Origin of the sequence: Kitasatospora sp. CB02891 (assembly GCF_002803145.1) — a bacterium.
Classification (GTDB): domain Bacteria; phylum Actinomycetota; class Actinomycetes; order Streptomycetales; family Streptomycetaceae; genus Kitasatospora; species Kitasatospora griseola.
In genome coordinates this window covers 346,398-401,648 of sequence record NZ_NNBO01000002.1, presented here as the reverse complement: position 1 = coordinate 401,648, position 55,251 = coordinate 346,398, and the positions used below count along the sequence as shown (strand labels likewise).

The following is a 55,251-nucleotide window of genomic DNA, read 5'->3' as shown; positions in this document are numbered from 1 at the left end:
GCAGCACGGCCGTCCCCGACGGGCACATCGCCCGCGCCGTCACCCACAGCGGGGCGCCGCACGTCCTGGTCGCCGATGCGGACCGCCGCCCCCGGCTGTGGAACCCGGACTCGATCCGCACCAGGCCGAACCCCGCCACGACGGCCGCCGCCGCCCCGCCGGCACCGGAACCGTCCGAGGGCGGCGCCCGGCCCCGTCCGCTGACCGCCTTCGCCGTCGGGGGCGTCGACTACCGGATCCTGAACGACCTCGACGGCCTGTGGATCGCGCAGGCGATCGGCAGCGACACGCCCGTCCTGATCAGGACCCGTCCGGCGGCCGACGACCGGAACGCCGTCCTGGCCGAGGAGCCCCTGCGGCCCGTTCCGCCCCACCCGCACCTGCTGCCGCTGCTCGCCATGGGCGTCGACGCGGACCAGGCCTACACGGTGTCGGCCTGGGGAACCGGCCGGGCGCTGTCCCGGACGATCTCCTCGGGGGCGGTCGCGACCGTGCCGATCGGTCGCCGACTGCGCTGGCTCGCCCAGATCGCCACCGCGCTGGCCGCCCTGCACGGGGCCGGGGAGGTGCACGGAAGCCTGTCCCCGCAGGAAGTCCTGATCGACGACCGGGGGAACGCCAGGATCACCGCCCCCAGCCCCATGGACCGGACCGGCGAACCCCTGTGGCACGCGGCGCCGTACGCCGCGCCCGAGCGACAGGACGGCCGGGACGGCCGGCCGGACGGAGACCTCTACTCCCTCGGCCGGGTCGCACTCGCGCTGGTCTCCGGCGCACTCCTGACGCCGGCGGCCGCAGCGCCGGCCGACCCCGACCCGCGTGCCACCGTCCTCGCCGACCTCCGGGCCACGGTCTCCGAACCGGTCCGGGAGCTGATCGCCGACCTCACCGACCCGGACCCGGACCGCCGGCCGGGCAGCGCGGAGGACGTCGCCGAGAGCTTCCAGCAACTGTCCCGCCTGCCCGTCCTGCCGGTGCGCTCGGCCCTCCCCGACGTCCACCTCAGCCGCACCCGGGCCGACGCTGCCTGGGCGTCGTGGATCCAGGGCCAACTGTCCGAGCACTACGCGGTGGAGACGGTCCTGCTGGACTCCGAGGCCGGCCCGCGACTCCCCGTGGGTCCCGTCCGCAACGCCGAACGCACCGTCCTGCTGCTCTCCCGCGCGGCCGTCGCCCGGACCGCCGCCCACCCGGGGTGGTGGGAGCAGGTCGCGGCAGCGGTCGCCCGGGGAAACCTCCTGGTGGTCCGCGTCGACGACGTCGGGACACCCGCCGCACTGGACACCACCCCCGTCCTGGACCTGCTCGGCGCGGCCGAACGGGACACCCGGACGCTCCTCCTCGACGCCGTGGCGACGCTGACCGGCGGGGCTTCCCCGCCGTAGCCCAGGTGGCGCCGAGACCGTCTGCGGCCGGGTACCCGGGTCGGCGGACCCCGGTCCGGCGACGGGTGCGGTCCCCGGGGAGGAGCGAACCGAACCGCACCGAGCCGACCCGGGTCTCGCCGTCCGGCAGGTGGACGGTGTCATGGGCGGACACCGCGCCGGTCGGGGCGATCAGGACGATCCGTTCGAGGACCCCGTCGATGTCCACGGTGAGCCGCCGGGCCCCGCCCATGTCCTGACGGATCTTCAGCACCCGCTGCCCGGAGGCGTCGTAGCGGTTGACGACCTGGAGGGTGGGCAGCCGGTCGGTCCCCGACGTCCGGCGGCGCTGCGGTCCGCGCCGGGGACCGACCGGTGTGGGCGCCGTCCACGTCCTCCCACCGCTGTTCGCGGCCGCTCGGCCGGAAGTCGAACTGGTCGGCGAAGGGCTCCTCAGCCAGTCGACGGACAGCCCGCGGACCCCTGCGGCTCCGGACGGCGGGGTCTCCCCGGTGGTTCCCCGGATTCCGGCAGGGGCCGGCACGGCCGCGCTCGGCGGCCTTCCTCTCCTGCCGGGCCCCGCCACGTGCTCCCGTCCGGCCGCGCCGACCTCACCTCCGCCGGACCGTCGACGGCCGCTGCGATCCGCAGCGCAGCCCGCCTCGACCGGCCGGGGACCCTCCCCGCGGGCACGGGGAGCGGCAGACCCCGGATTCCGCTCGGCTCCCACCCGCCCCGGTCCGCGCTCAGCGGTGCTCGGGGTTCTCGAAGTCGAAGCGGCAACCCGCGTCCCACTCCGAGCGCTGGTTGCCGTACGCCGGAATGCCCCCGGCGTCCTTGAGCATCCGCGCCAGGTGCAGCTGATTCCACGTCATGAACGTCGTGTTCCGATTGGTGAAGTCGTTCTCCGGCCCACCCGACCCGGGATCCAGGTACGACGGCCCCGGCCCGGCCTCCCCCACCCAGCCCGCGTCGGCCTGCGGCGGGATCACGAAGCCGAGGTGCTGGAGGCTGTACAGCACGTTCATCGCGCAGTGCTTCGCGCCGTCCTCGTTGCCGGTGATCAGGCAGCCGCCGACCCGGCCGTAATACGCGTACTGGCCGCGGTCGTTGAGGATCGCGGAGCAGGCGTACAGCCGCTCGACGACCTGCTTCATGACCGAGGAGTTGTCGCCCAGCCAGACCGGGCCGGCCAGGGTGAGGATGTCGGCGTTCATGATCTGGGAGTAGAGGACGGGCCAGTCGTCGGTGTCCCAGCCGTGTTCGGTCATGTCGGGCCAGACGCCGGTGGCGATGTCGTGGTCGACGGCGCGGATCTCCTCGACCTGGACGCCCTCGCGGCGCAGGAGGGCGGCGCTGAGGTCGATCAGGCCCTGGGTGTGGCTGCGTTCGGGTGAGCGCTTGAGGGTGCAGTTGACGAAGACCGCCCGCAGGTCGGTGTAGGTGGCCATCGGGGTCCGTTTCGTGGGCAGGCACGGCGGGGGGAGGCCATCGCACCACGGGTGCGCGCCGGTGGGTGGCGCGGCACGCCGTGGCGCTGGGGTGACGGGTGGTCAGGCGGCGCTCAGGGAGAAGTAGTTCTCCTCCTCCTGGGCGAAGTGCAGTTGCAGGACGGAGTGCAGGCCGTAGAGGCAGGCGCGCAGGTCGTCGTGTTGTTCGGGGGCGAGGGCGCCGGTGGGTTCGGCGTGGGCGAGGTGGGTGGTGATGCGGTGGGCGAGGCGGTGGATCTCGGTGTGGGCGCGGCTCATGGTGGCGGTGGTCTCGGGGCCGCCGAGGGCGTCGGCGAGGGCGGGGTAGAGCTCGTGCTCCTCGGCTTCCTCGTGCGGGAGCAGGCGGGTGGTGAGCAGGTGGTCGACGTGGCGGACGGCGGCGAGGGCATCGGTGGAGTCGGGTGCGGTGAGGCGGTCGGCGGCCTCGCGGACGGCTTCGAGGACGTCCCGCAGGTCGTCGTGCTCGGCGGAGAAGCGGCGGACGAGTTCCTCGGTGTCGGCGTCGATCTCGGGCCCGACGCCGCGGCCGGGCCGCAGGGCGCGCAGCGCGTTGAGGATGACGGCGACGTCGATGAGCTGCTGGAGCAGAGCGCCGGCGGCGGGCGGGAGGAGTCCGAAGGCGGCGAGGACCATGGCGGCGGCGGAGAGCAGCATGCCGCCGAGTGCGGACTGGACGGCGATCCGGCGGGAGCGGGTGGCGATCTGGGCGGCGTCGGCTAGGCGGTCGACGCGGTCGGTGGTGAGGACGATGTCGGCGGCCTCGGAGGAGGCGCTGGCGCCGCGGGCGCCCATCGCGACGCCGACGTCGGCGGCGGCGAGGGCCGGGGCGTCGTTGACGCCGTCGCCGACCATGACGGTGACGGCGCGTTCGCGTTCGGCGCGGACGGCGGCGACCTTGTCGGCGGGTGTCTGCTGGGCGCGGACGTCGTCGAGGCCGACCACGGCGGCGATTTCGCGGGCGGGTTCGGGGCGGTCGCCGGTGATCATGAGGAGTCGGGTGACGCCGGCCTCGCGCAGGCGGCGGACGGTGCGCGGGGCGTCGTGCCGGACGGGGTCGCGGAGCAGGACGGCGCCGACGAGCCGGTCGTCGACGGCGACCCAGGCGACGGCGGCGCCGTCGAGCGCGGCGCGGTTGTCGGCGGCCCGGGCCCAGGCGGGCAGGTCGGCGGTGTCGCGTTGGCCGACGGTGGCGGTGGCGCCGTCCGCGAGGGTGGCGACGGCGCCGCGGCCGGGCTGTTCGGTGACGTCGTGGACGGGGGGCAGGGTGAGGCCGCGTTCGGCCGCGGCGGCGGTGATGGCTTCGGCGAGGACGTGCGGCGAGTACTGGTCGACGGCTGCGGCGAGCGCGAGGACCTCGGCGGGGGTGCGGCCGGGGGCGGTGGCGATGTCGAAGGCGCGGGGGCGTCCGCTGGTGAGCGTGCCGGTCTTGTCGAGGCAGACGGTGCGCGCCCGGCCGAGGGTCTCCAGGGCGGCGCCGTCGCGGACCACGACGCCCTTGCGGGCGGCGCGCGAGATGCCGGAGACGATGGCGACGGGCGCGGCGAGCAGCAGCGGGCAGGGGGTGGCGACGACCAGGACGGCGACGGCGCGGATCGCGTCCCCGGTGAGCAGCCAGGCGAGGCCGGCGGCGGCGAGGGCGACGGGCAGGAACCAGGCGGCGTAGCGGTCGGCGAGGCGGATGACGGGGGCGCGTTCGGCGCCGGCCTGCTGGGTGAGGCGGACGATCTCGGCGTAGGTGCTGTGTTCCTCGGTGGCGGTGGCGCGCAGCTCGAAGGCGCTGCCGGCGTTGACGGCGCCGCTCCGGGCGGGGTCGCCGATCTCGCGGGTGACCTGGGCGGATTCGCCGGTGAGCACGGATTCGTCGAGGACGGCGCGGTGGCCGGTGATCCGGCCGTCGACGGGGACGGTCTCGCCGGGGCCGACGACGAGCCGGTCGCCGATCCGGACGTCGGCGAGCGGGACGGTCTCGGTGGTGTCGCCGGTGCGGCGACGGGCGGTGCGGGGGGCGTGCCGGAGCAGGGCGCGCAGGTCGCGGGTGGCGCGGCGTTCGGCGGCGGCGTCGAGCCAGCGGCCGCTGGTGAGCATCAGGGCGATCAGCGCGCCGGCCAGGTACTCGCCGGTGGCGAGGGTGCCGGCCAGGGCGAGGACGGCGATCAGGTCGACGCCGGCCCGGCCGCGCCGCAGCGCCTGGACGACCCACATCAGGGCGGGGGCGATGGCGGCGGCGGTGGCGACGATCCAGCACTGGTCGGCGAATCCGCGGGCTCCGGCCGCCCAGGCGATCAGGCCGGTGAGGGTGGCGAGGGTGACGACGCCGAGCAGGACGGGTTCGATGCCGCCGCCGCTGAGCAGTTGTCGGGCGCCGCCCTGTTCGCTCGGCGCGGTGTGCGCTGCCATGGGTGTCTCCTCCGCTCGGCCTGCGGCTTTCCTTCTCCAGTGCACCTCACCGCGCGCGGTCCGGCCAGGGCCGTCGGTCCCGGGCGGCCGGGGTCACCCGGTCCCGGGTGCGGGCGGGGTAGGTTCGGGGGGTTGGTGTTCGCGTCCGGTGTCCCGGGGTGTCCGGGGTCCGGCGTACAGAGGGCAGGTGGGGCAGGTGGAGTCGTTGTTCGAGCTTCCGATCCGGACGCTGGCGGGCGAGCCGTCGTCGCTGGCGGAGTACCGGGGCAAGGTGCTGCTGCTGGTGAACGTGGCGTCGAAGTGCGGGTTGACGCCGCAGTACTCGGGCCTGGAGCGGCTGCAGAAGGCGTACGGCGAGCGCGGGTTCACGGTGCTCGGGTTCCCGTGCAACCAGTTCGCGGGGCAGGAGCCGGGGTCGGCGGAGGAGATCCAGGAGTTCTGCTCGACCACGTACGGGGTGTCGTTCCCGCTGTTCGAGAAGATCGACGTGAACGGGCCCGACCGGCACCCGGTCTACGAGCGGCTGACGCAGGTGGCGGACGCCTCGGGCCAGGCCGGGGACATCACCTGGAACTTCGAGAAGTTCCTGGTCGGCGCGGACGGTGAGGTCGTCGGGCGGTTCGGTCCGCGCACCGAGCCGGAGGCGGCGGAGCTGGTGGCCGCGATCGAGGCGCAGCTGCGCGGCTGACGGCCGGAGCGGACGGGCGCGGATTGTCCGGTTCCGCGCTCGGGCGGCCGAACTGTACAGGTAACCTGCGCAGTGAGACTGGACAGTCCGGGCCCGTTCCGGCTGCCCCCGTTACGACGAAAGGCACTCCTGTGTCCGTCACCGCGCTCGACCCGGCCACCGCCCTGGTGGTCGTCGACCTCCAGCAGGCCTTCCTCGGCCTCCCCGGCAGCCCGTACCCGGTGCACGAGGTGCTGGACCGCAACGTCCGCCTCGCCGGGGCGTTCCGCGCCGCGCGACTGCCGGTGGTGCTGGTGCGGGTGTCCTTCGCGCCCGACGGCGGGGACGTGGTGCCGGGCCGCACCGAGCAGCCCCGGCCGGCCCTCTCCTACCCGGAGGGCTGGGACGCCCCGATCCCCGAGCTCCACGAGCCGTCCGACCTGGTGGTCACCAAGCACAACTGGGGCGCGTTCCACGGCACCGACCTGGACGTGCAGCTGCGCCGGCGCGGGGTGACGCAGATCGTGCTGACGGGCGTCGCGACCAGCATCGGCGTGGAGTCCACCGCCCGCGCCGCGTTCGAGCACGGCTACCACGTGACGCTGGCGGTCGACGCGATGACCGACACCGACCCGGAGGCGCACCGGGGCAGTGTGCAGCGGATCTTCCCGCGGCTCGGCGAGACCGGCACCACCGAGGAGATCCTCGACCTGCTGGCGAAGTCCCGCTGAGGTACGGCAACGAGGGGGTTCAGGCCTCGCCGGGGTGCCAGGCCGGCCACTCCCAGGGGCGGTCGTCCCACCGCACCCGGACCGGGTCGTGCGGGTCGAGGTCGGGGAAGTGCTGTCTCACCTCCGGTTCGAACTCCTCGGGGGCGAGCGGCTTCCAGCCGGCGTCCTTGAAGTGGACGAGTCGGTAGCGGCTGTCGGTGCGGAACTCCGCGACCCGCACCAGGGGCTCGCCGGCCGTGCCCGCCCCGCTGCTGGTGGTGTTGCTGCTGGTGGTCATGCCGACAGCTTCGACCGCGTCCCCGCCCGGCGCACGCCCGCACCGCCGATGCCCGCCGCAGGTGTCACCGTTCGGCCCCGGCCGCGCCGGGCACGCCACACAGGCCTCACCGTTCGGCCCCGGCCGCGCCGGGCGCGTCACGGACCTGCCACGGTCCGCCACGGCCTGCCGCGGACGGCGGCCGGTCCCGTACCGTGGAAGCCGGTCGGAGGGTTCGTCGGGAGGTCCTCGTGAGCAAGGGCAAGGCGTCGAAGGGGTCGGCGGCGGCGCGGATGCGCGGGCTGGACGGCCTGGCGGTGACGCGCTCGGCGTGGGGCCTGTACCGGGAGACCCGGCGGCCCGGCGCGCCCGGGTTGGCCGCCCGGGCGGGGGCGCTGCCGCGCCTGCTGCGGGACGTGCTGCTGCGCCGCTACCCGGGCGTGGGCCCGGGCAAGCTGCTGCTGCTGGCGTTCGTCGTCGCGGTGTACCTGGTCAGCCCGATCGACGCGATCCCGGACTTCATCCCGGTGCTCGGCTGGAGCGACGACACCGGCCTGCTGCTGTGGTTCCTGATGGGCCTGACCCGGGAGTCCGGCCGGTACCTGGAGTGGGCGCACCGCGGCCGCGCCGCCGCCGGCGAACTGCCCGCCGACGGCTGAGCCCGATCCCGCCCGCTGCTACAGCGACTTGACCAGCTTCTCGAAGCGCAGGTCGGACCGGAGCGGGATGCCGAACCGCTCGTCGCCGTACGGGAACGGCTCGTACACGCCGGTGCGGGTGTAGCCGCGGCGCTCGTACCAGGCGATCAGGTCGGCCCGCTGCTCGATGACGGTCATCTCCATCGCGCCGACGCCCCAGGCGGCCCTGGCCCACTCCTCGGCGCGGGCCAGCACCTGTCGGCCGAGGCCGCCGCCCTGGGCGGACGGGGAGACCGAGAACATGCCGAAGTAGCCGGTGGCGCCCCGCCGTTCGACGTGGCAGCAGGCCAGCAGGCGGCCGTCGGACTCGGCCAGCAGCACCACCGATTCGGCCCTGCCGAGCAGTTCGGCCACGGCCGCCTCGTCGGTGCGCTGCCCGTCCAGCAGGTCCGCCTCGGTGGTCCAGCCGGCCCGGCTGGCGTCGCCGCGGTACGCCGACTCGACCAGCGCGACCACCTGCGGCACGTCCTGTGGCTGCGCGGCGCGGAAGGCCGGCCCGGCGGCGGTGTCGGGGTCCGCGTCGGCGGTGCGGGAGGCGGTCGGCTCGGCGGTCATTCGGTGCGCTCCTTCGGGTGCTCGAACGGCCATCGTGCCACAGTGCCCGTCCTCGCCCCGAGGGCCGTCCGCCGCCCGGACGGGCCCGCGGGAACGCGCCCGGTCAGCCGGTGGCGTCCGGCGGTTCGGGCGCGGGGACGGGCTGCTCGGCCGGGCCGGGGTAGGGCAGGATCTGGCGGAGCAGTCCGCGCGGGTGGCCCCGGCGGCGCCACTCGCGCGGGTAGCCGAGCGAGACCTCTTCGAAGCGGACGTCCTCGTACCAGGTGGTGCGCGGGATGTGCAGGTGGCCGTAGACCACGGCGGCGACGTTGAAGCGGCGGTGCCAGTCGGCGGTGAGCTCGGTGCCGCACCACTGGGCGAAGTCGGGGTAGTACAGGACGTCGGTGGGGCGGCGGTCCAGCGGCCAGTGGCTGACCAGCACCAGCGGCAGTTCCGGATCGTGTGCGGAAAGCGCTTTCTCGGTGGCCTCGACGCGCTCCCGGCACCACTCGTCGACGCCCGAGTACGGCGCGGGGTTGAGCCGGTACTCGTCGGTGCAGACCACGCCGTTCTCCCGGGCGCGCTCCAGCGACTCGGCCTTGGTGTGCACGCCGGGCACCCGGAAGCTGTAGTCGTAGAGCGTGAACACCGGGGCGATGGCGCAGGGCCCGCCCGGGCCGGTCCAGACGGGGTACGGGTCCTCGGGGGTGGCGACGCCGATCGCCCGGCAGCGGTCGACCAGTTGGCGGTAGCGCTCGGGCGCGTCGATGGGGGCCGGGTCGCGGGTGGTGGTCCACAGTTCGTGGTTGCCCGGGGTCCAGATCACCTTGGCGAAGCGGCCGGCCAGGATGCGCAGGGCGTCCTCGACGACGTCGACCTGTTCGGCGACGTCACCGGCGACAATCAGCCAGTCGTCCGGGCCGGTCGGCCGCAGTGCGTCGAGAACCGGCCGATTCTCGGCGACGCCGACGTGGAGGTCGCTGACTGCGAGTAGGCGTCCGTCCGCCACCGCTCCCCCAGTTCCGTGTCGACCGGCGCGCGCCGGTCCGTGTCGGTCGATGCCGGCGCGTGTCCGTCAACGCATCCCGGCAGTGGGACACGCGTTGACACGCTACCGCCGAGGGGTCGACAACGCCAGCAACAACCGGTTTCTGTCGTACCGTCAACATCCGGTGGAACCACAGGTTTTCGGCAGTCGCACGTATGTCTGTTCGCTCTACATACCTTTGGGCGTTGTGTGGTTTCAACACTCTGTTGACTGACGGGTCCATGACTATATGTTCTCCGCAGCGGCCGAAAACCGGCTGCCTTCACCCCACTGAGGACTCGTCATGCCTGCATCCGGCAACACCAGCCGTATGTTCCGCCGCGCCGCCACCGCAGCCGCGTCCGCCGCCCTCCTGGTCGGTGCGATCGCCGCCGCCTCCCCCGCCCAGGCCGCCAAGCCCGGCACCCCCGCCGACTTCCACCCCGAGCTCGACTACGCGGGCTCCACCGTCGCCGCCCACGAGGGCCGGGACGCCTCTCCTGCCGCCGCGAACTCGCTCGCCGCTCTGGCCGTCACCCAGACCAAGGGCATGGACGTCTCCAACTGGCAGGGCAGCGTCGCCTGGAGCACCGCCTACGCCAACGGCGGCCGGTTCGCCTACGTCAAGGCCACCGAGGGCACCACCTACACCAACCCCTCGTTCGCCCAGCAGTACAACGGCTCCTACAATGTCGGGATGATCCGCGGCGCCTACCACTTCGCGCTGCCGAACGCCTCCTCCGGCGCCACCCAGGCCGCGTACTTCGTCGCCCACGGCGGTGGCTGGTCCAAGGACGGCAAGACCCTGCCGCCCGCGCTCGACATCGAGTACAACCCGTACGGCGCGACCTGCTACGGCCTGAGCCAGGCCGGCATGGTCAGCTGGATCCGGGACTTCTCCAACACCGTGCACACCAAGACCGGCCGCTACCCGGTGATCTACACCACCACCGACTGGTGGACCACCTGCACCGGCAACAACAGCTCCTTCGGCGCCACCAACCCGCTGTGGATCGCCCGGTACGCCTCCTCGGTCGGCACCCTGCCGGCCGGCTGGTCGTACCAGACCATCTGGCAGTACGCCGACTCCGGCACCCTGCCCGGCGACCAGAACTACTTCAACGGCGCCCTGGACCGCGTCGTTGCGCTCGCCAACGGCTGACGCTTCGTCAGCCCGCCTGCCCGCGGCCGGACTTCGCCCCGCTCCGGCCGCGGGCGGGCTCCTCCGTCACGCGGCGGGAACGGTCAACTCCCAGGTGTCGACGGCGAAATCGAGCACCATGCCGTTGTTGCGGTACAGCACGGGCGCGCCGGTGGCGTTGCCGGTGTCCACGCCGAGGCCGACCCGGGTGCGGCCGCGATCGGCGTAGAACGCGAAGAAGTACCGCAGCAGGTAACCGCCGAGACCCCGGCCGCGCAGCTCGGAACTCACGCCGATGTGCGAGGCCCAGGGCATGTCGGACCGGTCGTCGCGGGTGCGCAGCACGGCGACGTCGCCGTGGCCGTCGAGTTCGGCGATCCACACCACCGACCAGTCGGCGCTGTCCGCGCCGGTGTCGGCGCACCACTTCTGATAGCTGCGCGGCTGGAAGTCGAAGTGGTCGGCGAAGGTCTCGTGGATCAGCCGGTGCACGGTACGCCGGTCGTCCTCGCTCGCGCAGGCCCGCAGCCGCAGGCCCGCCGGGGCCTCCGGGAACGGGTCGGCCTTCGGGTCCACGTCGCGGTTCAGCACGTGGTGGCGGCGCATCCGCTGCCAGCCGCGACCGGCCAACGCCTCGGTGTCGATGGTCGGTCGAGCCGTGAGCATCAGGTGCAGCACGGCCCGCTCGGCGCCGTTGCGGCGGGCGAGCTCGGCGGCGCGCGCCTCCATCAGCTCGAACAGTTGCAGGCCGGCGGCGGTGTGCCCCGGCAGCAGGTACTGGTCGAGGTTGATCCGCTCCCCCGCCGAGCGGTCACGGACGAGGCCGTAGCCGACGAGCCGCCCGTCGCCGTCGTGCAGCAGCCAGGAGTCGCGCTCCAGGTCCACCGAGACGTGCCCGAGATCCTCCTCGACCTCCGCCAAGTCGGTGAAGGCCCGGCCCACTTCGATCTCGTCCACCTGATTGAGCAGCGCCCACACGGCCTCGGCGTCCCCAACCACCGCCGGGCGCACCGTCATTCCGTCCGGGAATGCCATGTCCCCCTCCTCCACTGTCGACTGCGACGGCAAACCCGGCCTTTCTATCCGCCCCAACGGCCTTGCCCCAAGCGGTTTTCGAGCCCGATCGCCGTCGGCCCGGCCTGCCACTCCGGGCCGCCCGGCCGAGGGTCGCCGTTCGACGTTCAGCACTTCTGGTCAGCGATCAGTTTCCCGGCGAGGTGACGACCACGCCCCTCTTGGGATCGATGGGGTAGGTAGGCCCGGTTCGTCGTGAGCTTGACGCCGCCGGCGTCTCCACCGCTGCCCCAGTCCGTCGCCAGCCGGAGGCCGACGACAGTCCGACGCCACCCTTCTTGTGCAACTGACAATAACTGAAGTACCGTACAAGACATGCAAGCTGACGCATGGTCACCTCCATCTGTGCTCTTGACGGTCGACCTCGTGATCCTGACGCTGCGCGAGGGTCGGCTGTGCATCCTCCTCGTCGAGCGAGGCGAAGATCCATTTCAGGGCATGCTGGCCCTACCCGGCGGATTCCTGAATCACGACGGCGAGGAGATCCTGGACGCCGCCCACCGCGAGTTGAGCGAGGAAACCGCCCTGACGGCCGGCTGGGTGCACCTCGAACAGCTGGGCGTCTACGGGGACTCGGGCCGCGATCCACGAGGCCGCGTCGTCTCCGTGGCCCACCTCGCGATCGCGCCCGAGCTCCCCGAACCGGTCGCGGGAACGGATGCCTCCGATGCCGCGTGGGTTCCCGCGGAAGCTGTCCTGTCCGGCAAGGCGGGACTGGCCTTCGACCACCGGAAAATCGCAACGGACGGGATCGAGCACGCGCGCACCAAGCTCGAATTCTCGGCGCTGGCCACGGCTTTCTGTAGAGAAAATTTCACCATAGCAGAGCTGCAGCAGGTGTACGAGGCGGTTTGGGGCACTGAACTCGACACCCGTAATTTCTACCGGAAAGTCCAGGCCGCGAAGGGATTCATCATCCCCGCCGGCTCGAACCGCCGGACCACGGGAGGGCGGCCCGCACGACTGTACCGGGCCGGTCCGACGACCGTGTTGTTCCCCCCGCTGATCCGACACGTGCCGTCCACGACGGAAGAGAACACGAGAGAGGCAGAGGAATAGATGTCGAAAGACCTGGTGGTGATTCTCACCGCCCTCAATCTTGAGTACCAGGCCGTGCGCCGGAAGCTGGCCGGTCCGCAGGTGCACCATCATGAGCGTGGAACTCGGTTCGAGGTCGGAACCGTGCAGGGCACCTCGTGTCGCGTCGCGCTCGGTCTGACGAACAAGGGGAATCATTCCGCCGCAGTGATCGCCGAGCGCGCGATCCAGGAGTTCTCACCGGCGGCCGTGTTGTTCGTCGGTGTCGCCGGCGCCTTGTGGGACACCGCCAGGCTGGGGGACGTAGTGATGGCGACGCACGTGTACGCCTATCACGGCGGAACCAGCGAGGACGACGGGCTCAAAGCCCGCCCCCGTGGCTGGGAGGCACCTCACGGCATCAGTCAGCTCGCCGCGCATCTGGCCCGCGTGAACGACTGGGCCGACGACGCACCCGGCCATGGGCGAGCACCACAGGTACGCTTCGGCGCCATCGCCGCCGGCGAGGTCGTGCAGAACTCGAAGATCTCGGCAGAGGCGCAGTGGATCCGACAGCACTACAACGACGCACTCGCGATCGAGATGGAGGCGGCCGGTGTGGCACAGGCCGGTCACCTCAGTGGCGCTCCGGTTGCCATCATCAGGGGGATCAGCGACCGGGCGGACGGCACGAAGAACAGCGCGAAGGATCGTAACTGGCAGCCGCGGGCCGCGGCGAACGCGGCGGCGTTCGCCACCCGGCTGGCCGTGGAACTCCTAGGGGAGCAGGAGCAGATCGCCATGTCCCGGGCAGAGAAGGCCCAGTCGGCCGACCGACCCGCCGAGCGGGTCAGCAACACCGTGCACAACAGCACTGTTGGGATCATGGCCGGCTCGGTCAAGGACAGCAACGTCCATCTGAATACGGCCCCACTGGCGGCCGGTCCGACAGGCCTTGTCGCGGAACTGAACGGTTTCCGCGAGCACCTGAAGCACCATCATGTCGAGGGCGCTCTCGACGACGACACCTACCGAGAGGCGCTGGCCGATCTGGAATCGGCCCGCCGAACGGCGAGCGAGAACACCCTCGACTCGTCCAGGCGAACGACCATGACACTCAAGAGGCTGCGTGGTCTGGTCGCGGACTGTCCCGTGCTGGTGGCCGAGCTGGCGCACCTGATCACTGCGGGGAGGTGATCCGACATGACCGGCAGCAACGGTTTCGCGTACAGCTCGGCCGCATTCGGCTCCACCGTCGGAATCCAGGCCGAGACCGTGCACAACTCCAATGTCTACTTCGTCCACCCGAATGCCTCGCCCCAGGAGAAGTACAGGGTTGGTCTGCAGCTCCTGAAGGACGGCATCCCCAGCCGTGCTCGCGAAGTGATCACCGACGCGATCGCCCACGGACACGACACCGCGGAGGTCCGTTTCCACTGGGTGCTCGCCACCCTCAGCGGACGCACCTTCCAGGACCTCGACGCCGAGGAAGTCCAGCGATTGGACCACGTCTCGGGGATCGTTCGGAACTACGCCGAGGGAGAGTGGAAGGACGCCCTGCGCGTTACCTTCGAACTGCTGGCGGCGCTCAGCACCGCGGACGGCGACACCGGACTTGTGCTGCAGCGGATGCAGGCCCTGTCGCCCCACCAGCGTGACGCGATCCTGCGCCACCTCGATCTCGTACTCACCGGAGGGCTGAAGGACGGGCTGTGGGCGGAGACTCGCGAGCGGGCCGAGGCAGGTCGCTTCGGCAATGACCGGGTCAATCGGATGTGGGCCTATTTCGAGCCCGACCCCATCGGGCCGCGGGCCATGCCGCCCCGTCCGAGCAGCGCTGCCGCCTCCCAGGCCGCATTCCCGGTCCGAGCAGGCCTGTTCGTCGTTGTGAGCGTGTTTCTGTGGCTCCTGGCGCTGGTCGCCAATCCGGCTTCGGCAGCCATCGAGTTGCTGGTGGCGCTCGGCGCGGGCATGACCGCGATTCACTTCGGTCGCGGACCGTGGTCCCAGGAGCAACCGCCGAGCCCCACGGTCGAGCCCCAGCTCCCGCACATGCGTGATCCCGCCGCTGCCGGGGACGGGTTCACCAACCGGATCCGCCATCAGTTCGACCACTACTTCAGCATCCGTACACCGCACGGATTCACCCCACACGAATGGCTGGGCCACACCGCCCAGGTCCGCAACGGCCTCACCGCCGAGGTCGCGCTTCTCTATCGGGAGAGCCGCATCGGTGTGGATCGAGTCAACTGGCTGATCCGGTATCTCGCCGAGGACGCCCGAAACCGCCACAACAGCGGCACCTTGTTCGACCGCCGCCAGAGCCAGGGTTCGGCGATGGGGAAGGCCCTCTCCGGAGCTGCGCTCGCCGTTCTCGTCGTCACGGCTCTGACGATGCTCGGAACAATCGCAAGTGCTGGCGCGTCGCGGACGTTCCTGGCCTTCATGGTCACTGTTGGCGTGTTCTGGTCCGGACGGGCGGCTGCTTCCTCGTGGTTGGAGGCCCAGCGTGAGGAACATCGGGTGGCCCGGGAAACCCGGGAATACCACGAGCAGCTGACTGCGCGACAGGCCGCCTACCAGAGCTGGAAGTCGTACCTTGACGCCACCCGACCCAATGAGCTGGAGATGGAGACCTGGCTCACCTACGACAAGACAGTGTTCATCGACGAGGCGCTCCGGCATTATCAGCTCACCTGGCGCGACCTGATCACCCACACCATCCTGATGGTGCCCGCATCCCCCTACAAGCGAGGACGAGTGAAGGGCGGTCCGTGGCGGTACTCCCGGTACCACTTCCGTCTGTTCCTCGTCACCCAGGACGGCATTCGCGAGATCAGTTCAGAACTCGATTTCGCCGACGCGACGTCCGGGAACGAGCAGCGGAGCAACTACCGGTTCGACGCATTGTCCTCCGTACAGGTGACGGAGAACGCCAGCGTCGGCTACGACCTGGAACTCGTCCTCACCAACGGGCCTGCCAGGAGGATCCGCGTCAAGGACGCCGACGCCCATCAGCTGGCACCGGACGAGAACGCCCGGGAAATCGCCGAGATCGACCTCAATTCGGCCGGCTTCACCCATACCTTCCGACTCCTGGAAGGAATCGCGGCGGACGGAAAGGGTTGGATCGAACGGAACAACCCCGACAAGCTGCCGTCCTTCCGAACCGGTGACTGAAGTCTTCACACCCGGGGCGGGCAGGTGACGAGCGCCAGATCCTTGCCCGCCCACCCCACATCCGGACCCGAGCATAGGAATGGCTGTGACCGCTACGGACGATGTGACCGAGAGCAAGCTCCTGCTGGCCGAGTACGACTGCATCAAGGAGGAACAGAAGACCCGAATAGGGTTCCGCGACAATCTGCTCTACTTCACGCTCGCCGCAGCCACCGCCGTCGTGACGATCACCGTGCAGAGCGGGCAGCCTCGGCTTCTGCTCGCCGTACCCTTGATCTGCCTGGTTCTGGGCTGGACCTACCTGGTCAACGACGAAAAGATTTCGGCCATCGGCTGCTACGTCCGCGAACAACTGGGACCGCGGTTGGGCGAACTCACCGCCGCCCGTGGCGCTGTGTTCGGCTGGGAGACCTACCATCGCAACGATGCGGGTCGCACCATGCGCAAGCGGCTTCAGACCGGCGTGGATCTGTTCACATACCTGACCCTGCCGATGATCTGCGTGACCGCGTTCTGGTGCTCACCCACCGTCCACCCCCTGCTCATGGTCGTCTCCCTCGCACAGACGCTGGCTCTGGCCGTACTGGGCTGGCAGTTCCTGCGGTATTCGGAACGGTAGTGCCACTCAGGCGCGGAACAGCCGCCAGAACGCCGCCGCCGTGTCGGCGGCGGGCGCCGGGTGTTCGCTCGTGATCCAGTGGGTGACGACGCCCAGCAGTGCGCCGGACAGGTAGGCGGCGTGCAGGTCGACCGGGACGTCGTCGAATCCGGCGGGGCGGTTGCCCTCGCGGAAGCGGGCGGCCAGGGCGGCGGTCACCTGTTCGCGCATCCGGCCGGCGAAGCCGGCGCTGCCCTGGTCGCCGAGGACGCACCGGTAGACGGCGGCCCTGGCGGCGATGTGCTCGAACAGGGCGACCAGGGTCTCGGGGGTGCGGCCGGGCGGTGCGTCGGCCGGGCACTGGCGGGCCGCGCGGGCGATGTCGGCGATCGCGTCGTCCATCGCGTCGACCACCAGCGCGTCCACGTCCGGGTAGTGCTGGTAGACCGTGGCGCGGTTGATCCCGGCGCGCTTGGCCACCGCAGAGACGGTGATCGCGTCCAGGTCCTGTTCGGTGGCCAGCTCCAGGATCGCTTCCCGGAGTCGGGCTCGGGTGCGCTGCACACGGGGGTCGTCCAGGTTCATGGCAGCACTGTACGACAGTCGTCGGGTAGACGACGAGTGTTGTTTAGCCGACGGATGTCGCCTACTGTCGCAGGTATGCGAATCGAGATCTGGGCGGATGTGGTCTGCCCCTGGGCGTACATCGGCAAGCGGCGGCTCGACAAGGCCCTCGCCGACTGGGCCGGCGAGCCGGTCAAGCCGATCTGGCGACCGTTCCGCATCGATCCGACCGCGCCCGTCCCCGCCACTTCGCACGAGGGGTCGACGGAGGACGAACTGCTGCGCGACCTCGGCATCCTGGGTGACCGGGACGACACCGAAGCCGCGCAGGCGTGCGCCGTCGGGCCCGCCGCCACCGCGACGCAGACGCCCCCGGTCGCCGAGATCGCCGCCGCCGAGGGCCTCGGGTCGACCTGGGGCGCCGCCTGGCGCGCCAGCAGCCACGACGCGCACCGGCTGCTCGCCCTCGCCCACCGGCACGGCGGCGCCGAACTGCAGCACGCCCTGGCCGAAGCCGTCATGAAGGCGCACTTCATCGAGGGTCGCGACATCAGCCTCGCCGAGACGCTGGGACAGCTCGCCGCCGACGCCGGGTTCCCCGAGGCCGCCGCGCTGCTGGCCGACGGCGCCGCCGACCGGCAGGTCAAGGAACTGCTGCTGATCGGCAGGGCCCGGGGCGTCGCCACCTCCCCGACCCTGGTCGTGGGCGACCGGGCCCTGTCCGGCGCGCAGTCCCCGGAGACCGTCACCCGATTCCTGCGCGACGCCGCCGGGCAGCCCCACCGCCGGCTCCCCGCCGAGGTCGAGCGCCTCCGGTACGCCGACGCACTGCTCGACAAGCGCGACCCACTGGGCGCACTGACCCTGCTCCAGCCGCTGCTGGCGGAGCACGGCGACGAGCCCAGCGTCCGACTCCTCGCCGCCCGCGCGTACTTCGCCTCCGCCCAACTCGGCCGCGCCGCAACCGTGTTGGAGGAACTCGTCACCCACGCACCGGACGACTCCTACGCCCGACTCCTGCTCGGCCGCACCCTGACCCGCCAGGGCCGCACGGAGGAGGCCGCCGTGCACCTCGCCCTGGCGGCGGCGATGACCCCCGAGTACGCGACCTGACCTGCCCCCACCCGCCGGCCCGTCCGCGTCAGCCGACGCCCGGCTCGGGCCGAGGCAGCTCGTCCAGGTCGAGCGTGTACGTCCGCCCGTCGGCCAGCTCGATGGGCAGCTTGCCCGACCCGTACGTGTGCGTGTGCGCGGCGATGTAGCCGGAGCCGGTGGGCCGGGTGTGGACGACGACCTCCCCGGCGTACGGGTCCACCACCGCGTAGACCGGGATGCCGTGGCGGCCGTACTTCGCGGTGCAGTCGTCGTAGTGCTTGCGCGCCGAGGAGACCGACACCACCTCGGCGATCAGCAGCGCGTCCTCGAACCCGTAACGCTTGCCATGCCGCTGGGGGAGCCAACTGCGCGGGGCGGGGTCGCGTCACGGGCGGGCGGATGTCCCGGTTTCGCGCCACCACTGGCGGCCGTCCGCGTCGTGGACGACCACGCCGAGTTTCGCCAGTTCGCGGCGCAGTTCGCCGATCTCCTTCTCCTCGCTCTCCTTCAGCGCCTCGGCCCGCGCCTTGAGGAGCGCGTTGCCGGCGGGCGGCAGGCCCGGCATGTCCTCGACCCAGCGGCGGTACGCGTCCCGGTAGGGGTCGCCGTCGGGCAGCCACGGGTACCCGTGGGCGCGGAAGGCCTCCGCGAGTCGCGCGACCGACGGGAGGTCGGCGCCCTCGTTCTTGTACTCGGCGATCAGTTCCTCGCCCTGCGCGCCGAGCACCACCAGGCGCTTGCGGTCGGCGAACACGCCGCTGACCGCCGTCCGGGGTGCGCTCCGGCTGGAGCCGGCGCGGTCCGTCGTGATCCGGTCCCGCTCGACGGTGACAGTGACGTAGCCCTGCTCGGCGAGGAACACGATGACGCCGCCGACCACGGCCCCGAGCAGCAGACTGCCCACGGTGGCCGCCGGTTCGGGCGCCTCGGCGATGAGGTCGACCGGCCCCTGCCACGGGATCCACGGCCAGGTGGACGCCCGACCGGCCAGGAGTTTGAGCAGGAATCCGGCCCCGGCTCCCAGGACCGGGAATCCGGCCGCCACCAGCACGCGGTCCGACGTCTTCTGTCGAACCGTGATCGCCGCATCTCGGTCGGCCTCGGTCATGCGCCCCTCCCTGAGCAAAATCTATCAAATGAAAAACGACCGTTCTCGGAACGAGCGTACTGTGTGTGTCGCGGACAACGATCGGCGGAGGAGAGCCATGGGCGTACCGAACGAACCGGCGGCGCGGATTCCCGAGCTTCGCCGAGGGGTCCCCGAAGGGGCCGAGCAGCAGGTCGCCGCCCTCTACTGGGAGGCGTTCGGACGGAAGCTCGGCCCCGCGCTCGGCCCGCCCGACCGGGGCCGGGCGTTCCTCGCCGCCCACCTGCAGCACGACCGGGGCGTCGTCGCGCTCGACGGCACGGGCCGTGTCCTCGGCGTCGCCGGCTACTACCTCGCGGGGCGCGGCCTGACGGGCGGCTCGGCACGTGACGTGCTGTCCGCGTTCGGCGTCCTGGGCGGGCTGCCCCGACTGGCGCTCCTCGCCCTGCTCACCCGGAGAGCCGCCGAGGACGAACTCGTCATGGACGGCATCTGCGTGGCGGCGGCGCAGCGCGGCGCCGGCATCGGCAGCCTGCTGCTGCACGAGATCTTCGCCGTCGCCGCCGAGCAGGCCCGTGCCCGGGTCCGGCTCGACGTCATCGACACCAACCCGCGCGCCCGGGCCCTGTACGAGCGTCACGGCTTCCGCGCCGCGCACACCCACCGGACCCCGTTCCTGCGGAATCCGATGGGATTCGGGGCCGTCACCACCATGCACCGGCCCGTCGTCCCCGACGGCCCGGGCGGAGGAGCCCACCCGTGAGCCGTTCACGACCCGAGATCCCCACCCGCCTGCTCGTGCACGCCCTGGTCCGCACGGACGGGACGGTCGACGCCGGTGAGCTGTACACCGTCGCCGGGCTCCTCGGCATGACCGATCAGCAGGTCCGACTGTGCGTCGGACGCCTGGTCGCCGAGGGGAGGTTCCGCCAGGACGGGCGCGGGCGCAGGGCCGTCCTGCGGGCCGTGTCCGACGCCACGAGCGGCGCCCTCGCCCCCGACGCCGAGCACATCCGGCACGCGTACCGGCAGGACGACGGGCTCGCCCCCTGGGACGGCACCTGGCACCTGTTCGCCTTCGCCGTACCGGAGGCCCGCCGCACCGTCCGCGACGCGCTGCGCGAGACCCTCCTGCACCTGGGCGCGGCGCCCGTCCAGGGCGGGCTGTACGTCGCGGCCAACCCGATCGCCGACCTGGTCGAGGCCCGGGCCCGGAGCCTCGACGCGCTCGACTCCGTCACCTTCCTCACCAGCACCGACCTGCGCCTCGGAGACCTCACCGAACCCGCCCGACTCGCCGCCCGCATATGGCCGTTGGACGCCGTCGCCGCCCGGCACGAACGTCTCGCGGCCTTCGCGGAGGCCTGCGCCGAGAGCATCGACGGCTCGGCCCTCTCCGGGGCCGAGCGGCTCACCCTGGCCGTGGAACTCGCCGCCGGGTTCAGCGACGCCATGACCCCCGACCCCCTCCTGCCGCCGGAACTCCTCCCCCCGCACTGGCCCGGCCGCCGCGCCCGCCGACTCACCCGGGCCTGCTGGGCCGCCCTGAGCGCCCTCCCCCCGGAGCCCGGCGCCCCCGCGTCACCGCCCCGCCTGTTCCAGCTCTACGACGACGCGTTCGCCGTGCCCGAGGAGACGGGGCCCGCCGGTCCGGCCTGAGCTCCGGTCCGGTCCGGCCTAGGCTCCGGCGCGGTGGGCGTACGGGCGGTCGGGGCAGTGCGTGCAGGTGAACAGGTGCAGGCCGGCCAGGTCGCCGAGCAGCAGATCGGCGGCCCGCTGTATCGACTTCCGCTCCTCGTAAGGCAGTTCCCAGACGGTGCCGGTGGCCGGGGTGTCCTCGACCGCAAGCCAGGTGCGCCAGCTCTCGCCGTCGAACTCGGCGCTGTCGACGGACAGCAGGTGGTCCATCCGCCGCGCGCAACGGGGGCAGTGGGGCCAGGACGGGTCCTGACTCCAGGCGGGGTAGCCGCCGACCTTGGTCCCGTCGGCCACCGACAGGTGGTACTCGTACGACCAGCCGGTCTCCTCCTCGACCTGCTCGAACCGTTCCTCCAGGGCGTCGTGGAGGTGTTCCGGCAGGTCCCAGGAGGGGTACTCGGTGACGCGTTCGGGGTGCAGGACGCACGGGTCGGGCACGTAGTCGTGGTGGGCGCCGTCCGGGCGGGGCGGGTCGGCCGGTTCGAGGTCGGCGCGCGAGCCGTCCCACCAGTACACCTGCGGCCGCGGCGCGTAGCCCTCCTCATGGTCGAACGGGCACCACAGCACCTGCAACACGTCCGCGCCGTCCGGGAACGGCAGTTCGGGCACATCGACGGCGAGCAGCTGCACCACCGGCACCAGCGGCACGGGCCCCGCACCGCGCGGCGGCGCGTACCCGGTGCGCGGGTGCTCGTCCGAGCAGGACGGCCACGGCTCCGCACGCGGCCACCGCACCGGGCCGCCCAGCGAACTCTCCCCGGGCCCGGGCTCCCCCCGCCGGGGGTGCAGCCGCACGGCGTCCCGCCGCAGCGCCGCCACCTCGGGGAACAGCGCCTCGACGTCGAGCGGACGGGGCGGGCTGGTGCGGACCATCGAACGTGCTCCCTCGACCGGAATCGTGCCGGTCCGCAGCGTACTCGCGGCGCGGACGCCCCTCGCCCGCCGCCCCGGCTACGCTCAAGCCCCCGCCCCCCGAGGAGCAGTCTTGAACGACAAGGACGCCGAACTCGCCGCCGCACTCGACGAGTTCGCCGCGCTGCTGGCCGGCGGAGCAGACCCGATCGGCCAGGACCGGTACGAGCAGGTGGAGTCCACCCGACTGCTGCTCGGCCAGGCGCTGACGGCGGACCCGGCGCGGACCGCGCGGCTCGCCGACCGGGTGCTGTCGCTGCTGGTACTGGAGGCTTCCACGACCGGGCAGTTGGTGGGTCCGCTGGTCGCGGCGATCGGCCGGAAGGCCACCCTGGCGGCCCTGATCTCCCGGGCGGGCCAAGGCCGTCGGGAGCACCGGGCGAATGCCTGCCGGGCCGCCTACTGGGTCGCCGTGTGGACCGACCCCGCTGCGTACCGGGCCCTCTTCGCGAGGCACCGGAGCGACCCCGAGCGGCTGAGGAGGCTGATCGCCGAGACCCGGGAACGGGACTGGACGGCCGTCGACCCACTCGCCGAACTGTGGCCGCACCTGTGGCTGGCCGCAGCCGTCTGTTTCACCACCTGCGACGACCCGGACGTGCGCCGCGCCGTCGAGACCGCCTTCCCCCTGGAACACCCGGACCACCTGCCGCAGGCCGCCCCGGTCCTGGCCGAGGCCCGCCGGATCGCCGAGCACGACCCGCAGACCTACGGCCGCCTGCTGACCGGCTCGACCGGGTACGGCGCGGCGATCGGGGGCTGCTGACCCGGTGTCACGGGAGCGCCGCCCCGTCGGCCGTTGTCGGCGGCGATCACTACCGTGGCGCGCGAGGCATTCCGAAGATCGTGCGGAACACGGGCAGGAGACGGGCATGACGGCCGACAGCACCGAGGTGGTCGAGGTCCGGTACTGCGAGGGCTGGGACCCGCAGGCCCGTGCCGTCGTCGCGCCGATGTCGGAGCGGGAAGCCCGCGGCCGGGACGAGTCGGGTGCGCCGTACGCGGCACTGCTCGCCCGCCACGGGCAGCCCAGGGCCCTGTTCCAGGTCGACTGGCGGAACGGCTACCTCGGTCTGGTCCTCTTCGACGCGCGGGTCCGGCGGTCCCGGGAGTACACGTACCGTCAGCTGGAGCCGGGTCGGCTGCACCTTCAGCGCTACCGGGAGTGGCTCCACTCCTCCGACACCGAACCCGAGTTCCCCGAGGACGGGCACTTCACGCTGACGGTCCGCCCGGACGGCCGGGCCAACCGCGTCCTGCACCACGGCGGGACGCTGCACATCGGCACGGACGTACCGGCCGAGCACCGCACGGTCGCCAAGGCGGAGTTCGGTGCGTGGACCGCCTATGCCGACGCACAACTGCTCGGGCTGGACGGCCCGTTCACCCTGGTGCCGACCGGAGTGGACGGTGAGGCCTCCGAGGCTGCGGAGCCCGGCTGGTCCGCGCCCGTCCCGCTGCGCCCGCAGCACCTGGAGGCCCTGTTCACGCCGGGAAGCCGTCTGGGGAACCATGGGGAGCAGGTCGCGGTCGTCACCGCCCCCCGGTCGGCCGGCCTGCTCCGGCTGCCCACCGGCTCGGTGATCGCAGCCGATCCCCTCACCGTCCACGACCGCGATCTGCCGTTCACCGTCACCGTCCCGCCCGACGCCTACCCGGTGCTGATCGCCACGATGCACTGGGAGGGAAGGACGCGGGGCGAGACCCCGGCCGCGATGCTCCGGATCCGCGACACGCCGACCGCCACCTGGGAACTCGCGCTGCGACCGGGCCAGGACGCCCGCTCGCTCGGCACCGATGAGTTCTACGGATTCGGCGTCGACACCGGCATGGGCTGCTTCCTCGACGCCTCCGGCCGCGACGTACTGCCGAAGCTCTTCGAACAGCGCCAGTGGGAGACCGACCTGTGGGGAGCCGGGCAGCGTCCGTACGCCGAGGTCTCGGCCCCGGACGCCGGCGCCAACCTGATCGCCTACCCGAGCGGCGTGGGGGACGGAAGCTACCCGGTCTGGATCGGCCGTGACGCCGACGGAGAGGTCACCTGCTTCCTCGCGGACATGCTCCTCCTCCACCGCGCCGAGGCCCTGCCGCCCACGGCCCCGGACACCTCCGTCTGCCTGCCCGCCTTCCCCGCACTGCCCGACGACCGGCGGGAGCGGCCGTTCACCGGCCCCGGCGCCACCGCCGATTTCCTCGCGGCCCAACTCGCCCACGCCGTCGACTTCCTGGCCGAGCGTCGACAGGGCTGGGGCTGAGCGGCGGCGGCCGCCGACGCCTCGTCGGTCAGTCGAGCGCCAGCAGGGCGGCGAGGGCGGAGGTCGCGGCCAGGAGGAGGTACAGCTGGGGGTAGCCGCCGAGCGGCCCGGCGAGGGCGGCGCCGGCCCAGGGGGCGAGAGCGGCGGCGATCGTGGCGGGGGCGGCGAGGAGGGCGCTGAGGCGGCCGTACGCGGCGGTGCCCCAGCGGTCGGCGACGGCGGTGGCCTGAAGGAGGGTCAGGTTGCCGCGGACGGTTCCCGCGAGGACGGCCAGTGCGACAAGCAGAGCTGCCGGTCCGGGAGTTGCGGCCAGGGCGAGCGTGGTGGCGCCGCCTGCGGCGATCAGGACGGCGGTGCGCGCCCGGACCGGGGTGCGGGCGGCGAGCGGGGCGTACAGGGTGCGGCCCAGGGTCTGGCCGAGGCCGCCGAGGCCGAGCGCCCAGGCGGCGAGGGTGGGTCCGGCGCCGCGGGCGGTGAGCAGCGGGACGAGGCCGAACACCACGGTGTGCATGGCCAGGGTGGAGAGGGTGAAGGCTGCGGCGAGGCGCCAGAAGCCGAGGTCACGCTCAACCGACTTGACCTGCACGGTGGTTGAGACGGTGTCGCGCGGCGGTGGCGGCCAGGGGTGGCGCAGCGCGAGCGCGTGCGCGGGAACGGTGACGACGGCCAGCAGCAGGGCGAGGGTCAGGTAGGTGGTGCGCCAGGAGAGGTGGTCGGCCAGTGCGGAGGTGAGGGGTGCGAAGACGGTGGAGGCGAGGCCGCCGGCCAGCGTCACGGTGGTCAACGCCCGTACCCGGCGCGGTCCGTACCAGCGGGTGACGGCGGCGAAGGCGGGTTGGTAGAAGGTGGCGGCCATGGCGGTTCCGGCGGCGAGCCAGGCGAGGAGGAAGACCGGCAGATTCGGTGCGAGTGCGACGCCCGCCAGGGCGACGGCGCCGAGCGCGGAGCCTGCGGTCATCACCACGCGCGGGCCGCGGCGGTCCAGCAGCCGCCCGACGGGGATGCCGACCAGCGCGGAGGTCAGCAGCGCGGCGGAGAATGCGCCGGTGGTGGCCTGGGTGGACCATCCGGTGGCGTGGGTGATCCGGGAGAGCAGGACGGGGAAGGCGTAGAAGAGGATGCCCCAGCCGGTGATCTGGGTGAGGCACAGGGCGGGCAGCGCGGCGCGGGGCGATAACCGGACGGGTGCGTCGGTCGCGGCCCCGTCCTCGGTGCGGGTGGTGTTCGCCATGGTCAGCAGCAACCACCGGTCGGGGAGCAGGAGTCGGTGGACTCCTCGGCTCCGAGGATGATCAGCTTCGGCCTGGTTCCGACGGTGAGGGTCCCGGGCTCGGCCGGGGTCGAGCAGCAGCCGCCGTCCTGGACGGCGTCCTCGTCGAAGAGGCCGGCGCCGCCGCACACCCCGGTCTCCGGGAGGGTCAACTCGACGCGGGCGGCGGCCTCGTGGTCGCCGGCGAGGGCGGCGGCGACGGAGCGGACCTGCTCGTAGCCGGTCAGGGCGAGGAACGTGGGCGCGCGGCCGTAGGACTTCATGCCGACCAGGTACACCTCCCCCTCGGGGTGGGCGAGCTCGTTCGCGCCGTGCGGGTAGACGGTGCCGCAGGAGTGCTGATTGGGGTCGATCAGCGGGGCGAGGGCGAGCGGAGCCTGGAGGCGCTCGTCGAGGCCGAGGCGCAGTTCGTCGAGGAAGGAGAGGTCGGGGCGGAAGCCGGTCAGGACGATGATCTCGTCGACGGCCTCGCTGCGACGGCCGTCCTCGGCGACCAGCACCAGGCGCTCGCCGTCGGGTTCGACGGCGGCGGTGCGGAAACCGGTGAGCGCACCGGCGTGACCGGCCTCGACGGCGGCCTTGGCACGCAGGCCGAGTGCGCCGCGGGCGGGCAACTGGTCGGCGGCGCCGCCGCCGTAGGTGGATCCGGAGATGCCCCGGCGCAGCACCCAGAGGGCGTGGGTGCCGGGCGCGTCCTGGGCGAGGTCGGCGAGCAGCGCCAGCGCGGTGAACGCGGATGCGCCGGAGCCGACCACCGCCGTCCGCCGGCCGGCGTACCGCGAGCGCACCGCAGGGTCCGCGAAGTCCGGGACGCAGTACGAGATCTTCGCGCTCGCGGCGCGCTCGCCGAGGGCGGGCAGCCCGTTGCCGCCGGCCGGGCCGGGCGTGGACCAGGTGCCGGAGGCGTCGACGACGGCGCGGGCGAGGAGGCGCTCCTCGGAGCCGTCGGCGTGCCGAACGTGGACGGTGAACGGCTGCGCCTCGCGGTCGGCGTCGACGATGCGGTCCCGTCCGGCCCGGGCGACGCCGGTGACGCGGGCGTCGTAGCGGACCCGGCCCCCGAGCGCGTCGGCCAGCGGCTGCAGGTACCGGGCCACCCAGTCGCCGCCCAGCGGGTAGGCGTCGGCGTCGGGGTGCACCCAGCCGGTGGGGGCGAGGAGCTTCTCGGCGGCGGGGTCGACGACCTCGGACCACTGCGAGAACAGGCGCACGTGCGACCACTCGCGCACGGCGGTGGCGGCGCTCGGTCCGGCTTCCAGCACCACTGGCTCGATGCCGCGCTCGATCAGGCGTGCGGCGGCGGCCAGACCGATCGGGCCTGCGCCGATGACGGCGACGGGAAGGTGGGCGGTGGCGGCGTTCTCGCTCATCTCGGTTCTCCGGGCTGGTGCGTGACGGATGAGCGCTGCATTGACGCTCGTCGATACAGCCGAGCTTGCCCACTGATTCGACGAGTGTCAACATAGACGTATGTCGAACTTGATGTCCGCCGAGCTGCCGATCGTCGACGCACCGGCAGCGCCGTGCTGCCCGCCGGTCACGGCGGCGGCGCTGTCGGAGGCGGACGCGGAGCGGATGGCCGCGATGTTCAAGGCGCTGTCCGACCCGGTGCGGCTGCGCCTCTTCTCCCGGGTCGCCTCGCACCCGGGCGGCGAGGCCTGCGTGTGCGACATCCAGGACGTGGGCGTGTCCCAGCCGACCGTCTCCCACCACCTGAAGAAGCTCCGCGAGGCCGGCCTGCTGACCTCCGAACGGCGCGGCACCTGGGTCTACTACCGCGTCGCCCCGGGGCCGCTGGCCGCAATGGCCGGGCTGCTCACCGCCACCCGCTGAACGCGTCCACCGCGTGGCGGCGCGCCTTCCGTGCCGGTCGCAGCGCCGGCGGTTCGTGCGAACCCGACCACCGGGATGGTTCGCCGGGCCGAGGGGTCAGCCCTGCTCGGAGGCGGCCGCGAGACGGCGACGGCAGAGGTCGGCAGAGGTGAGGTGGGGCTTGTGGACCGCGTCGCCGCAGAGCCGCATTTCACGGGCCGCCCGGTCCAGGTCCTGCCAGAAGGCGAGCGGCGCGTCGTGCTCGTCACCGAGATCGACCAGGCAGTCGAAGGCAAGGCCCAGCTCGTTGCCCAGTTCGTTGTGCTCCAGGAAATCGAGCGCTACCGGGAGATCGATGCCGGGTCGGCCCGCCGGGCGGGCCCGAGCAGTGTCGAGGCGGCCACGAGTCCGGTTCCACCCGGCCTGGAGCGCCTCACGGTCAACGGTCATGGCGTCGGTGTCGCCGGTGCGGTCCACGGGGTCACGTGACTTTCACCGGCCGTCCGCTCCGGCTGTCCGGCTGTCCGGCTGTCCGGCTGTCCGACGACGATCAGCTCTCGTGACCGGCCGCGGCGTTGGCATCGATCTCGGCGATCAGCTGCTCGATCAGGGCCTTGATCGCGTCGCGGATCGGCCGGACGGCGTCGACGCTCTGGCCGGCCGGGTCGTCCAGCTTCCAGTCGAGGTACGTCCTGCCGGGGAAGTACGGGCAGGCGTCGCCGCAGCCCATGGTGATGACGTAGTCGGAGGCCTCGACGGCCTCGGAGGTGAGGATCTTCGGCTTCTGGTCGGAGATGTCGACACCGACCTCGGCCATCGCCGCGACGGCGGCCGGGTTGACCTCCCGACCCGGCGCGGAGCCGGCGGAGCGGACCTCGACGCGGTCGCCGGCGAGGTGGGCGAGGAAGCCCGCGGCCATCTGGGAGCGGCCGGCGTTGTGGACGCAGACGAACAGCACGGAGGCGAGCGGCGCGGAGGCAAGCGGCGCGGTGGTCATCGGTGAAGGGTCCTTCGTTCGGGGTAGCGGTTGTCCGGGCCGGAGCGAGTACCGGCGGCCCCGCTGTTCAGCCAGGCCCGGCCGATGTGAAAGTATCAGCCCATGGTGATATCAGTCGACACTGAACTGTTGCGGGCGCTGGCCGACCCGCTCAGGCTCCACATCGTGACCCTGCTGGCCCGCGAAACCCTGTGCACCACGCACCTGGTGGAGGAGACCGGCGCCCGCCAGACCAACCTCTCCAACCACCTCAAGGTGCTGCGCGAGGCCGGCGTGGTGGACACCGAACCCTGCGGCCGCTTCACGTACTACCGGCTGAGGCCGGAGGTCCTGGAGTCGCTGTCGGGGCAGTTCGCCGACCTCGCCGCCACCGCCCGCACCAACGCCGGCGTGAAGAGGTCCTGCTGATGGCGGCCCCCGTCGAACCGGTGGAAGCGGCGTCGGTCGCCGGCAAGCTGTCCTTCCTCGACCGCTACCTCGCGGCGTGGATCCTCGCCGCGATGGCCGTCGGCCTCGGCCTCGGTCGCCTGATCCCCGGCCTGAACGACGCCCTCGCCGCGGTCGAGATCGGCGGGGTCTCGCTGCCCATCGGGCTGGGCCTGCTGGTCATGATGTACCCGGTGCTGGCGAAGGTCCGCTACGACCGGCTCGACGCCGTCACCGGCGACCGTCGGCTGATGGCCTCCTCGCTGGTGATCAACTGGGTGGTCGGCCCCGCGGTGATGTTCGCCCTCGCCTGGATCTTCCTGCCGGACCTGCCCGAGTACCGCACCGGTCTGATCATCGTCGGCCTGGCCCGCTGCATCGCCATGGTGATCATCTGGAACGACCTCGCCTGCGGCGACCGCGAGGCCGCCGCCGTCCTGGTCGCGCTGAACAGCGTCTTCCAGGTCGTCATGTTCGGCGTCCTGGGCTGGTTCTACCTCGACCTGCTGCCGGGTTGGCTCGGTCTCGGCGACGGGCAGCACCTGGACGTCTCGATGGGGAGGATCGCGCTCAACGTCGTCGTCTTCCTCGGCATCCCGCTCGCCGCCGGCTTCCTCACCCGCCGCCTGGGCGAGAAGAAGCTCGGCCGCGAACGCTACGAGGCGAAGGTGCTGCCGCGGATCGGCCCCTGGGCGCTGTACGGCCTGCTGTTCACCATCGTGATCCTGTTCGCCCTCCAGGGGAGGACGATCACCTCGCAGCCGCTGGACGTCGCCCGGATCGCGCTGCCGCTGCTCGCCTACTTCGCGATCATGTGGTTCGGCACCTTCGCCCTCGGCAAGGGCCTCGGCCTCTCCTACGACCGGACGGCCACCCTGGCGTTCACCGGCGCCGGCAACAACTTCGAACTCGCCATCGCCGTCGCCATCGGCACCTTCGGCGTCACCTCCGGCCAGGCGCTGTCCGGCGTGGTCGGCCCGCTGATCGAAGTCCCGGTGCTGATCGCCCTGGTCCACGTCTCCCTCGCCTGGCGAAAGAAGTTCACCCCGGCGAACTGACCGCCCGTCGCAGACCGGCTGCCTGGACCGGAACCTTCCAGGCAGCCGTCCGGGCCTGCTGCCCGACGGACCGTCAAAACCCCGACCGGGAATGCAAAAAGACCGATCGGCCCGACATGCTGTCGGACCGACCGGCCGTTCTGGGTCGTACGACCCGCTGTGCGCGAGGGGGGAGTTGAACCCCCACGCCCTTTCGGGCACTGGAACCTGAATCCAGCGCGTCTGCCTATTCCGCCACCCGCGCAAAGGGTGTAGCCGCCGGTTGCTGGTGTGCTCCGTTCGACCTGCTGAGAAGCTTACCGCATGTTCCGGGGCGTCCTGTTCACCCCCGGCGGCCGTCGCATCCCGGAAAGGCCGTGGCGGGGCGTCACAATGGCCGGATGAGAGTGATCTTCACCGTGCTCGGGGTGGCACTGCTGGTCTGGACGGCGGGCAGCATTCTGCGGACGCTGGTGGTGCCGCGCGGGCTGTACTCGGCGTTGGCGATCCGACTGTGGTCGTCGCTGCGGGTGGTGGTGCGGACGGTGGCGGCGCCGTTCGGCGGGTACCGGGCGATCGACCGGGCGCAGACCTGGCTGGCGCCGTTGACGCTGCTCGGGATGCTGGGGTGCTGGCTGCTGGCGACGCTGATGGCGTACACCCTGCTGTTGATAGGGACGTCCGAACTGCCGTGGCACGTCGCGTTCCGGGAGGCCGGGTCGAGCCTGTTCACGCTGGGCTTCGCCAGCGGCGACCGGCTGCACCTGTCGGTGATCGACTTCCTCGCGGCGGCCAACGGCCCGCTGATCATCGCGCTGCTGATCGCCTACCTGCCGACGCTCTACTCGGCCTACAACCGGCGGGAGTTGGAGGTGACGCTGCTGCAGTCGCGGGCCGGTGAGCCGGCCTGGGGGCCGGAGCTGCTGGCCCGGCAGGCGCTGGTGCGGACCGAGAGCGAGCTGCCGGGCCTGTACCGGGACTGGGAGCGGCTGGCGGCGGACCTCGGCGAGGGGCACTCCAACTATCCGGTGCTGATCTCGTTCCGCTCGCCGCAGCCGTACCGCAACTGGGTGGTGGGCCTGATCGCCGTGATGGACGCGGCGGCCATGCAGCTGGCGCTGAACCCGCGTTCGGCCCCGCCGGAGGCGCGGCTGCTGCTGCGCGCCGGGTTCACGGCGCTGCGCGACATCGCGACCGCGCTGCGGATCCCGTTCGAACCGGATCCGGAGCCGGAGGAGCCGATCCGGTTGACCTTCGCGGAGTTCGACGCGGCGGTGGCGATGGTGACGGCTGCCGGGATGCGGCTGGAGCGGCCGGTCGCGGACGCCTGGGCGCACTTCCGCGGCTGGCGGGTCAACTACGAGGCGATCGCCTACGAGTTGGCCCGCCGCGCGGACGCGGTGCCGGCGCTGTGGACGGGGCCGCGGGACTTCCCCGCCACCCCGATCCCGCCGCGCCGCCCGGCCGACCGCCGTCCGGTCAATCCCTGACCGGCCGTCGGCGGGAGCTACCGCAGCAGCTGCTCCTCCGCCTGCGCCAGCACCTCCACCACGCGCCGCCCGAACCGGACGTCGCACGGATGCGGGGCGCCGGTCGCGGCCGCCGCCAGCAGGGCGTCCAGCGCGCGCCCGTACGCGGCGGTGGGCGGCCCGTCCCGGTCGGGGAGCCGGGTGACGCCGGCGGTGCCGCGCAGTTCGGCGCCCGCGCCGAGCGCGGAGGCCTCGGGCGGGGCGGTCAGGCTGAGCGTCACGGTGCTGGACGCGCCGCCCTCGTGACGGAGGATCAGGTGCGCGGTGTCGCCGGGGCCGGGCGCGGCGACGACCCGTTCGACGTCGCCGAGGACGGGCAGCAGCACGGACAGGGCGTGCGGGCCGACGTCCCACAGCGCGCCCTTCTGCTGGCGCCACGGGGACGCGGCGTAGGGGCTGTCGGTGGTGAACACCGAGCCGATCCAGTGGCAGTGCGCGGTGAACCAGCCGCCCCGCTCGGCCTGTTCGTCGATCCAGTCGCCCTGCGCGCCGCCGAACCGGACGGTGAAGAACACCACCGAGGCGACGCCGGCCGCGGCTGCCGCGTCCTCGACGGCGCGGGCGGCGTCGACCGTCGAGGCGACCGGCTTGTCCAGCAGCAGGTGCTTGCCGGCCGCGGCGGCGCGCACCGCGTACTCGGCCTGGACGTCCGGCGGCAGGGCGATGGCGACGGCGTCCACGTCGGCCAGCAGGTCGTCCACCGCCTGGTGGGCGGGGACGCCGTGGGCGGCGGCGAGGGTCTTGGCGGCCTCGGGGCGACGGCCCCAGACGCCGGCGAATTCGACGTCGGGGTGGGCGGCGAGGGCCGGGGCGTGCACCAGGCCCGCCCAGGGGCCGGTGCCGAGGAGTCCGATCCGCACGGTGCTCAGCCCTCCACCCGGATCAGCGTGAAACCGTCGTAGCCCTTGGCGCCGACGGTCTGCACGGTGGTGGCGTCCAGCCGCTTGTCGCCGGCGAGCAGCTCGTGCAGCTGCTGGACGCCGCGCACGGCCTCGTCGGTGCTCTGCCCGTCGGCGAGCCGGCCGCCGCGCACCACGTTGTCGATCACGATCACCGAGCCGGGCCGGGTGAGCGCCAGCGACGCCTCCAGGTAGTGCGGGATGTTCGGCTTGTCGGCGTCGACGAACACCAGGTCGTACGGTTCGACGCCTTCCTCGGTGAGCTGCCGCAGGGTGTCGCGGGCCGCGCCGAGCCGGATCTCGACCCGGTCGGCGAGACCGGCCCGGTCCAGGTTGGCGGCGGCGACCGCGGCGTGCGCCGGGTCGATCTCCAGCGTGGTCAGGGCGCCGCCCTCGGGCAGGGCACGGGCCAGCCAGATGGCGCTGTAGCCGGCCAGGGTGCCGATCTCCAGGATCCGCCGGGCGCCCTGCATGCGGGCCAGCAGGTGCAGCAGCTTGCCCTGGTTCGGGGCCACCGCGATCGGCGGCAGCCCGGCCCGGTCGGCGGCCTCGACGGCCGCGTCCAGCACCGCGTCCTCGCCGATCAGCCGGTCCGCGGTGTAGTCGTCCACCGCCGTCCACCGCTGCTGCGGGTTCTCCTGCGTGCTCATTCCCCACCTCCGTGATCGCTTCGCGCTGCGACCCTACTCCCTGTCCGGTGCGCGGCCGCCCTCGAACACGGCGAAGGCCGCCGCGTCCGGTGCGGGACACGGCGGCCTTCGGGTGCGGCTTCCGGGGTCAGTCGACGAGCGTCTCGCTGAGCGGCTCGCCGCTCTTGCCGCCGGACTGCTCGGGGTGCTCGGCCCGGGACTTCTTCGCCCGCCACTTGAGCACCAGCGCCGAGCCGATGCCGAACACCGCGGCCGCGCCGAGGCCGATGTACGAGGCGCCCTGCAGGTACTTCTCGGCGACCTTGCCGACCTGGTAGACCAGCAGCGTGGTGCCGCCCGCCCAGACCACGCCGCCCAGCACGTTGGCGATCAGGAACTTCCAGTACGGCATCCGCAGGGTGCCGGCCAGCGGACCGGCGAAGATCCGGAGCAGCGCGATGAACCGGCCGAAGAACACCGCCCACATGCCCCAGCGGTGGAACGCCCGCTCGGCGGTGGCCAGATGATCTGGTCCGAAGTGCTTGGGGAACCTGCGGCCGAGTTTCTCGAACAGCGGCCGGCCGCCCTTGTGGCCGATCGCGTAGCCGATCGAGTCGCCGATGATCGCACCGGCGATCGCGCAGCCCGCGACGCCCCACGGGCTGACGATGCCCTTGGCGGCGAGCAGCGCGGAGGAGACCAGGGCGATCTCGCCGGGCAGCGGAATGCCCAGACTCTCCAGTCCGATGATCAGGCCGATGAGGATGTACACCGAGGTCGGCGGAACGCTCTCGATCCACTGGTCGAGGTGCAAGGCGGAGTACCTCCGTCAGGGCAGGGACAGGCGGCCGACGCACGGCGGCACACGGGAAAAGCTTCGGTAAAGGGCCCGAGCCCGGCCAGCCTAGCCGCTCCCGGCCCGCAGGCCGAGCGCCTCCCTCAGCAGCAGCTCAACGGGGCTTCGGACGCTCCTCCCCCTCGCTCGCCGACACCCGGTCCAACTCGCGGCGGCCTCCGGTTCGTTCCCGGTCCGCGGGTGACATTCGGCGCACCCGCCGGACCTGTTCCGGGCCGCCCGCCGGACCCCATACTCCGGGTCCGGACAGCACGGCCCACGGGGAGGAAACCCATGACCACGACAGCGGCGGCGGCAGGCACCTGGCAGCTCGGCGACCTGACGGTGAACCGGCTCGGCTACGGCGCGATGCGGTTGACCGGCAACGGCATGATGGGCAACTCCGACGGCGCCCCGATCGACCGCGACTTCGCCGTCCGGCTCCTGCACACCGCGTTCGAGCAGGGCGTGAACCACGTCGACACGGCCTCCTTCTACTTCTCGCCGCGGCGCTCCGCCAACGAGTTGATCAACCGGGCGCTCGACTCCTGGCGGGGCCCCGACGTGGTGGTGGCCACCAAGGTCGGCCCCGGGCGCACCCCGTCCGGCGAGTGGCGGACCATGGCCCGGCCGGACGAGCTGCGCGGCCAGGTCGAGGAGAACCTGCGCCAGCTCGGCCGCGACCACCTGGACGTGGTCAACCTGCGCCGCAACGGCCCCGACTGCGACTCGGTCGCCGAGCACTTCGGCGCCCTCGCCGACCTCCGCGAGGCCGGGCTGATCCGGCACCTCGGGCTCTCCGACGTCCGCCCCGAGCACATCCGCGAGGCGCGGGAGATCGCCCCCGTGGTGTGCGTGCAGAACTCCTTCGGCCTGGACTGGCGCCGCGCCGAGGAGACCGGCGTCCTCGGCCTCTGCGCCGAGCTGGGGATCGCCTTCGTCCCCTTCTTCGCCATCTCCGGCCTCCACCGCGAGGCCGCCCCCGCCGCCGACCGGGACCACCGCATCACCACCGTCGCCACCGAACTCGACGCCACCCCCGCCCAGGTCCGCCTCGCCTGGACCCTCCACCGCGGCCCCCACGTCCTCGCCATCCCGGGCACCACCAACCCCGCCCACCTCACCGAGAACCTCACCGCCGCAACCCTCCGCCTCACCCCCACCCACCTCGCCCTGCTGGACGCCCCGACGACCTGACCGGAGACGGCACGCGGGCCGGGGACGGCGAAAGGGACCGAACGAGAACGCCGGCGCGGCCCGGTCGTCAGGACTTGAGGAAGTCGAGCAGGTCCTGGGTGAAGCGCTCCTTGTCGCCGGGCACCATGGCCAGGCCGTGCGACCCGCCCTCGTAGACCTTGAGCACCGCGCCGGGGACGAGGGCGGCGGTCTTGCGGCCGGTGGCGTCGATCGGGACGACCTGGTCGTCGTCGCCGTGCGCCACCAGCAGGGGGAGGTCGAACTTCTTCAGGTCGGCGTGGAAGTCGGTGCGGCCGAAGGCGTCCACGCATTCGACGGCGCCCTGAACGGTCTCGGCCATCGCCATGTGCCAGAAGGCGTCCAGGTTGCCCTGGGTGGCTCTGGTGTGGACGCGGTTGGCGCCGAAGAAGGTGACGGCGGTGTCCTTCCAGAACTGGGAGTGTTCGCGCAGGATGCCGGCCTTGAGCGAGTCGAGGACGCTGTCGGGCACGCCTTCGGGGTTGTCGGGGCCCTGGACGAGCAGCGGGGTGACGGCGGACAGCAGGACGGCGGACTTCACCCGGGAGGTGCCGTGCCGGCCGATGTAGCGGGCGAGTTCGCCGCCGCCCATGGAGTGCGCGACGAGGGTGACGTCCCGCAGGTCGAGGCTGGTGAGCAGGTCGTTCAGGTCGTCGGCGAAGGTGTCGAAGTCGTAGCCGTCCCAGACGGGGGTGGACCGGCCGTGGCCGCGCCGGTCGTGGGCGATGCCGCGGAATCCGGCGTCGGCGACGGCCTTCAGCTGGTCCTGCCAGGCGTCGCCGTTGAGGGGCCAGCCGTGCAGGAAGACCACGGGGCGGCCGTGGCCCCAGTCCTTGTAGAAGAGCTCCACTCCGTCGCGGGTCGTGCAGTGCGGCATGGGTGTCTCCGATCGGGTGCCTCGACATGGGCGGGGTGCTCGCGCCCGGGGGACGGCGGGCACCTCGCCCATCAAGGCACGGCCGGGCCGGACCCGCCCGGCGGCGGGGCCGATGCCGGACGCACCGTCAGCTCATCGGCGGCACCCGCGCGTTCACGACGGCTCGACGCAGAAGACCGCCTGCCGGACCTGCTCGGCGCTCGGGGCGCCCGCGCCGTGCACCCGGATGTCCACCTGCTCGCCGGGCAGCAGCGTGGTCAGGCCGCGGTCGGCGGTGGCGTCGGCGTGCAGGCGGTCAGGCTGAAGCAGCAGGTCGCGGATCAGCGTGCGGGCGGTGATCCGGACGTCCACCGCGCCGTCGCCGGCCGCCGTCACGTCGAGGTCGAACTCGGGCCGCGGGTAGGCGAACTGCCGGTCGGCGGTCGGGAAGTGCACGGCGCGCAGACCGTCCGCGTCCGCCACCAGGTACTCCTTGCTTGCCCCGTGGTCCGTCACCATCCCGTCGGGCAACGGGAGTTGGTGGACAGCGCGGGGCGGGACGGTGATCTCCTCGGTGTGTTCGGCGAGCTGCCGCCCGGTGGTGTCCAGGCGGCGCAGCCGGAGGGTGGTGGTCCAGGGCTCGGCGGACTGGTTGACCAGGGCGGCGCGGGGTGCGCCGTCGCGGTCGACGGGCTGCAAGGTGAGCAGCCGGTCGGCGTAGAGGCGGCGCAGTTCGTGGTGAAGGGGCTTGCGGCGGCCGTCGCCGTCGACGGCGGCCCAGGAGGAGACCGGCCAGCAGTCGTTGAGCTGCCAGACGATGGTGCCGGCGCAGTGCGGCCAGTGGGAGCGCCAGTGTTCGATGCCGGTGGCGATGGCGCGGGCCTGGATCAGCTGGGTGAGGTAGTGCCAGCGGTCGAAGTCGTCGGGAACGTCGAAGTGGCGTTCCAGGCCGCGGCGGAGCTTGCCGTTGCCGTCGCCGGCCTTCTGGTGGTGCAGCATGCCGGGCGAGTCGGCGGCGAGCGTCTCGTGCGGGAGGGCGCGGCGCAGCGTGGCGTGGGCGGGCGGGGCCTGCCAGCCGAATTCGGCGACGAACCGGGGGACGGTGGCGCGGTATTCGGCGAAGTCCTCGCGGTTCCACACGTCCCAGGAGTGGTGGGTGCCGTGGTCGACGTCGTTGGGGTGGTGGTCCCAACTGCCGGACCAGGGGCTGCCGGCGCTGTAGGGCCGGGTGGGGTCGAGTTCGGCGACGATCCGGGGCAGCAGGCCGAGGTAGTAGCCCTCGCCCCAGGAGTCGCCGCGCAGTTTCTCCTCCCAGCCCCAGTCGCGGAAGCCCCACTGGTTCTCGTTGTTGCCGTTCCACAGCACCAGCGAGGGGTGCGGCATCAGGCGGACCACGTTGTCGCGGGCCTCGGCCTCGATCTCGCCGCGCAGCGGCTGTTCCTCGGGGTAGGCGGCGCAGGCGAACGGGAAGTCCTGCCAGACCAGCAGGCCGAGTTCGTCGCAGAGGTCGTAGAACGCGTCCTGTTCGTAGATGCCGCCGCCCCAGACCCGGATGAGGTCGACGTTGGCGTCGACGGCCTGGAGCAGGCGGGTGCGGTAGCGCGCGGGGGTGACGCGGGTGATCAGGGTGTCGTCGGGGATCCAGTTGGCGCCGCGGACGAACAGCGGTTCGCCGTTGACGGCCAGCGTGAAGGGGGTGCCGGTGGCGTCGGGGGTGCGGTGCAGCTCGACCGTGCGGAAGCCGATCTGCCGCTGCCAGGCGTCGAGTCGGCCGTCGCCGTCGGCGAGCGTGACGGCGAGTTCGTAGCGGGTCTGGTCGCCGTGGCCGCGCGGCCACCAGCGCGCGACGTCGGCGGCCTCCAGGACGAGCACGGCGCTGTCGCCGTCGAAGACCGTCTCCGCCCCGGCGCCGGCGACGGTGGCGCGGGCGGTGAGCGGGCGGCCGGCGCCGCCGGCGGTGCGTTCGACGGTGAGGTGCACCTCGACCCGGCCGGTGGCGCCGTCGACGGTGACCAGCGGGCGGACGTCGGCGATCCGGGCGGTGGACCAGTGCTCGTACCGGACGGACTTCCAGATGCCGGCGGTGGGCAGGGTCGGGCCCCAGTCCCAGCCGAAGCTGCTGGCCATCTTGCGGATGTACTGGAACGGCTCGGGGTACTCGTTGGGCCGCTCGCCGACGATCCCGCGGACTCGTTCGGCCTCCGTGTAGGCGCTGGTGAAACGCACCGTCAGCGGCCCGCCGAGCCCGGTGGCGTCGAAGCGGTACCTGCGGTGCATGTTCCGGGTGTCGCCGAGCACGGTGTCGCCGAGGGTGACGGTGGCGACGGTGTCCAGGCCGTCGAAGACCAGGTCGGTGCGTTCGTGGGTGCTGCCGTGCGCGGGCAGGTCGAGGCTGTACGTCCAGTCCCGGCGGCCGATCCAGGCCACCTCCAGCTCGTTGGCGTCGAGGTACGGGTCGGGGATCCGACCGGCCGCCAGCAGGTCGGTGTGCACGCAGCCGGGCACGGTGGCGGGCAGCAACTCCCCGTCGTGGTGCAGGTTCCAGCCCTGGTCGAGCGGGGTGGTGTCCTTCATCTGTGCGGCTCCTCGGTGCAGATGTGCGACGCGTGCAGCACCGTAGCCCCGCCCCGTCCGGCATGTCCACGAACCGGTTTCGGGCCGCCGGGCGCGGGTGCCGGTCAGGGCTCGTGGACCATCTCCGGGAAGCTCGCCGACGGCCCGTCCAGCAGGTGGTCGTCGTGGCCGCGCAGCCAGCGGTCGAAGAAGCTCGCGACGTACGTCCGGGTCGCGAGCACCGCCCGGTCGGGTCGGACCGCGCCGATGTCGCCGCGCAGCGCATCGGCGGAGATCGCGCCCTGGTCGGCGAGTTGCGGCAGCAGGGACTCGGCGTCGGTGTACGAGCCGTGGCGGGAGCCGTCGAGGGTGAAGTCCGCGTGCCAGCCGGTGCTGCGGTGCCACAGGGCGTCCCAGCCGGGCTGCTGCCGGTAGGGGCCGGAGTCGTCGTTCCGGGTGCCGAGCAGCAGGAACGGGCGGTCCAGGCCCTTCTCGGCCACGTCGGTCAGGTGGACGCCGGTCCTCCCGTCCGGGCCGGGGAAGTGCAGCTGCCCGTCCATGTTGACGGCCGCGGCGATCCGCGGGTCGTCGTGCATGGCCTGGAGGGCGGTGGAGCCGCCGCCGGAGTGGCCGACCATGCCGATCCGGCCGAGGTCGAGGGCGGCGCCGACGCCGGGCGGCAGGGTCCGGGAGGACTTCAGCCGGGCCAGCTGGTCGAGGACGAACCTGGTGTCGTCGACCCGGGTGCCGATCATCTTGCGCAGCAGCGCGCCGACGTCGAGGTTCGGGTCCTTGGCCAGCTCCGGGAACACCGAGGTGGCCAACTCGCCGTCCGGGAGCGACACTTCGGATGCCTCCCAGGTGTGGTCGACGGTCACCACGACGTAGCCGCGCGAGGCCAGGTCCGCCACCAGGCCGGTGCCCCAGGTGCGCGGGTCGCCCAGCCCCGCCGAGTACAGCACCACCGGCCGGGCCCGGCCGGGCAGCGCGGGCGCGTCGACGCGGGCGTGGGTGCGCACGCCCGACCAGTCGGTGCGGTCGGGCTCGAAGCCCTGGTTCATCCGGGTGACGCTCCCGGCGCTGCCGAAGTGCGCCCCCGCGTCGGGGGTCATGTACCGCGCCCGTTCGTCGCCGAGCGCGGGGCGGCCGGTCGGGTACCAGAGACTGATCATCAACTCCCGGGGCCGGCCGGCCTTCCACGGATCCTCCCGGCCCGGGTCGACCAGGTGCACGCTGGTGGTGCCGACCGCGTACGGCCCGGTGGGCGCCGGCAGCGCCGCCGTCGCCGGCTTCCCGACCGGCGCGGGCGCCACCGCCACCGCACCGGGAGCCCCGGCCACCCCCAGCGCCACCGTCGCCGCCAGCACCGCCGCCGCCATCGCCCGTCCCCGTTTGCGCATCGCCCGTCCCCTTGTTCTCGTCCTCGGTGTGCTCCTCGGCACGGGAGAGAAGGTACGGGCGGGGCGGGGGTGAAACCGTCACACTGCAGAGCCAACTCGCCGGAGGCTACCGGGGTATGACATCCCCACAGCCGCTGATACTCACGGTGCACCGGTCGACGGAGCGGGGTTTCCCGGCCCCGACTCACCGACGCCCCGCTCGCTCGACACCCTGTCGAGCCGCCGACGGGCGTGGTGGTCCGTCAGGGCCAGTTCCGTCAGTTCCGCGATCCGCCCCGCCCGCGCGAGCAGGTCGACGTGCCACAGGTGGTCGTGGTGGCGGTGGAAGTCGGCGGAGTAGCACTCGGCATGCGCGCTCACCAGCGCGATCGCCGTGTCCCAGTCCTGCCGCTGCTCCGCCGCCCGGGCCTGCTCGTACCGGTTCACCCCACAAGTGTGCGGGGCACCGCACCGGCCCGGGCATCGAAAACCAGGTGCCCCGGCCGCCGCTCCTCCCTACGCTTCCCGCCGTGGACAGCACCCGGGCCGCGCGCCTCGTCAACGTCGTGGACGTCGAAGCCACCTGCTGGGACGGTGCGCCGCCGCCCGGCGCGGTGAGCGAGATCATCGAGATCGGCCTGACCGTCGTCGACCTGGGCGCCGGCACGCGCCTCGCCCGGCACCGGATCGTGGTCAGGCCCGTCCGGTCGGCGGTCAGCAGGTTCTGCACCGAGCTGACCGGCCTCACCCAGCAGGAGGTCGACCGGGGCGTGGGCTTCGCCGAGGCGTGCCGGCTGCTGGCGGCCGAGCACCGGGCGGGCGCCCGGCCGTGGATCAGCTGGGGCGACTACGACCGCCACCAGTTCACCCGCCAGTGCGGGGCCACTCGCACGCCGTACCCGTTCGGCCGCCACCACACCAACGCCAAGGCCGTCTTCACCGAGGCCCACGGGCTGCGCAAACGCCCCGGCATGGCGCAGGCCCTGGAGATCGCCGGCCTGCCGCTCGAAGGCCGTCACCATCGCGGCGAGGACGACGCCTGGAACATCGCGGCCCTCGTCCTCCACCTCGCCGACCGCGACGCCTGGCTGTAGAACCGGCCAGTCCGACGCCTGGCCGTAGAACCGGTCAGTCCGATGTCGGTCGCTCACGCCGGGCGTGACGAACTGTCATGTGGCCGGATCCAGCGGTAACCAATCCGATCATCCGAATCGTCATACCAGTCGGACGGCCTGCCAGCCGGGCAGCCGTGTACCGAGGGGACGGCGAGCGATGAGCGACGACAAGCGCAGCGGTGGCGGCAGGGGACGGGCGAGAACCGCTCAGGTCGCGGCGGTCGTGGTCGCGGCCGGTGCGGCCACCGCGCTCGTGGTGGGCCTGACGACCGGCGGCAGTTCGACCCCGGCGCAGCAGTCGATGTCGGCGACCACGGGCGCCGACACACCGCCGCCGAGCGCCGCTTCGAGTCCGAGCCCGAGCCCGAGCCCGAGTCCGTCCGCGACCTGGGACAGGCAGGTGAAGGTGCTCGGGGACGGGTCGACGTCCGACACGGGGCCGCAGCCGAACCAGTTGAAGATCGAGAAGCTGAAACCCGGGGAGAAGCCCCCGCAGTTCGTGGTGTTCTCCTGGGACGGCGCGCTGGAGAACGACGACCACCTGTTCTCCCGGTTCCGGAAGCTGGCGAAGGAGAACCGGGCGACCATGACGTTCTTCCTCACCGGGATCTACCTGCTCCCGGAGGAGAAGCACGGGCTCTACCGGCCGCCGCAGCACGATCCGGGCAGCGCCGCCATCTCCTTCCCCACCGACAAACACGTGAAGGAGACGCTGGAGCAGCTGCGCGAGGCCTGGAAGGACGGCGACGAGATCGGCACCCACTTCAACGGGCACTTCTGCGGCGCGAAGGGCGGCGGGGACTGGAGCACCGACGAGTGGCGCAGCGAGATCGACCAGGCGTACTCGTTCGTCACCAACTGGAGGACCAACACCGGGTTCGCCGACGAGGCGCCGCTGCCGTTCGACTACCGCAAGGATCTCGCGGGCGGTCGCGCCCCGTGCCTGGAGGGGCAGAAGAACCTGATTCCGGCCGCGAAGGCCCTGGGTTGGCGCTACGACGCGAGTTCGCCGGGAGAGTTCCAGATCTGGCCGTCGAAGACCGGCGGGGTGTGGAACTTCCCGCTCCAGCTGCTGCCGTTCGGCAACTCCCAGGTGCTGTCGATGGACTTCAACTTCCTGGCCAACCAGTCCGGCGACAGCACCCAGGGCGACCCGAAGAAGTACAACGCCTGGGAGAAGCAGACCCGGGAGGGGTACCTCGACGGGTTCGCCCGGGTCTACAACGGCAGCCGGGCGCCGCTGTTCATCGGGAACCACTTCGAGACCTGGAACGGCGGCATCTACATGCAGGCCGTCGAGGACGTGATGAAGGGCGTCTGCACGAAGGAGGACGTGCGCTGCGTGTCGTTCAAGGAGCTCGCCGACTGGCTGGACGCCCAGGACCCGAAGGTCCTGGACCAGCTCCGCCGGCTCGATCCGGCCCAGGCGCCGGACTGGCCGACCTACCTCAAGTAGCGCGACGCATCAGGGGCTTCACCCCGCGGCCTTCGTGTAGGCGGCCCAGATCGCGGCCGGGGTGGTGTAGTCGGGGGTGGCCGGGTCGGCGCCGGCCACCCCGGTCAGCGGGAGGAGCGCCAGGGTCTTCGGGTCCATCCGGAACAGCGACACGGCCGTGGTGACCGGTCCGCGGTAGCCGACGAACCAGCCCGCGGTGCGGGCCTGGTTGCCGCCGGTCTTGCCGGCGGCGCCGGGGACGAGCTGTCCGACCTCCTTGCCGGTGCCGTCCTTGGCGGCCCCGCGCAGCGCGGCGTCGACCTCGCCGGCCACTCCCGCGGGCGCGGCCCGGACGGCGACCGGCCGCCCGACGGCGAGTTCGGCGCCGTTGCGGCTGACCCGGTCGACGGAGTACGGGTCGGTGCGCATGCCCTGCCCGGCGAACGCGGTGTAGGCGTCGGCCAGCCGGATCGCGCTGGGCGTGGAGTTGCCCAGCGCGAAGCCGGGGACCAGGTCGCCGATGCTGTCGGGGAGCAGCCCGAACCCGAGCGCGGCCCGGCGGACGTTGTCGAGGCCGACGTCCATGCCGAGTTGCTGCATCACGCCGTTGACGGACTGTTCGACGGCGGTCCGCAGGCTGACCTGGCCCCAGTTGCGGTCGCCGTCGTTGGCCGCCTTGGCCTTCTTCCCGTCGCGCCCCCAGTACGGCCCTTCGGGGGTCTGCAGGTCGACGCCGTTGTCGCCGTTGTAGCGGGTGGTGGGCAGCACCGGCGTCCGGTTGCCCTGCCGTTCGCGTTGGACGCCCCGGTCGAGCCCGGCGGCGTACACCAGCGGGGTGAAGGCCGAACCGGCGGGCACGTTCGCGGTGTTGGCGTTGTTGAAGCCCTGCTTCAGGTAGTCGGGTCCGCCGTAGACCGCGAGGATCCGCCCGTCCGTGGCGACCGAGGCCGCGCCCAGGTGGACGTTCTGGTCGGCGGGGCGACGGTCCGGGTCGAGGTTCTTCGCGGCGTCCTGGACGGCCTGGGTGAGCGCGGTCTGCCGGGGCTTCTCGAAGGTGGTGCGGATCTGGTAGCCGCCCAGGTCGAACTGGGCCGGGGTGATGTCCGCGTGGCTCAGCGCGTAGGCCTTCGCCAGGTCCACCAGGTAGCCGGTCTGCCCGCTCAGGCCGGCCTGCTGCGGCGGGGTCTGCGGTTCCGGGAAGACGGTGTAGCGGGCCCGCTCCTCGGCGGACAGCTTCCCGATCTTGACCATCCGGTCCAGGATCCACGCCCAGCGCTCCACCGCGCGCTCCCGGTTGTCGCCGCCGAGCGCCGGGTCGTACAGCGACGCGCCCTTCAGCACGGCGGCCAGGAACGCCCCTTCGCTCGGGTCGAGTTGGGACACGTGCTTGCCGTAGTAGGCCTGCGCGGCCCGCTCGATGCCGTAGCTGCCGCGGCCGAACCAGCTGATGTTCAGGTAGCCGCTGAGGATGTCCTTCTTGTCGACCTGCTGGTCCAGCTTGACCGCGATGAACATCTCGTCGAGCTTGCGGGAGAAGCTCTGACGCTGGTTCAGGTAGGCGTTCTTCACGTACTGCTGGGTGATGGTCGAGCCGCCCTGGGTGTCACCGCCCGACCCCATCCGGTAGAACGCCCGGGCGATCCCCTTCATCGAGATGCCGGGGTCCGAGTAGAAGTCCTCGTTCTCGGCGGCGAGCACCGCCCACTGCACGTGCTCCGGTACCTGTTCCAGCGGCACGTCCTGCCGGTTGACCAGGCCGGTGCGCGCCATCTCGGTGCCGTCCGCCCAGTAGAAGACGTTGTTCTGCTGGGTGGCGAAGGAGTTGAGGTCCTTGGGGACGTCCGTCCGCGCGTACATCACCACGGCCGCGACGGCGATCACGCCGACCGACCCCGCGGTCAGCAGCACCAGTTGACGCCATGACGGGAGCCAGCGCCGTAGCCCCCGGCGGCCGGCGCGCGGGTAGTCCGGCCGCAGTCTCGACGCCCGGCGCCGCCCGGTCCGACCCGATCCCGGCTCGGGCTCCGGTCTCGGCTTCCGCGCGGGCCGTCGCCCCGCACGCTCCGCCGCTCCGTCCGACCCCTCTGCCCCGACCGCGTCCCTCGGCTCGCCGGACACCATGCGTTCCCCGATCTGCTCGATTGGCAAATCTCTCCCGCAGACTTGGGACGCGCCGACCGACCGTCACGTCGCGACCCAACCGTGTGACGATCACCACGCCGCCGATCGAGGCGCCCGCCCACCGCCTCTGGTAGCGTCGCGCTCTTCGCCGTCCGCACCGGCGGAGTCCCGTTGGCAGGAACCATGACGACCGCGCAGCAGCGCCTGCACCACGCCCTGGACGCCCTCGACACCGCCGGCCGCAGCGCCCACCCCGGCCCTCCGGTGGGCGGCTGCGAACACTGCTGGACCGCCGAGGACCTCGCCCTGTTGTCCGGGCCGCCGGACCTGCTGCCGAACGAACTGCTCCGCCGGGCCGCGGTGAAGAGCGCGGACCTCTGGTACGACTTCCCCACCCTGTACCGGCGCCTCGCGCCGCGCATCCTGCGGCAGTTGACGACCGGTGTGCTGGCCGACGGCGACTTGGTCGCCACCCGGCTGCGCGCCGCCGACTGGCGGAAGTGGCCCCACGCCGACCTGGTCACCGAGGTGCTGGACGCCTGGTGGTCCGCCACCCTGGAGCAGCCCGCACCGCCGACGCAGGTGCCGACGGTCCTGGAGACGGTGGCCGCGACGACCGACACCCTCGCCCCCTGGCTGCGCACCTGGGCCGACACGGCCACCCCGACGGCCGACCGGCACCTCGCCGACGCAGTGGAGGGATGGCTGCACTGGGGCGACGTGCTCACCCTGAAGTTCGGCTTCTACGGCGAGTTCGAGGCCGGCCCGGAGCTGACGGAGTGGCTGCTCGCCCTGCCGCCGGGCCGGATCCCGGTGGATCAGCGGTACTGGCTGGAGTTGATCGTCTCCTCTCCCTCACAGGAGAGTTGACGGTCAGTCAGGGCCGGATCTCGCCGGAGCCCCGGGGGATCAGCGTGGTGGGCACCTCCAGGCAGGCGGGCGCGCCGACGTCGCCCGCCAGTCGGGCGAACAGGCGGCGGGCGGCGAGGGCGCCGAGGGCGGCCGGGTCCTGGGCGACCACGGTGAGGCCGGGGGTGAGCAGGTCGGCGAGCTCCAGGTCGTCGAAGCCGACCACGGCCGGGCGGCGCTCGGCGGGGAGGTGGTGCAGGGCGGCGAGGGTGACGCGGTTGTTGGCGGTGAACAGCGCGGTGACGGCGTCCGGTCCGGTGGTGAGGCGGCGGACCGCCTCGCCGACCCGGGCGCGGTCGGTCGGGCCGCAGTCCACCCAGCGGTCGTCCACCGGCAGTCCGGCCTCCGCCATCGCGGCGCGGTAGCCGCGTTCGCGCTCGGCGGCGGTGTGGATCGCCCGCAGGTCGCCGACGAAGCCGATCCGGCGGTGGCCGTGGGCGATCAGGTGCGCGGTGCCCCGGCGGGCGCCGCCCGCGTTGTCGCTGAGCACGGCGTCCGCGTCGATGCCGCCCGCGGGGCGGTCCAGGAACACCACGGGCGTGCCGGACGCGATCTCCGGCAGCAGGTACCGGTGGTCGTCGCCGGCCGGCACCACGATCAGCCCGTCCACCCGGCGGGCGCAGAACGCCAGCGCCAACTCCCGCTCCCGGTCGGCCCGTTCGCCGCTGGACCCGGTGAACAGCAGACAGTCCTCGGCGGCCGCGACCTGCTCGACGGCCCGGGACAGCGCGGAGGAGAACGGGTCGCTGATGTCCTCCAGCACCAGCGCCACGCTCGCGGTGCGCCCGGTCCGCAGCAGCCGCGCGCTGTCGTTGCGCCGGAACCCGAGCGCCTCGATCGCCTCCCGCACCCGCTCCGCCGTCCCGTCCGTCACCCCGGACTCGCCGTTGACGACCCGTGAGACGGTCTTCAGTCCGACCCCGGCCGCCGCGGCGACGTCCTTCATGGTCGGTCGGACACCGATGCGCAGTCGGACACCGGTTCGGAGGCTGCTCGTCATGCCACGGAGGATAGTGCGGGTACCCCCGGATCCGACCCTCGACGACGCCCCGGGCTGCGGCGATGCCTGCTGGACAACGTTGTCAAAGCGGGTCAGAATCACAGGACCGATCCGACGGCGCCCTGCCACGCACCACGGCGCTCCCCGTTCCACCTGCGGAGACGTCACCATGAACCATCACCCGGCAGGTACCGACGAAGCACTGCTCGCGGCGCTCGACATCGGCGGCACGAAGATCGCGGGCGGCCTGGTCGACCCCCGGGGCGCCCTGCTGCACCGCCTCCAGGCGCCCACCCCCGCGACCGGCGACCGGCACCAGCTGATGGCCGCCGTGACGCACGTCCTGGACGAGCTGGCCCGGCGGCCCGAGTGGCCCCGGGTGCGGGCGCTCGGCATCGGCAGCGCCGGGCCGGTCGACATCGCCGCGGGCACCGTCAGCCCCGTCAACCTGCCCGGCTGGCGCGAGTTCCCGCTGCGCGCCGAGGCCGCCCGGCACCCCGCCGTCGGCGACCTGCCGGTGGTCCTCGGCGGGGATGCGGTCGCCATGACCGCCGCCGAGCACTGGCGCGGCGCGGCCCGCCCCTACCGCAACGCGCTCTGCCTGGTGGTCTCCACCGGCGTCGGCGCCGGGCTCGTGCTGGACGGCCGCCTGCACACCGGCGCCACCGGCAACGCCGGCCACCTCGGCCACATCAGCGTCGACTTCGAGGGCCGCCCCTGCCCGTGCGGCTCCCGCGGCTGCCTCGAAGGGCTCGCCTCCGGCACGGCCATCGCCCGCACCGCGGCCGACAGCGGCTGGCGCCCCGGCCCCGACGGCGACACCACCGCGACCGGTGTCGCCCGCGCCGCGAAGTCCGGCGACCCGCTCGCACTGGCGGCCTTCGACCGCGCCGCGCGGGCCCTCGCGGCCGGCATCGCCGCCACCGCCACCCTGGTCGAACTCGACGTCGCCGTGATCGGCGGCGGCGTGGCCGGCGCGGGCGACGTCCTCTTCACCCCCCTCGCCCGCCACCTCGCCGGCTACGCGACCCTCCCCTTCACCCGCCGGCTCACCCTCGCCCCTGCCCGCCTCGGCACCGACGCCGGCCTCGTCGGCGCCGCGGCCCTGGCCCGCCACGCACTGCCGGACGGAGACCGAACAGCATTCCGGAGCTGATCGCCGGAGCCGGATCACCGCAGTCCGTGTCGCGCCGGATCAACCACTTTCCGAATGCGCGGTGTTACATTCTGTATTGAATCGGCCGGTCACCTGCCATTGTTCCGTAGCTGCCGCCTGCCGATTCGCGAAAATTCCCTTCGGCTCGGGAGAGCATCAGCATGCGCCAGGCACCGTTGGAAGCCGCCGATATTGCACCGGGGCACATTGTCCAATGGAATATCAGATCCTCGGGTGCGGCATGCGCGGACCGCCCCGGCGAGGAATACGCCGGGAGCGCGTCGTTCAATCAGGACAAGCACCACTCGCTGATCGACGAGACCCGCAACAGCGAGGAGCCGCTGGCCTCCTGGCTCGCCGTCACCTTCGAGGTCGAAGGGCCGCTCGACCAGCGGGCACTGGAGTCGGCGCTGCTCTTCCTGGTGCGGCGGCACCATGTCCTGCGCTGCGAGTTCCAGCGCCTCGTAGGGGATTTGTCGTACGCGGTGCACCGGCCCGAGGAAATCGAACTGGAAGCCGTCGGCATGGGCGAATTCGACACGCCCCAGGAAGTCCACGCGTTCCTGACGGACAGCTTCCGGAAACACATCGACACCCTGGAGTGGCCCGCGTTCACCATGGGCGCCGTCGTCCGTGACGACAGCCCCACGACGGTCTACCTCGCATTCGACCACATCGTGTCCGACGGAATGTCGATGCCGAATGTCGTGCGGGACGTCCAGCTCGCCTACGCCGCGTACTGCGACGGAACGGAACCGGACCTCCCGGAGGCGGGAAGCTACATGGAGTTCGCCCGGGAGCAGCGCCACCGGTACACCTCGATCGGCGTCGACGACGACCGCCTCGCCTACTGGAAGTCGTTCATCGCCCGGAACGGCAGCCTCTTCCCCCGGTTCCCGCTGGACCTCGGGACGGAGCCCAGCCGGCTGTATCCGGCGGTCGACGACACCGCGACCCTGCTGGACGCGCGGCAGACCGCGGCGCTGGAGGCCCGCTGCGAGGAGGTCGGCGGGAAGTTCTTCATGGGGCTGTTCGCCGCCGTCGCGGTGGCCCTGCGCGAGGAGGGCGGGCCGGACGTCTACCGAGCGCTGATGCCGCTCAGCGAACGCGGCCGGGGCACCTGGCGGCACTCCCTCGGCTGGTTCGTCAACACCCTGCCCATCGAGTTCTCGGTGGCCGAGGAGCTGGACTTCGCGCAGCTCGTCGCGGGCGTCCGGGACGGGTTCGCCGCGATGATGGGGAGCATCGACGTGCCGTTCGTCCGGGCCTGGGAGCTGCTCGCGCCCGAGCACTTCACCGGCCGCTGCTGGCCGTTCCCGGTGAACTTCCTCTCCTACATCGACATGCGCAAGTGCCCCGGGGCCGAGAACCACGCGCGCTGGCAGCCGATGGCCCACGTGTGGGTGTCACGAGTGAACGGCACCACCTCGTGGTTCCAGCGGGACGTGGACGGTCTGCACATCCACACCGTCCACGTCGACCTCCCGCAGGCCCACCGGACCATGGCCCGGCTCCGGCACACCCTGCGCGAGACGCTCCTGGCGATGGCCGCACCCGCGACGGTTCCGGCCTGACGGCCCTCGGCGGCCCGCGACGGCCCGCGACGGCCCGTCAGGAACCGGCGAGCGCCGAAACCGCCTCGTCCACCGGCGAGTTGCCGGAGATCAGCTCCAGCGTGAGCCCGGCCGTCCGGGGCTCGTCGAGCAGCGCGGCGAGCACCGCGGCCACGTCGTCGCGCGGGACCTCTCCGCGCCCCGTGGCCGCGGCCAGCGTCACCCTGCCGGTGCCCGGCCGGTCGGTCAGGCGTCCGGGCCGCAGGATCGTCCAGTCCAGACCGGGACGGGACCGCACGTCGGCGTCCGCCGCCGCCTTGGCCCGCAGGTAGGCGGCGAACACCGGGTCGGTCCCCGCCGGCGGCTCACGGTCCGCCCCCATGCTGGACACCACGACGAACCGCCGCACCCCGGCCGCCTCCGCCGCGTCCGCGAACAGCACGCACGCCTCGCGGTCGACCGTCTCCTTGCGTGCCGCCCCGCTGCCCGGCCCGGCCCCGGCCGCGAACACCGCCGCGTCGGCGCCCTCCAGGTGCCCGGCGACCTCGGCGACCGTCGCCGACTCCAGGTCGCACACCACGGGCTCGGCCCCCGCCGCCAGCAACTCCTCCGCCTGCTCCGGCCTGCGGACGATCCCCGCGACCTCGTCCCCCCGGGCGCCGAGCAGCCGCTCCAGCCGCAGCGCGATCCGACCATGACCACCAGCGATGACAATGCGCATGCGCCCCACCGTATGCCCCGCCCATCACTTCCCGACGGAGGGCGACCGCCCTTCCGCCCGTCCGGGTGACGCCACGTCAACTCTCCTTCGGCCACCCGCCGGGCTCGGCACGCAGTCGGCGGTCGAGGCGAGCAGGTGCGCGACGGGGCCGCCCCGGGCCGCCGTTCACGGTCGGTCCCTCCCTCGGGAATCCGCCCGATCCGCCGCGTTCACGCCGCCCCCTCCCCCGTACCGGGCTCGTCGAGGATCCGCTCCCAGAGCAGCGAGTCCTGCCAGCGGCCGTCGAGCAGGATCGCGGCGTGGGCGACGCCGTACGGGGTGAATCCGTTGCGGCGCAGGACCCGTTGGGAGGCGAGGTTCTCCAGGTGGGTGGAGGCCTCGACGCGGTGGAGGCCGAGCCGGTCCGTCATCACGGTCAGGGCGAGGGAGACGGCGCGGCCCGCGTGGCCCTGGTTCTGGGCGGTGGTGGCGATCCAGTAGCCGAGGGAGGCGCGGCGCAGGAACGGCTGCGGGAGGATGGTCGACATGGTGATCTGGCCGATCGGTCGGTCGTCGGCGAGGACGACGCCGGGCCAGATCGTTCCCGCCTCGTGGCCGGTCAGCAGCCGGTCGATCCGTGCGGCTTGGCCCTCGGGGGTGAAGAACTCGGGGGGCTGGGCCGGTTCCCAGCGTCGGAACGCCTCGACGTCCCGGGCGTAGTGGGCGGCGATCGGGGCGGCGTCGGCGGGCGTTATCAGGCGGATGCGGGTGCTGCTGGACATGGGCTGGGTCCTCGTCACGGGCGGGCGGGCCGGAACCGGCAGCCTACGACGGACGGCCCGCGGCCGGTGGCCGGCCGCGGGCCCCGGACGGAGTGTCAACTGCTGTGCGCAGAAGGCTCCGGGCGTCCGTTCTCGATCTGCTGGATGAGGCGTTTGAGCTGGGTGACTTCGTCCTGGAGGGCGCGGTCGCCGGCGGCGGTGAGCGTCAGCCAGGTGCGGGCGCGGCGGCCCTCGTAGCCTTTTTCGACGGCGATCAGGCCGGCCTTCTCAAGGACGGTCAGGTGCTGGCTGAGGTTGCCGGCGGTGAGGCCGAGCGCGGTGCGCAGGAAGCCGAACTCGACCCGGCGGGCCTGGTGGGCGACGGTGAGGATGCCGAGGCGGACGCGCTGGTGGACGACGTCGTCCAGGCCGGTGGCAGGGTGCGGTTCGACCTGCTCGGGCGGTTCGGTCATGATGTGGTGCGTTCCCGGGGTCGTTCGGCCAGGGCGAAGCCGAGGGCGCCGAGCAGCAGGAGTGCGCCGGGGACGGCGTAGCGCGGCAGGGCGGACCACGGCGAGGTGATCGGGATGCCCGCCCAGCCGGTGCTGAGCGGGACCAGTTCGATGGCCAAGTAGAGCACGGCGAGCAGCAGCAGGACGCGGCTGCGCTCCACCCGGGCCAGCACCAGCAGCGGCAGTCCGACGGCCAGGGCGTCGCCCATCAGCCGTTGCAGGAGTCGCGTCGCCGGGGCGGCGGGGTCGAGGTGCAGGCCCCACAGGTCGAGCGGCGCGCCGGGCTGCGGCATCCCGTTCCGGGTGGCCCAGAGCGAGGTGGCGGACACTGCGGCGAGCAGCGCGATGCCGGTGAGGACGTAGGGCCGGATCGCCGTGCCGACGCCGCGGCTGCGGGCCCGGCGGACGTAGAAGACGGCGGTGGCGAGATAGGCGAGGGCGAGACCGATCGGCCAGTAGAGCGGCGAGCCCTGCCTGACCAGGGTGCAGTCGCCGCCCGCCGGGTCGCCGACGCAGGGGACGGTCAGCACCTGGTGGGTGAGGCGGGCAACCAGGATGCCGCCCGTGGTGAGGCCGCCGAGCAGCAGCAGCGGGAACCAGGTGCCGCGCTGCGCGGCACGCACCTTGCGGGTCAACTCGCCCAGTCCGGCGAGGACTTCGTGCGGGGTGCCGTTCACGGGCACCGATGCGTCTGTCATGTCGTCAGGTTTGCACAGCAAACCAGTTGGGGCAAGAGACCGTGCATCGCACCTCCGGCCCCCGGTGGGCGAGTTGGGCGTCGGCGTAGGCTCGTAGGTGAGCCATCCGGGCCGGCCGGACGGAAGGAGCAGGCCATGACGGACCGCAAACCCCCGGGCGTCGCCTTCGAGAGCTGGGTCGACCGGCAGATCCGGGAGGCCGCCGAACGCGGCGCGTTCGACGACCTGCCGGGCGCGGGAAAGCCGCTGGCCCACGAGAACCGGCCGTACCACGAGATGTGGTGGATCCGGGAGAAGCTCGAACGCGAAGGGCTGAGCTCCCTGCCGCCCTCGCTCGTCCTGCGCAACGAGCTCCACGAGGCGCTCGACGCCGCCCGGCTCGCCCCCACCGAGGCGCTGCTCCGCACCCGACTGGCCGAGGTCAACGCCCGCATCGACGCGGCCCTGCGCCGGCCGATCGACGGGCCGCCGCTCGGTGTCGCGCCGGTCGACGTCGAAGCCGCCGTCGACGAGTGGCGCCACGCCCGACACGACTGAGCCTCCGTCAGGAACCGGCTACCGCAACACCGGCGGCATGGTCCACGATGGCCGGATGGACGATCGAACCGTGCAGCTGCGGCGGATGACGCCCGCCGAGTACCAGACCGTGACGGACCGCCGGGAGGCGGAGACGGCGCGGGAGCTCGCCGCCTTCCTCCCGGAGGAGCTCGCCCGGGAACGCGCCCGCGAGGGGACCGCGCGGTTCCTCCCGGACGGCCCCGGCACGGCCGGCCACCACCTGGTGGTCGCGGAGGACGCCGCCGGCCGGGTGGTCGGCGACGCCTGGATCGGGCCGGACCTGCGCACGGCCGCTGGCGACGAGCGCGCCGCCTGGCTCTACGACCTGCACGTGGAGCCGGAATTCCGCCGTCGCGGCTTCGGGTCCGCGATCCTGCGCGCCGCCGAGGCATTGACCGCCCGGGAAGGCTGGACGGCGCTCGGGCTGAACGTGTTCGGCGGCAACGAGGCCGCGATCGCGCTGTACCGCGCCAACGGCTACCAGGTGGCGGCCATGGCGCTGCGCAAGACGGTCTGACGGCCGGTCAGCATCCGCTCGGGCGGCGGAAATCGGGATGACCGGCCGGACGGTGTTCCGGTAGCGTGCGCAGCGTGGTGAGCCCCGAGTCGGACGAGGTGGGGGTCTGCGGCCCCGCCGTCGGCCCCTGAGCACCTGAGTCCGCCTGCCGCTGCCCGCGCCGCCCCGTCGAGGGCCGCGCGGTGCGGAGGAGTGCCCCGGGCTCCGGGTGACGAGACGGCTGTCCGTTTCCTCTCCTCACCTCGGAGTACCGTGCGATGCCTCCTGCCCTGTATCTGCTCGCCCTGGCCGTGTTCGCCATGGGCACCTCGGAGTTCATGCTGTCCGGCCTGCTGCCGGATCTCGCCGCCGAGCTCGGCGTCCCCGTCGGCACGGCCGGCCTGCTGACCTCGGCCTTCGCGGTCGGCATGGTCGCGGGCGCCCCACTGATGGCGGCCCTGACGCGTCGCTGGCCGCGCCGCTCCGGGCTGTTCGGCGGCGTGGTGCTGTTCGCGGCGGCCCACGTCGTGGGCGCCACCGCGACGTCGTTCCCGGTGCTGTGCGCCGCCCGGGTGGTGGCGGCGTTCGCGAACGCCGGGTTCCTCGCGCTGGCGGTGACGGCGGCGGGCACGCTGGTCGGGCCCGAGCGGCGGGGGCGCGCCGTGGGCGTGCTGCTGTCGGGGACGACGGCGGCCACCGTGGTGGGCGTCCCGGCGGGGGCGCTGCTCGGTCAACTGCTGGGCTGGCGGGCCTCGTTCTGGGCCGTGGCGCTGCTCTGCGCACCGGCCGCCGTCGGGGTGCTGCTGGGCGTCCCCGCCGGGCGCGGGTCGGCGGACGGCCGTCCGGCGCTGCGCGCGGAGCTGGCCGCGCTCGCCCGGCCCCGGCTGCTGCACGTGCTGCTGCTGGGCGCGCTGGTGAACGCCGGGACGTTCGCCGCGTTCACCTTCCTCGCCCCCGTGGTGACCGGCCCGGCCGGGCTCGGCCGGGGCTGGGTGCCGGTGGTGCTGGTGCTGTTCGGCCTCGGCACGGTGCTCGGCATCAACGTCGCCGGGCGGCTCGCCGACCGCCACCCGCTGCGGCTGCTCGCCGTGGCGGGCCCGCTGCTGCCGCTCGGCTGGGCGGCCCTGGCCGCGCTGGCGGACCGCCCGGCCGCGCTGCCGGTCCTGGTGCCGTTGCTCGGCGCCCTCTCCTTCGCCGTCGGCGGAACGCTGATCACCCGTGTCCTGGCCACCGCCGCCACCGACGCGCCCACCATGGCCGGGGCGTACGCGACGGCCGCCCTCAACCTCGGCGCCACCATCGGCCCCCTGCTCGCCGCCGCCGCACTCCCCTCCCCCACCGGCCCCCTGTACGCCGCCGGCGCCCTCACCGCCGCCGCGCTCCTGCTCGGCCCGGCCCTCCGCGAACGGCCTCCGGCCCGGACCGCCGCCTGACCGCCCGCCCGCCTCCGCCCGCACCCGTCCCGCTCCCCGGGCCTGCACCCACCCCGGACCGCCCGCCCCACCGCCTCGCAACACCAGTCCCGGGCCTGCACATCACCCCTGGTCAGCGTCCTTGTAGAGTGCAGGCCGTCGCCCGATCGGACGATCTGATTCCACTTCAGCCAGGGGGAGCCGTGCCCGACGCCGAGGAGAAGCACCCGCAGCCGGGGATCGACAGCCTGCGGGCGATCTGGGCCGCGGGGCAGGAGCCGCAGCCGCCGGTGCCGTGGTACCGGCGGCTGACGGGGAAGCAGGTCGGCCTGACCGTCGGCGCGGTGGCCGCGCTCACCCTCGCCGGGCTGGCCCTCAACGCGATCGACGCGGAGGTGGAGCAGCGCAAGGTCGCCCTGCCGGCCGGGTTCGCGGGGCTGTCCCGGGTGACGGAGGATCAGGACCTGGCCCGGCTGCGGGCCGCGTACGAGGGGGACAACGCCAAGCGGTACGCCCCTCGGAGCCTTGAGGTGGCGGCGTACGGACAGCCGGGGGCGGTCGGCCTCGCGGAGGCGGAGCTCCTGGTGGTGGCGATGAGCGGTTCGGTGCCGGACGCCGCGCAGGCGGCCACCTGGATGCTGGGCGGCTACTCCCCCGACGGTGCCACCACGCTCCGCGACGGCACGGCCGTCACGGGCCTGCGCACCTTCGAGCCCGGCCCGCTCGGCGGCGCGATCGCCTGCGCTCTGATCGACGACAGCGACCGCGAACTCCCGGTCTGCGCCTGGGCGGACGGCTCCACCCTCGGCAGTCTGACGGACGGCACCGCCGCCCTCACCCTGGACGAACTCGCCGCCCGTACCCGCGAGTTGCGCGACCGCGCCGAGCACCGGGCCTGACCGCCGCCGCGGCGACGTCGAACGGGACGGAGCAGCGAAGGAGCGCGGACTCGGGCCGTGGCCGTGGAAGTGGCCCGCGGGACGACCGGGGACTACTGGAAGCCGCCGCTGCTCTGGAGGAGTTGGCCGTTGATCCACTGGCCGGACGGGGAGCAGAGGAAGTCGATCAGGCGGGCCGCGTCCTGCGGGGTGCCGAGGCGACCGAGGGGGGTGTGGGCGAGGACGTCGGCGCGGACGGCGTCGTCCATCCAGCCGGTGTCGGTGGGGCCGGGGTCGACCGCGTTGGCGGTGATGCCGAGGTGGGCGAGTTCGCGGGCGGCGGCGAGGGTGATCCGGTCGAGGGCGCCCTTGCTGGCGCCGTAGGGGAGGTTGCCGACGGTGTGGCCGCTGGTGAGGGCGACGATCCGGCCGGTGCCGAACGGGCCGGTGAAGCGCAGCCCGAACTCGCGGATCAGCAGCCAGCCGGCCCGGGTGTTGACGGCGAAGTGCCGGTCGAAGCTGTCCAGGGTGGTGTCGAGCAGCCCGGAGTCGACGGATTCGGCGTGGCTCATCACCAGCGCGGTGACGGGCCCGAGTTCGGCCGTCACCCGGTCGAACAGCCGGGCGGGCGTCCCGGGGTCGGCGAGGTCGGCGGGCACCGCGAGCTGCCGGGCGCCGTGCGCGCGGAGCGTCGCGCCGACGGCCTCGACGGCGTCCGGCTCGAC

At 73.0% G+C, this 55,251-nt stretch carries 54 protein-coding genes, 1 tRNA gene and 2 pseudogenes (2 of these 57 running past the window's edge); 28 read left to right on the top strand and 29 right to left on the bottom strand.

The window, feature by feature from the left end:
* On the top strand, window positions 1-1,385 hold the final stretch of the coding sequence (locus tag CG736_RS07245; protein WP_100585329.1) for an SAV_2336 N-terminal domain-related protein. The gene continues 2,686 nt to the left of window position 1, outside the view; the window shows 1,385 of its 4,071 coding nt (coding positions 2,687-4,071); the start codon falls outside the window, past its left edge; the stop codon is at window positions 1,383-1,385.
* A gap of 725 nt (window positions 1,386-2,110) precedes the next feature.
* Here the strand turns inward: CG736_RS07245 and CG736_RS07240 are convergent.
* A complete protein-coding gene (locus CG736_RS07240) occupies window positions 2,111-2,815 on the bottom strand; it encodes a flavodoxin family protein (protein WP_100585328.1) in 705 nt (234 codons plus the stop codon).
* Between the two features lie 102 nt (window positions 2,816-2,917).
* Window positions 2,918-5,251, bottom strand: coding sequence for a heavy metal translocating P-type ATPase (locus CG736_RS07235; protein ID WP_100585327.1), 2,334 nt, complete (start codon window positions 5,249-5,251; stop codon window positions 2,918-2,920).
* Between the two features lie 196 nt (window positions 5,252-5,447).
* Here CG736_RS07235 and CG736_RS07230 point away from each other — a divergent pair, with 196 nt between their 5' ends.
* A complete protein-coding gene (locus CG736_RS07230; RefSeq protein WP_100585326.1) occupies window positions 5,448-5,939 on the top strand; it encodes a glutathione peroxidase in 492 nt (163 codons plus the stop codon).
* 131 nt (window positions 5,940-6,070) lie between these two features.
* Window positions 6,071-6,649: an isochorismatase family protein gene (locus tag CG736_RS07225; protein ID WP_100585325.1), complete on the top strand. Its 579-nt coding sequence runs from the start codon at window positions 6,071-6,073 to the stop codon at window positions 6,647-6,649.
* 19 nt (window positions 6,650-6,668) lie between these two features.
* Here the strand turns inward: CG736_RS07225 and CG736_RS07220 are convergent, their stop codons facing one another.
* Window positions 6,669-6,926 (bottom strand): hypothetical protein, encoded by a 258-nt coding sequence (locus tag CG736_RS07220; protein WP_229847416.1) that lies wholly within the window; start codon window positions 6,924-6,926, stop codon window positions 6,669-6,671.
* A 440-nt stretch (window positions 6,927-7,366) separates the two neighbouring features.
* On the opposite strand from CG736_RS07220, the pseudogene CG736_RS37530 reads away from it, so the two are divergent.
* Window positions 7,367-7,463: pseudogene (locus tag CG736_RS37530) on the top strand (YkvA family protein); the annotation flags it as partial.
* A gap of 119 nt (window positions 7,464-7,582) precedes the next feature.
* Here CG736_RS37530 and CG736_RS07210 read toward each other — a convergent pair.
* Both CG736_RS07210 and CG736_RS07205 read right to left on the bottom strand, forming a co-directional pair.
* Window positions 7,583-8,158, bottom strand: a complete 576-nt coding sequence (locus CG736_RS07210) for a GNAT family N-acetyltransferase (RefSeq protein WP_100585323.1) — start codon at window positions 8,156-8,158, stop codon at window positions 7,583-7,585.
* Between the two features lie 103 nt (window positions 8,159-8,261).
* The gene (locus CG736_RS07205; protein WP_100585322.1) at window positions 8,262-9,146 is read right to left on the bottom strand and encodes a metallophosphoesterase; all 885 of its coding nucleotides are present in this window, start codon (window positions 9,144-9,146) and stop codon (window positions 8,262-8,264) included.
* Window positions 9,147-9,468: 322 nt separating this feature from the next.
* Here CG736_RS07205 and CG736_RS07200 point away from each other — a divergent pair, with 322 nt between their 5' ends.
* Window positions 9,469-10,326 carry a lysozyme gene (locus CG736_RS07200; RefSeq protein WP_100585321.1) on the top strand — a complete coding sequence of 286 codons (858 nt, stop codon included), beginning with the start codon at window positions 9,469-9,471 and terminating at the stop codon, window positions 10,324-10,326.
* A gap of 66 nt (window positions 10,327-10,392) precedes the next feature.
* Here CG736_RS07200 and CG736_RS07195 read toward each other — a convergent pair whose 3' ends face one another.
* A complete protein-coding gene (locus CG736_RS07195; RefSeq protein WP_100585320.1) occupies window positions 10,393-11,340 on the bottom strand; it encodes a GNAT family N-acetyltransferase in 948 nt (315 codons plus the stop codon).
* Between the two features lie 354 nt (window positions 11,341-11,694).
* Here CG736_RS07195 and CG736_RS07190 point away from each other — a divergent pair, with 354 nt between their 5' ends.
* The 4 genes from CG736_RS07190 (at window position 11,695) to CG736_RS07175 (ending at window position 16,195) form a co-directional block, all read left to right on the top strand.
* Window positions 11,695-12,438, top strand: coding sequence for an NUDIX domain-containing protein (locus CG736_RS07190; protein ID WP_100585319.1), 744 nt, complete (start codon window positions 11,695-11,697; stop codon window positions 12,436-12,438).
* Window positions 12,439-13,593 (top strand): 5'-methylthioadenosine/S-adenosylhomocysteine nucleosidase, encoded by a 1,155-nt coding sequence (locus tag CG736_RS07185; RefSeq protein ID WP_100585318.1) that lies wholly within the window; start codon window positions 12,439-12,441, stop codon window positions 13,591-13,593.
* A gap of 6 nt (window positions 13,594-13,599) precedes the next feature.
* Window positions 13,600-15,576: a hypothetical protein gene (locus CG736_RS07180; RefSeq protein WP_198520386.1), complete on the top strand. Its 1,977-nt coding sequence runs from the start codon at window positions 13,600-13,602 to the stop codon at window positions 15,574-15,576.
* 79 nt (window positions 15,577-15,655) lie between these two features.
* The gene (locus tag CG736_RS07175) at window positions 15,656-16,195 is read left to right on the top strand and encodes a hypothetical protein (protein ID WP_100585317.1); all 540 of its coding nucleotides are present in this window, start codon (window positions 15,656-15,658) and stop codon (window positions 16,193-16,195) included.
* Window positions 16,196-16,201: 6 nt separating this feature from the next.
* Here CG736_RS07175 and CG736_RS07170 read toward each other — a convergent pair whose 3' ends face one another.
* Window positions 16,202-16,759 carry a TetR/AcrR family transcriptional regulator gene (locus CG736_RS07170; protein ID WP_100585316.1) on the bottom strand — a complete coding sequence of 186 codons (558 nt, stop codon included), beginning with the start codon at window positions 16,757-16,759 and terminating at the stop codon, window positions 16,202-16,204.
* A gap of 75 nt (window positions 16,760-16,834) precedes the next feature.
* Between CG736_RS07170 and CG736_RS07165 the strand changes: the two genes are divergently transcribed.
* Entirely contained in the window at window positions 16,835-17,851 is a 1,017-nt protein-coding gene (locus CG736_RS07165) for a DsbA family protein (RefSeq protein WP_100585315.1), read from the top strand.
* A gap of 28 nt (window positions 17,852-17,879) precedes the next feature.
* Here the strand turns inward: CG736_RS07165 and CG736_RS07160 are convergent.
* Window positions 17,880-18,170, bottom strand: a pseudogene (locus CG736_RS07160) (Uma2 family endonuclease); the annotation flags it as partial.
* Window positions 18,171-18,218: 48 nt separating this feature from the next.
* On the bottom strand, window positions 18,219-18,941 hold the full coding sequence (locus CG736_RS07155) for a hypothetical protein (protein ID WP_100585313.1): 723 nt from the start codon (window positions 18,939-18,941) through the stop codon (window positions 18,219-18,221).
* 97 nt (window positions 18,942-19,038) lie between these two features.
* Here CG736_RS07155 and CG736_RS07150 point away from each other — a divergent pair, with 97 nt between their 5' ends.
* Together CG736_RS07150 and CG736_RS07145 are read left to right on the top strand one after the other, a co-directional pair.
* Window positions 19,039-19,683, top strand: coding sequence for a GNAT family N-acetyltransferase (locus CG736_RS07150; RefSeq protein WP_100585312.1), 645 nt, complete (start codon window positions 19,039-19,041; stop codon window positions 19,681-19,683).
* A complete protein-coding gene (locus CG736_RS07145; protein ID WP_232733850.1) occupies window positions 19,680-20,579 on the top strand; it encodes a PaaX family transcriptional regulator C-terminal domain-containing protein in 900 nt (299 codons plus the stop codon). The genes CG736_RS07150 and CG736_RS07145 overlap by 4 nt, the downstream gene beginning before the upstream one ends.
* 18 nt (window positions 20,580-20,597) lie before the next feature.
* Here CG736_RS07145 and CG736_RS07140 read toward each other — a convergent pair whose 3' ends face one another.
* Window positions 20,598-21,491 (bottom strand): DUF1963 domain-containing protein, encoded by an 894-nt coding sequence (locus tag CG736_RS07140; protein ID WP_100585311.1) that lies wholly within the window; start codon window positions 21,489-21,491, stop codon window positions 20,598-20,600.
* A gap of 112 nt (window positions 21,492-21,603) precedes the next feature.
* Between CG736_RS07140 and CG736_RS07135 the strand changes: the two genes are divergently transcribed.
* Together CG736_RS07135 and CG736_RS07130 are read left to right on the top strand one after the other, a co-directional pair.
* The gene (locus CG736_RS07135) at window positions 21,604-22,296 is read left to right on the top strand and encodes a hypothetical protein (protein WP_100585310.1); all 693 of its coding nucleotides are present in this window, start codon (window positions 21,604-21,606) and stop codon (window positions 22,294-22,296) included.
* A gap of 106 nt (window positions 22,297-22,402) precedes the next feature.
* Entirely contained in the window at window positions 22,403-23,785 is a 1,383-nt protein-coding gene (locus tag CG736_RS07130) for a DUF4241 domain-containing protein (RefSeq protein ID WP_100585309.1), read from the top strand.
* 28 nt (window positions 23,786-23,813) lie between these two features.
* On the opposite strand, the gene CG736_RS07125 is transcribed toward CG736_RS07130, so the two are convergent.
* A complete protein-coding gene (locus tag CG736_RS07125; protein ID WP_100585610.1) occupies window positions 23,814-25,016 on the bottom strand; it encodes an MFS transporter in 1,203 nt (400 codons plus the stop codon).
* Window positions 25,017-25,018: 2 nt separating this feature from the next.
* Window positions 25,019-26,425 carry an NAD(P)-binding domain-containing protein gene (locus CG736_RS07120; RefSeq protein WP_100585308.1) on the bottom strand — a complete coding sequence of 469 codons (1,407 nt, stop codon included), beginning with the start codon at window positions 26,423-26,425 and terminating at the stop codon, window positions 25,019-25,021.
* A 100-nt stretch (window positions 26,426-26,525) separates the two neighbouring features.
* Here CG736_RS07120 and CG736_RS07115 point away from each other — a divergent pair, with 100 nt between their 5' ends.
* Complete coding sequence (locus CG736_RS07115) at window positions 26,526-26,888, top strand: helix-turn-helix transcriptional regulator (RefSeq protein WP_100585307.1); 363 nt, start codon at window positions 26,526-26,528, stop codon at window positions 26,886-26,888.
* Window positions 26,889-26,984: 96 nt separating this feature from the next.
* On the opposite strand, the gene CG736_RS07110 is transcribed toward CG736_RS07115, so the two are convergent.
* Both CG736_RS07110 and CG736_RS07105 read right to left on the bottom strand, forming a co-directional pair.
* On the bottom strand, window positions 26,985-27,344 hold the full coding sequence (locus tag CG736_RS07110) for a MafI family immunity protein (RefSeq protein WP_232733849.1): 360 nt from the start codon (window positions 27,342-27,344) through the stop codon (window positions 26,985-26,987).
* A gap of 73 nt (window positions 27,345-27,417) precedes the next feature.
* On the bottom strand, window positions 27,418-27,864 hold the full coding sequence (locus CG736_RS07105; protein WP_100585306.1) for an arsenate reductase ArsC: 447 nt from the start codon (window positions 27,862-27,864) through the stop codon (window positions 27,418-27,420).
* Between the two features lie 102 nt (window positions 27,865-27,966).
* Between CG736_RS07105 and CG736_RS07100 the strand changes: the two genes are divergently transcribed.
* Together CG736_RS07100 and arsB are read left to right on the top strand one after the other, a co-directional pair.
* Complete coding sequence (locus tag CG736_RS07100) at window positions 27,967-28,272, top strand: helix-turn-helix transcriptional regulator (protein ID WP_100585305.1); 306 nt, start codon at window positions 27,967-27,969, stop codon at window positions 28,270-28,272.
* Window positions 28,272-29,348, top strand: coding sequence for an ACR3 family arsenite efflux transporter (gene arsB / locus CG736_RS07095; RefSeq protein WP_100585304.1), 1,077 nt, complete (start codon window positions 28,272-28,274; stop codon window positions 29,346-29,348). Before CG736_RS07100 ends, arsB begins: the two co-directional genes overlap by 1 nt.
* A 160-nt stretch (window positions 29,349-29,508) precedes the next feature.
* On the opposite strand, the gene CG736_RS07090 is transcribed toward arsB, so the two are convergent.
* Window positions 29,509-29,592, bottom strand: a tRNA-Leu gene (locus CG736_RS07090).
* Window positions 29,593-29,728: 136 nt separating this feature from the next.
* Between CG736_RS07090 and CG736_RS07085 the strand changes: the two genes are divergently transcribed.
* A complete protein-coding gene (locus CG736_RS07085; RefSeq protein ID WP_157815452.1) occupies window positions 29,729-30,817 on the top strand; it encodes a hypothetical protein in 1,089 nt (362 codons plus the stop codon).
* A 17-nt stretch (window positions 30,818-30,834) separates the two neighbouring features.
* Here the strand turns inward: CG736_RS07085 and CG736_RS07080 are convergent, their stop codons facing one another.
* The 3 genes from CG736_RS07080 to CG736_RS07070 form a co-directional block, all read right to left on the bottom strand.
* On the bottom strand, window positions 30,835-31,716 hold the full coding sequence (locus CG736_RS07080; protein WP_100585302.1) for a Gfo/Idh/MocA family protein: 882 nt from the start codon (window positions 31,714-31,716) through the stop codon (window positions 30,835-30,837).
* Window positions 31,717-31,721: 5 nt separating this feature from the next.
* Entirely contained in the window at window positions 31,722-32,405 is a 684-nt protein-coding gene (locus CG736_RS07075; protein WP_100585301.1) for an O-methyltransferase, read from the bottom strand.
* Window positions 32,406-32,532: 127 nt separating this feature from the next.
* Window positions 32,533-33,198 (bottom strand): DedA family protein, encoded by a 666-nt coding sequence (locus CG736_RS07070; protein ID WP_100585300.1) that lies wholly within the window; start codon window positions 33,196-33,198, stop codon window positions 32,533-32,535.
* A 315-nt stretch (window positions 33,199-33,513) separates the two neighbouring features.
* Here CG736_RS07070 and CG736_RS07065 point away from each other — a divergent pair, with 315 nt between their 5' ends.
* Window positions 33,514-34,416, top strand: a complete 903-nt coding sequence (locus CG736_RS07065) for an aldo/keto reductase (RefSeq protein WP_100585299.1) — start codon at window positions 33,514-33,516, stop codon at window positions 34,414-34,416.
* A 67-nt stretch (window positions 34,417-34,483) separates the two neighbouring features.
* Here CG736_RS07065 and CG736_RS07060 read toward each other — a convergent pair whose 3' ends face one another.
* From CG736_RS07060 to CG736_RS07045, 4 genes are all read right to left on the bottom strand, one after another.
* A complete protein-coding gene (locus CG736_RS07060) occupies window positions 34,484-35,311 on the bottom strand; it encodes an alpha/beta fold hydrolase (RefSeq protein ID WP_100585298.1) in 828 nt (275 codons plus the stop codon).
* A gap of 153 nt (window positions 35,312-35,464) precedes the next feature.
* The gene (locus CG736_RS07055) at window positions 35,465-37,864 is read right to left on the bottom strand and encodes a glycoside hydrolase family 2 protein (protein WP_100585297.1); all 2,400 of its coding nucleotides are present in this window, start codon (window positions 37,862-37,864) and stop codon (window positions 35,465-35,467) included.
* Between the two features lie 104 nt (window positions 37,865-37,968).
* Complete coding sequence (locus tag CG736_RS07050; RefSeq protein ID WP_100585296.1) at window positions 37,969-39,243, bottom strand: esterase; 1,275 nt, start codon at window positions 39,241-39,243, stop codon at window positions 37,969-37,971.
* Window positions 39,244-39,384: 141 nt separating this feature from the next.
* The gene (locus tag CG736_RS07045; protein WP_198520385.1) at window positions 39,385-39,669 is read right to left on the bottom strand and encodes a hypothetical protein; all 285 of its coding nucleotides are present in this window, start codon (window positions 39,667-39,669) and stop codon (window positions 39,385-39,387) included.
* Between the two features lie 83 nt (window positions 39,670-39,752).
* Here CG736_RS07045 and CG736_RS07040 point away from each other — a divergent pair, with 83 nt between their 5' ends.
* Both CG736_RS07040 and CG736_RS07035 read left to right on the top strand, forming a co-directional pair.
* Window positions 39,753-40,316 carry a 3'-5' exonuclease gene (locus CG736_RS07040; RefSeq protein ID WP_100585295.1) on the top strand — a complete coding sequence of 188 codons (564 nt, stop codon included), beginning with the start codon at window positions 39,753-39,755 and terminating at the stop codon, window positions 40,314-40,316.
* A 178-nt stretch (window positions 40,317-40,494) separates the two neighbouring features.
* Window positions 40,495-41,793 carry a hypothetical protein gene (locus tag CG736_RS07035; protein WP_100585294.1) on the top strand — a complete coding sequence of 433 codons (1,299 nt, stop codon included), beginning with the start codon at window positions 40,495-40,497 and terminating at the stop codon, window positions 41,791-41,793.
* An 18-nt stretch (window positions 41,794-41,811) separates the two neighbouring features.
* Here CG736_RS07035 and CG736_RS07030 read toward each other — a convergent pair whose 3' ends face one another.
* A complete protein-coding gene (locus tag CG736_RS07030; RefSeq protein WP_232733848.1) occupies window positions 41,812-43,680 on the bottom strand; it encodes a transglycosylase domain-containing protein in 1,869 nt (622 codons plus the stop codon).
* A 396-nt stretch (window positions 43,681-44,076) separates the two neighbouring features.
* On the opposite strand from CG736_RS07030, the gene CG736_RS07025 reads away from it, so the two are divergent.
* Window positions 44,077-44,763 (top strand): hypothetical protein, encoded by a 687-nt coding sequence (locus CG736_RS07025; RefSeq protein WP_100585292.1) that lies wholly within the window; start codon window positions 44,077-44,079, stop codon window positions 44,761-44,763.
* 7 nt (window positions 44,764-44,770) lie between these two features.
* Here the strand turns inward: CG736_RS07025 and CG736_RS07020 are convergent, their stop codons facing one another.
* Window positions 44,771-45,802 (bottom strand): LacI family DNA-binding transcriptional regulator, encoded by a 1,032-nt coding sequence (locus CG736_RS07020; protein WP_100585291.1) that lies wholly within the window; start codon window positions 45,800-45,802, stop codon window positions 44,771-44,773.
* Between the two features lie 169 nt (window positions 45,803-45,971).
* Here CG736_RS07020 and CG736_RS07015 point away from each other — a divergent pair, with 169 nt between their 5' ends.
* Window positions 45,972-46,958, top strand: a complete 987-nt coding sequence (locus tag CG736_RS07015; protein ID WP_100585290.1) for an ROK family protein — start codon at window positions 45,972-45,974, stop codon at window positions 46,956-46,958.
* A 161-nt stretch (window positions 46,959-47,119) separates the two neighbouring features.
* Complete coding sequence (locus CG736_RS07010) at window positions 47,120-48,532, top strand: condensation domain-containing protein (protein ID WP_100585289.1); 1,413 nt, start codon at window positions 47,120-47,122, stop codon at window positions 48,530-48,532.
* Between the two features lie 37 nt (window positions 48,533-48,569).
* On the opposite strand, the gene CG736_RS07005 is transcribed toward CG736_RS07010, so the two are convergent.
* From CG736_RS07005 to CG736_RS06990, 4 genes are all read right to left on the bottom strand, one after another.
* A complete protein-coding gene (locus CG736_RS07005) occupies window positions 48,570-49,232 on the bottom strand; it encodes an NAD(P)H-binding protein (RefSeq protein ID WP_100585288.1) in 663 nt (220 codons plus the stop codon).
* Window positions 49,233-49,441: 209 nt separating this feature from the next.
* Window positions 49,442-49,993, bottom strand: a complete 552-nt coding sequence (locus CG736_RS07000) for a GNAT family N-acetyltransferase (RefSeq protein WP_100585287.1) — start codon at window positions 49,991-49,993, stop codon at window positions 49,442-49,444.
* A gap of 95 nt (window positions 49,994-50,088) precedes the next feature.
* Window positions 50,089-50,445, bottom strand: a complete 357-nt coding sequence (locus CG736_RS06995) for a transcriptional regulator (protein ID WP_100585286.1) — start codon at window positions 50,443-50,445, stop codon at window positions 50,089-50,091.
* Entirely contained in the window at window positions 50,442-51,182 is a 741-nt protein-coding gene (locus CG736_RS06990; protein ID WP_157815451.1) for a hypothetical protein, read from the bottom strand. The genes CG736_RS06995 and CG736_RS06990 overlap by 4 nt, the downstream gene beginning before the upstream one ends.
* Before the next feature lie 135 nt (window positions 51,183-51,317).
* Between CG736_RS06990 and CG736_RS06985 the strand changes: the two genes are divergently transcribed.
* The 4 genes from CG736_RS06985 to CG736_RS06970 all read left to right on the top strand — a co-directional run bounded on the left by CG736_RS06985 (window position 51,318) and on the right by CG736_RS06970 (window position 54,547).
* Entirely contained in the window at window positions 51,318-51,719 is a 402-nt protein-coding gene (locus CG736_RS06985; protein ID WP_100585284.1) for a DUF1992 domain-containing protein, read from the top strand.
* Window positions 51,720-51,774: 55 nt separating this feature from the next.
* Window positions 51,775-52,257, top strand: a complete 483-nt coding sequence (locus CG736_RS06980) for a GNAT family N-acetyltransferase (RefSeq protein ID WP_232733847.1) — start codon at window positions 51,775-51,777, stop codon at window positions 52,255-52,257.
* A 257-nt stretch (window positions 52,258-52,514) separates the two neighbouring features.
* On the top strand, window positions 52,515-53,669 hold the full coding sequence (locus CG736_RS06975; RefSeq protein WP_100585283.1) for a Cmx/CmrA family chloramphenicol efflux MFS transporter: 1,155 nt from the start codon (window positions 52,515-52,517) through the stop codon (window positions 53,667-53,669).
* 182 nt (window positions 53,670-53,851) lie between these two features.
* Entirely contained in the window at window positions 53,852-54,547 is a 696-nt protein-coding gene (locus CG736_RS06970; RefSeq protein WP_100585282.1) for a hypothetical protein, read from the top strand.
* A 92-nt stretch (window positions 54,548-54,639) separates the two neighbouring features.
* On the opposite strand, the gene CG736_RS06965 is transcribed toward CG736_RS06970, so the two are convergent.
* Window positions 54,640-55,251: the 3' portion of an SDR family oxidoreductase gene (locus tag CG736_RS06965; protein WP_100585281.1), read on the bottom strand. It continues 165 nt past the right edge of the window; only the last 612 of its 777 coding nucleotides appear in the window; the start codon falls outside the window, past its right edge; it ends in the stop codon at window positions 54,640-54,642.

Coding starts and splice junctions, on each gene's coding strand:
- CG736_RS07240 (WP_100585328.1), bottom strand. CDS start 2,815: ATGGCCACCTACACCGACCTGCGGGCGGTCTTCGTCAACTGCACCCTC.
- CG736_RS07155 (WP_100585313.1), bottom strand. CDS start 18,941: ATGACCGAGGCCGACCGAGATGCGGCGATCACGGTTCGACAGAAGACG.
- CG736_RS07120 (WP_100585308.1), bottom strand. CDS start 26,425: ATGAGCGAGAACGCCGCCACCGCCCACCTTCCCGTCGCCGTCATCGGC.
- CG736_RS07210 (WP_100585323.1), bottom strand. CDS start 8,158: ATGACCGCCGAGCCGACCGCCTCCCGCACCGCCGACGCGGACCCCGAC.
- CG736_RS06975 (WP_100585283.1), top strand. CDS start 52,515: ATGCCTCCTGCCCTGTATCTGCTCGCCCTGGCCGTGTTCGCCATGGGC.
- CG736_RS07055 (WP_100585297.1), bottom strand. CDS start 37,864: ATGAAGGACACCACCCCGCTCGACCAGGGCTGGAACCTGCACCACGAC.
- CG736_RS06980 (WP_232733847.1), top strand. CDS start 51,775: ATGGACGATCGAACCGTGCAGCTGCGGCGGATGACGCCCGCCGAGTAC.
- CG736_RS07115 (WP_100585307.1), top strand. CDS start 26,526: ATGTCGAACTTGATGTCCGCCGAGCTGCCGATCGTCGACGCACCGGCA.
- CG736_RS06995 (WP_100585286.1), bottom strand. CDS start 50,445: ATGACCGAACCGCCCGAGCAGGTCGAACCGCACCCTGCCACCGGCCTG.
- CG736_RS07165 (WP_100585315.1), top strand. CDS start 16,835: ATGCGAATCGAGATCTGGGCGGATGTGGTCTGCCCCTGGGCGTACATC.
- CG736_RS07010 (WP_100585289.1), top strand. CDS start 47,120: ATGCGCCAGGCACCGTTGGAAGCCGCCGATATTGCACCGGGGCACATT.
- CG736_RS07125 (WP_100585610.1), bottom strand. CDS start 25,016: ATGGCGAACACCACCCGCACCGAGGACGGGGCCGCGACCGACGCACCC.
- CG736_RS07065 (WP_100585299.1), top strand. CDS start 33,514: ATGACCACGACAGCGGCGGCGGCAGGCACCTGGCAGCTCGGCGACCTG.
- CG736_RS07180 (WP_198520386.1), top strand. CDS start 13,600: ATGACCGGCAGCAACGGTTTCGCGTACAGCTCGGCCGCATTCGGCTCC.
- CG736_RS07025 (WP_100585292.1), top strand. CDS start 44,077: ATGACGACCGCGCAGCAGCGCCTGCACCACGCCCTGGACGCCCTCGAC.
- CG736_RS06985 (WP_100585284.1), top strand. CDS start 51,318: ATGACGGACCGCAAACCCCCGGGCGTCGCCTTCGAGAGCTGGGTCGAC.
- CG736_RS07220 (WP_229847416.1), bottom strand. CDS start 6,926: ATGACCACCAGCAGCAACACCACCAGCAGCGGGGCGGGCACGGCCGGC.
- CG736_RS07050 (WP_100585296.1), bottom strand. CDS start 39,243: ATGCGCAAACGGGGACGGGCGATGGCGGCGGCGGTGCTGGCGGCGACG.
- CG736_RS07000 (WP_100585287.1), bottom strand. CDS start 49,993: ATGTCCAGCAGCACCCGCATCCGCCTGATAACGCCCGCCGACGCCGCC.
- CG736_RS07035 (WP_100585294.1), top strand. CDS start 40,495: ATGAGCGACGACAAGCGCAGCGGTGGCGGCAGGGGACGGGCGAGAACC.
- CG736_RS07195 (WP_100585320.1), bottom strand. CDS start 11,340: ATGGCATTCCCGGACGGAATGACGGTGCGCCCGGCGGTGGTTGGGGAC.
- CG736_RS07085 (WP_157815452.1), top strand. CDS start 29,729: ATGAGAGTGATCTTCACCGTGCTCGGGGTGGCACTGCTGGTCTGGACG.
- CG736_RS07060 (WP_100585298.1), bottom strand. CDS start 35,311: ATGCCGCACTGCACGACCCGCGACGGAGTGGAGCTCTTCTACAAGGAC.
- CG736_RS07200 (WP_100585321.1), top strand. CDS start 9,469: ATGCCTGCATCCGGCAACACCAGCCGTATGTTCCGCCGCGCCGCCACC.
- CG736_RS07150 (WP_100585312.1), top strand. CDS start 19,039: ATGGGCGTACCGAACGAACCGGCGGCGCGGATTCCCGAGCTTCGCCGA.
- CG736_RS06990 (WP_157815451.1), bottom strand. CDS start 51,182: ATGACAGACGCATCGGTGCCCGTGAACGGCACCCCGCACGAAGTCCTC.
- CG736_RS07105 (WP_100585306.1), bottom strand. CDS start 27,864: ATGACCACCGCGCCGCTTGCCTCCGCGCCGCTCGCCTCCGTGCTGTTC.
- CG736_RS07140 (WP_100585311.1), bottom strand. CDS start 21,491: ATGGTCCGCACCAGCCCGCCCCGTCCGCTCGACGTCGAGGCGCTGTTC.
- CG736_RS07015 (WP_100585290.1), top strand. CDS start 45,972: ATGAACCATCACCCGGCAGGTACCGACGAAGCACTGCTCGCGGCGCTC.
- CG736_RS07005 (WP_100585288.1), bottom strand. CDS start 49,232: ATGCGCATTGTCATCGCTGGTGGTCATGGTCGGATCGCGCTGCGGCTG.
- CG736_RS07130 (WP_100585309.1), top strand. CDS start 22,403: ATGACGGCCGACAGCACCGAGGTGGTCGAGGTCCGGTACTGCGAGGGC.
- CG736_RS07235 (WP_100585327.1), bottom strand. CDS start 5,251: ATGGCAGCGCACACCGCGCCGAGCGAACAGGGCGGCGCCCGACAACTG.
- CG736_RS07185 (WP_100585318.1), top strand. CDS start 12,439: ATGTCGAAAGACCTGGTGGTGATTCTCACCGCCCTCAATCTTGAGTAC.
- CG736_RS07190 (WP_100585319.1), top strand. CDS start 11,695: ATGCAAGCTGACGCATGGTCACCTCCATCTGTGCTCTTGACGGTCGAC.
- CG736_RS07020 (WP_100585291.1), bottom strand. CDS start 45,802: ATGACGAGCAGCCTCCGAACCGGTGTCCGACTGCGCATCGGTGTCCGA.
- CG736_RS07170 (WP_100585316.1), bottom strand. CDS start 16,759: ATGAACCTGGACGACCCCCGTGTGCAGCGCACCCGAGCCCGACTCCGG.
- arsB (WP_100585304.1), top strand. CDS start 28,272: ATGGCGGCCCCCGTCGAACCGGTGGAAGCGGCGTCGGTCGCCGGCAAG.
- CG736_RS07100 (WP_100585305.1), top strand. CDS start 27,967: ATGGTGATATCAGTCGACACTGAACTGTTGCGGGCGCTGGCCGACCCG.
- CG736_RS07075 (WP_100585301.1), bottom strand. CDS start 32,405: ATGAGCACGCAGGAGAACCCGCAGCAGCGGTGGACGGCGGTGGACGAC.
- CG736_RS07175 (WP_100585317.1), top strand. CDS start 15,656: ATGGCTGTGACCGCTACGGACGATGTGACCGAGAGCAAGCTCCTGCTG.